The organism is Streptomyces sp. NPDC048353, assembly GCF_055587165.1.
Window position 1 is genome coordinate 54506 of sequence record NZ_JBVJGU010000009.1, and the last position, 54791, is coordinate 109296.

General features: G+C 71.7%; 50 protein-coding genes and 3 pseudogenes (1 of these 53 cut by a window edge). 18 read left to right on the top strand and 35 right to left on the bottom strand.

All coding sequences use genetic code 11. The annotated features are described in order from the left end of the window. On the top strand, positions 1–447 hold the end of the coding sequence (locus ACZ6RC_RS28085; protein ID WP_469588283.1) for a right-handed parallel beta-helix repeat-containing protein. It extends 618 nt beyond the left edge of the window; the window shows 447 of its 1065 coding nt (coding positions 619–1065); its start codon lies off the left edge, out of view; the stop codon is at positions 445–447. 48 nt (positions 448–495) lie between these two features. Next, complete coding sequence (locus tag ACZ6RC_RS28090) at positions 496–1524, top strand: methyltransferase (RefSeq protein WP_469588286.1); 1029 nt, start codon at positions 496–498, stop codon at positions 1522–1524. 134 nt (positions 1525–1658) lie between these two features. On the opposite strand, the gene ACZ6RC_RS28095 is transcribed toward ACZ6RC_RS28090, so the two are convergent. The 7 genes from ACZ6RC_RS28095 to ACZ6RC_RS28125 form a co-directional block, all read right to left on the bottom strand. After that, the gene (locus tag ACZ6RC_RS28095; RefSeq protein ID WP_469588289.1) at positions 1659–1991 is read right to left on the bottom strand and encodes a TcmI family type II polyketide cyclase; all 333 of its coding nucleotides are present in this window, start codon (positions 1989–1991) and stop codon (positions 1659–1661) included. 36 nt (positions 1992–2027) lie between these two features. After that, entirely contained in the window at positions 2028–2507 is a 480-nt protein-coding gene (locus ACZ6RC_RS28100) for an SRPBCC family protein (RefSeq protein WP_391146625.1), read from the bottom strand. Positions 2508–2509: 2 nt separating this feature from the next. Then, entirely contained in the window at positions 2510–2770 is a 261-nt protein-coding gene (locus ACZ6RC_RS28105) for an acyl carrier protein (RefSeq protein ID WP_391146627.1), read from the bottom strand. Positions 2771–2795: 25 nt separating this feature from the next. Beyond that, positions 2796–4049, bottom strand: a complete 1254-nt coding sequence (locus tag ACZ6RC_RS28110; protein ID WP_391146629.1) for a beta-ketoacyl synthase N-terminal-like domain-containing protein — start codon at positions 4047–4049, stop codon at positions 2796–2798. Further along, positions 4046–5314, bottom strand: a complete 1269-nt coding sequence (locus ACZ6RC_RS28115) for a beta-ketoacyl-[acyl-carrier-protein] synthase family protein (protein WP_469588297.1) — start codon at positions 5312–5314, stop codon at positions 4046–4048. The genes ACZ6RC_RS28110 and ACZ6RC_RS28115 overlap by 4 nt, the downstream gene beginning before the upstream one ends. Further along, positions 5311–5793 (bottom strand): cupin domain-containing protein, encoded by a 483-nt coding sequence (locus tag ACZ6RC_RS28120; RefSeq protein ID WP_391146635.1) that lies wholly within the window; start codon positions 5791–5793, stop codon positions 5311–5313. The genes ACZ6RC_RS28115 and ACZ6RC_RS28120 overlap by 4 nt, the downstream gene beginning before the upstream one ends. 62 nt (positions 5794–5855) lie before the next feature. Then, positions 5856–7022: a SchA/CurD-like domain-containing protein gene (locus tag ACZ6RC_RS28125; RefSeq protein WP_469588299.1), complete on the bottom strand. Its 1167-nt coding sequence runs from the start codon at positions 7020–7022 to the stop codon at positions 5856–5858. Positions 7023–7273: 251 nt separating this feature from the next. On the opposite strand from ACZ6RC_RS28125, the gene ACZ6RC_RS28130 reads away from it, so the two are divergent. Both ACZ6RC_RS28130 and ACZ6RC_RS28135 read left to right on the top strand, forming a co-directional pair. After that, on the top strand, positions 7274–8965 hold the full coding sequence (locus ACZ6RC_RS28130; protein WP_469588302.1) for an FAD-dependent oxidoreductase: 1692 nt from the start codon (positions 7274–7276) through the stop codon (positions 8963–8965). 801 nt (positions 8966–9766) lie between these two features. Further along, on the top strand, positions 9767–10000 hold the full coding sequence (locus ACZ6RC_RS28135) for a hypothetical protein (protein ID WP_469588305.1): 234 nt from the start codon (positions 9767–9769) through the stop codon (positions 9998–10000). Here the strand turns inward: ACZ6RC_RS28135 and ACZ6RC_RS28140 are convergent. The 6 genes and pseudogenes from ACZ6RC_RS28140 to ACZ6RC_RS28165 form a co-directional block, all read right to left on the bottom strand. After that, positions 9976–10831: pseudogene (locus ACZ6RC_RS28140) on the bottom strand (IS110 family transposase). The gene ACZ6RC_RS28135 and the pseudogene ACZ6RC_RS28140 overlap by 25 nt on opposite strands. Before the next feature lie 424 nt (positions 10832–11255). Then, on the bottom strand, positions 11256–11834 hold the full coding sequence (locus ACZ6RC_RS28145) for a hypothetical protein (protein WP_469588307.1): 579 nt from the start codon (positions 11832–11834) through the stop codon (positions 11256–11258). A gap of 530 nt (positions 11835–12364) precedes the next feature. Beyond that, a complete protein-coding gene (locus ACZ6RC_RS28150; RefSeq protein ID WP_469588852.1) occupies positions 12365–13351 on the bottom strand; it encodes a MinD/ParA family ATP-binding protein in 987 nt (328 codons plus the stop codon). A 1563-nt stretch (positions 13352–14914) separates the two neighbouring features. Beyond that, positions 14915–15256 (bottom strand): annotated as a pseudogene (locus tag ACZ6RC_RS28155) (DUF3662 domain-containing protein); the annotation flags it as partial. Positions 15257–15490: 234 nt separating this feature from the next. Beyond that, the gene (locus tag ACZ6RC_RS28160; protein WP_469588310.1) at positions 15491–17038 is read right to left on the bottom strand and encodes an SNIPE associated domain-containing protein; all 1548 of its coding nucleotides are present in this window, start codon (positions 17036–17038) and stop codon (positions 15491–15493) included. Positions 17039–17355: 317 nt separating this feature from the next. Continuing rightward, positions 17356–18237, bottom strand: coding sequence for an AraC family transcriptional regulator (locus ACZ6RC_RS28165; RefSeq protein WP_469588313.1), 882 nt, complete (start codon positions 18235–18237; stop codon positions 17356–17358). A gap of 257 nt (positions 18238–18494) precedes the next feature. On the opposite strand from ACZ6RC_RS28165, the gene ACZ6RC_RS28170 reads away from it, so the two are divergent. Together ACZ6RC_RS28170 and ACZ6RC_RS28175 are read left to right on the top strand one after the other, a co-directional pair. Further along, positions 18495–19610: a serine hydrolase domain-containing protein gene (locus ACZ6RC_RS28170; RefSeq protein ID WP_469588855.1), complete on the top strand. Its 1116-nt coding sequence runs from the start codon at positions 18495–18497 to the stop codon at positions 19608–19610. A gap of 288 nt (positions 19611–19898) precedes the next feature. After that, positions 19899–20315 carry a CBS domain-containing protein gene (locus ACZ6RC_RS28175; RefSeq protein WP_469588316.1) on the top strand — a complete coding sequence of 139 codons (417 nt, stop codon included), beginning with the start codon at positions 19899–19901 and terminating at the stop codon, positions 20313–20315. Positions 20316–20514: 199 nt separating this feature from the next. On the opposite strand, the gene ACZ6RC_RS28180 is transcribed toward ACZ6RC_RS28175, so the two are convergent. The 3 genes from ACZ6RC_RS28180 to ACZ6RC_RS28190 form a co-directional block, all read right to left on the bottom strand. Beyond that, a complete protein-coding gene (locus tag ACZ6RC_RS28180) occupies positions 20515–21330 on the bottom strand; it encodes a DUF6042 family protein (RefSeq protein ID WP_469588319.1) in 816 nt (271 codons plus the stop codon). 258 nt (positions 21331–21588) lie between these two features. Further along, positions 21589–22371, bottom strand: coding sequence for a fibronectin type III domain-containing protein (locus tag ACZ6RC_RS28185; RefSeq protein ID WP_469588322.1), 783 nt, complete (start codon positions 22369–22371; stop codon positions 21589–21591). Between the two features lie 486 nt (positions 22372–22857). Continuing rightward, the gene (locus tag ACZ6RC_RS28190; protein ID WP_391136051.1) at positions 22858–23241 is read right to left on the bottom strand and encodes a thiol-disulfide oxidoreductase DCC family protein; all 384 of its coding nucleotides are present in this window, start codon (positions 23239–23241) and stop codon (positions 22858–22860) included. 255 nt (positions 23242–23496) lie between these two features. Here ACZ6RC_RS28190 and ACZ6RC_RS28195 point away from each other — a divergent pair, with 255 nt between their 5' ends. After that, positions 23497–24405: a hypothetical protein gene (locus ACZ6RC_RS28195; protein ID WP_469588326.1), complete on the top strand. Its 909-nt coding sequence runs from the start codon at positions 23497–23499 to the stop codon at positions 24403–24405. 281 nt (positions 24406–24686) lie between these two features. Here ACZ6RC_RS28195 and ACZ6RC_RS28200 read toward each other — a convergent pair whose 3' ends face one another. Together ACZ6RC_RS28200 and ACZ6RC_RS28205 are read right to left on the bottom strand one after the other, a co-directional pair. Then, positions 24687–24929 (bottom strand): DUF5133 domain-containing protein, encoded by a 243-nt coding sequence (locus ACZ6RC_RS28200; RefSeq protein WP_453619014.1) that lies wholly within the window; start codon positions 24927–24929, stop codon positions 24687–24689. A 138-nt stretch (positions 24930–25067) separates the two neighbouring features. After that, complete coding sequence (locus tag ACZ6RC_RS28205; RefSeq protein WP_469588331.1) at positions 25068–25469, bottom strand: STAS domain-containing protein; 402 nt, start codon at positions 25467–25469, stop codon at positions 25068–25070. 105 nt (positions 25470–25574) lie between these two features. Here ACZ6RC_RS28205 and ACZ6RC_RS28210 point away from each other — a divergent pair, with 105 nt between their 5' ends. Beyond that, positions 25575–25937: a helix-turn-helix transcriptional regulator gene (locus tag ACZ6RC_RS28210; RefSeq protein WP_453619016.1), complete on the top strand. Its 363-nt coding sequence runs from the start codon at positions 25575–25577 to the stop codon at positions 25935–25937. Between the two features lie 110 nt (positions 25938–26047). Here ACZ6RC_RS28210 and ACZ6RC_RS28215 read toward each other — a convergent pair whose 3' ends face one another. Next, positions 26048–26542: a hypothetical protein gene (locus ACZ6RC_RS28215; RefSeq protein ID WP_469588334.1), complete on the bottom strand. Its 495-nt coding sequence runs from the start codon at positions 26540–26542 to the stop codon at positions 26048–26050. Positions 26543–26882: 340 nt separating this feature from the next. On the opposite strand from ACZ6RC_RS28215, the gene ACZ6RC_RS28220 reads away from it, so the two are divergent. Continuing rightward, complete coding sequence (locus ACZ6RC_RS28220) at positions 26883–28088, top strand: serine hydrolase domain-containing protein (RefSeq protein WP_469588337.1); 1206 nt, start codon at positions 26883–26885, stop codon at positions 28086–28088. A gap of 84 nt (positions 28089–28172) precedes the next feature. On the opposite strand, the gene ACZ6RC_RS28225 is transcribed toward ACZ6RC_RS28220, so the two are convergent. The 6 genes from ACZ6RC_RS28225 to ACZ6RC_RS28250 form a co-directional block, all read right to left on the bottom strand. Next, the gene (locus tag ACZ6RC_RS28225; RefSeq protein WP_469588340.1) at positions 28173–28481 is read right to left on the bottom strand and encodes a hypothetical protein; all 309 of its coding nucleotides are present in this window, start codon (positions 28479–28481) and stop codon (positions 28173–28175) included. A 172-nt stretch (positions 28482–28653) separates the two neighbouring features. Then, positions 28654–28956 carry a hypothetical protein gene (locus ACZ6RC_RS28230; RefSeq protein WP_391136076.1) on the bottom strand — a complete coding sequence of 101 codons (303 nt, stop codon included), beginning with the start codon at positions 28954–28956 and terminating at the stop codon, positions 28654–28656. 63 nt (positions 28957–29019) lie between these two features. Then, entirely contained in the window at positions 29020–29442 is a 423-nt protein-coding gene (locus ACZ6RC_RS28235) for a hypothetical protein (protein WP_469588344.1), read from the bottom strand. A gap of 112 nt (positions 29443–29554) precedes the next feature. Continuing rightward, positions 29555–30112 carry a GtrA domain-containing protein gene (locus ACZ6RC_RS28240; protein ID WP_469588347.1) on the bottom strand — a complete coding sequence of 186 codons (558 nt, stop codon included), beginning with the start codon at positions 30110–30112 and terminating at the stop codon, positions 29555–29557. 368 nt (positions 30113–30480) lie between these two features. Further along, a complete protein-coding gene (locus ACZ6RC_RS28245; RefSeq protein ID WP_453619028.1) occupies positions 30481–30960 on the bottom strand; it encodes a carboxymuconolactone decarboxylase family protein in 480 nt (159 codons plus the stop codon). 293 nt (positions 30961–31253) lie between these two features. Continuing rightward, positions 31254–31700: a hypothetical protein gene (locus tag ACZ6RC_RS28250; RefSeq protein WP_469588351.1), complete on the bottom strand. Its 447-nt coding sequence runs from the start codon at positions 31698–31700 to the stop codon at positions 31254–31256. Between the two features lie 533 nt (positions 31701–32233). On the opposite strand from ACZ6RC_RS28250, the gene ACZ6RC_RS28255 reads away from it, so the two are divergent. Continuing rightward, a complete protein-coding gene (locus tag ACZ6RC_RS28255) occupies positions 32234–33274 on the top strand; it encodes a vWA domain-containing protein (RefSeq protein ID WP_469588353.1) in 1041 nt (346 codons plus the stop codon). Between the two features lie 298 nt (positions 33275–33572). Here ACZ6RC_RS28255 and ACZ6RC_RS28260 read toward each other — a convergent pair whose 3' ends face one another. Further along, positions 33573–33911, bottom strand: coding sequence for a hypothetical protein (locus tag ACZ6RC_RS28260; RefSeq protein WP_469588356.1), 339 nt, complete (start codon positions 33909–33911; stop codon positions 33573–33575). Positions 33912–34156: 245 nt separating this feature from the next. Here ACZ6RC_RS28260 and ACZ6RC_RS28265 point away from each other — a divergent pair, with 245 nt between their 5' ends. Then, on the top strand, positions 34157–34495 hold the full coding sequence (locus ACZ6RC_RS28265) for a thioredoxin family protein (RefSeq protein WP_469588359.1): 339 nt from the start codon (positions 34157–34159) through the stop codon (positions 34493–34495). 163 nt (positions 34496–34658) lie between these two features. Here ACZ6RC_RS28265 and ACZ6RC_RS28270 read toward each other — a convergent pair whose 3' ends face one another. Beyond that, positions 34659–35681 (bottom strand): GDP-mannose 4,6-dehydratase, encoded by a 1023-nt coding sequence (locus ACZ6RC_RS28270; protein WP_469588362.1) that lies wholly within the window; start codon positions 35679–35681, stop codon positions 34659–34661. Next, positions 35678–36793, bottom strand: a complete 1116-nt coding sequence (locus ACZ6RC_RS28275; protein WP_469588365.1) for a UDP-N-acetylglucosamine--N-acetylmuramyl-(pentapeptide) pyrophosphoryl-undecaprenol N-acetylglucosamine transferase — start codon at positions 36791–36793, stop codon at positions 35678–35680. Before ACZ6RC_RS28275 ends, ACZ6RC_RS28270 begins: the two co-directional genes overlap by 4 nt. Positions 36794–36942: 149 nt before the next feature. Here ACZ6RC_RS28275 and ACZ6RC_RS28280 point away from each other — a divergent pair, with 149 nt between their 5' ends. Then, positions 36943–37626, top strand: a complete 684-nt coding sequence (locus tag ACZ6RC_RS28280) for a response regulator transcription factor (RefSeq protein ID WP_391138471.1) — start codon at positions 36943–36945, stop codon at positions 37624–37626. Positions 37627–37820: 194 nt separating this feature from the next. Next, a complete protein-coding gene (locus tag ACZ6RC_RS28285) occupies positions 37821–39149 on the top strand; it encodes a sensor histidine kinase (RefSeq protein WP_469588859.1) in 1329 nt (442 codons plus the stop codon). A 99-nt stretch (positions 39150–39248) separates the two neighbouring features. On the opposite strand, the gene ACZ6RC_RS28290 is transcribed toward ACZ6RC_RS28285, so the two are convergent. Continuing rightward, positions 39249–41468 (bottom strand): MMPL family transporter, encoded by a 2220-nt coding sequence (locus ACZ6RC_RS28290; protein ID WP_469588368.1) that lies wholly within the window; start codon positions 41466–41468, stop codon positions 39249–39251. 279 nt (positions 41469–41747) lie between these two features. Here ACZ6RC_RS28290 and ACZ6RC_RS28295 point away from each other — a divergent pair, with 279 nt between their 5' ends. Further along, a complete protein-coding gene (locus ACZ6RC_RS28295) occupies positions 41748–42950 on the top strand; it encodes a sensor histidine kinase (protein ID WP_469588370.1) in 1203 nt (400 codons plus the stop codon). After that, positions 42947–43630, top strand: a complete 684-nt coding sequence (locus tag ACZ6RC_RS28300) for a response regulator (protein WP_469588374.1) — start codon at positions 42947–42949, stop codon at positions 43628–43630. Before ACZ6RC_RS28295 ends, ACZ6RC_RS28300 begins: the two co-directional genes overlap by 4 nt. A gap of 124 nt (positions 43631–43754) precedes the next feature. Here ACZ6RC_RS28300 and ACZ6RC_RS28305 read toward each other — a convergent pair whose 3' ends face one another. Then, on the bottom strand, positions 43755–44327 hold the full coding sequence (locus ACZ6RC_RS28305; protein ID WP_469588376.1) for a DUF4240 domain-containing protein: 573 nt from the start codon (positions 44325–44327) through the stop codon (positions 43755–43757). Positions 44328–44509: 182 nt separating this feature from the next. Next, positions 44510–45058 carry a hypothetical protein gene (locus ACZ6RC_RS28310; RefSeq protein ID WP_469588379.1) on the bottom strand — a complete coding sequence of 183 codons (549 nt, stop codon included), beginning with the start codon at positions 45056–45058 and terminating at the stop codon, positions 44510–44512. Between the two features lie 230 nt (positions 45059–45288). Here ACZ6RC_RS28310 and ACZ6RC_RS28315 point away from each other — a divergent pair, with 230 nt between their 5' ends. Continuing rightward, complete coding sequence (locus ACZ6RC_RS28315; protein WP_469588384.1) at positions 45289–46089, top strand: class I SAM-dependent methyltransferase; 801 nt, start codon at positions 45289–45291, stop codon at positions 46087–46089. Between the two features lie 198 nt (positions 46090–46287). Further along, the gene (locus ACZ6RC_RS28320; protein ID WP_391136121.1) at positions 46288–46725 is read left to right on the top strand and encodes a VOC family protein; all 438 of its coding nucleotides are present in this window, start codon (positions 46288–46290) and stop codon (positions 46723–46725) included. Between the two features lie 78 nt (positions 46726–46803). Here the strand turns inward: ACZ6RC_RS28320 and ACZ6RC_RS28325 are convergent, their stop codons facing one another. Both ACZ6RC_RS28325 and ACZ6RC_RS28330 read right to left on the bottom strand, forming a co-directional pair. Then, entirely contained in the window at positions 46804–47787 is a 984-nt protein-coding gene (locus ACZ6RC_RS28325) for a BtrH N-terminal domain-containing protein (protein ID WP_469588387.1), read from the bottom strand. Between the two features lie 118 nt (positions 47788–47905). Beyond that, positions 47906–49415: pseudogene (locus tag ACZ6RC_RS28330) on the bottom strand (DUF4246 domain-containing protein). A gap of 225 nt (positions 49416–49640) precedes the next feature. Here ACZ6RC_RS28330 and ACZ6RC_RS28335 point away from each other — a divergent pair. Beyond that, positions 49641–49871 (top strand): hypothetical protein, encoded by a 231-nt coding sequence (locus ACZ6RC_RS28335; protein ID WP_469588390.1) that lies wholly within the window; start codon positions 49641–49643, stop codon positions 49869–49871. A 258-nt stretch (positions 49872–50129) separates the two neighbouring features. Here ACZ6RC_RS28335 and ACZ6RC_RS28340 read toward each other — a convergent pair whose 3' ends face one another. Both ACZ6RC_RS28340 and ACZ6RC_RS28345 read right to left on the bottom strand, forming a co-directional pair. Beyond that, on the bottom strand, positions 50130–52706 hold the full coding sequence (locus tag ACZ6RC_RS28340; RefSeq protein WP_469588393.1) for an FG-GAP-like repeat-containing protein: 2577 nt from the start codon (positions 52704–52706) through the stop codon (positions 50130–50132). A gap of 426 nt (positions 52707–53132) precedes the next feature. Then, positions 53133–54410: a PP2C family protein-serine/threonine phosphatase gene (locus ACZ6RC_RS28345; protein ID WP_469588862.1), complete on the bottom strand. Its 1278-nt coding sequence runs from the start codon at positions 54408–54410 to the stop codon at positions 53133–53135. Positions 54411–54791 lie beyond the last annotated feature (381 nt).

Genomic DNA, 54791 nt, shown 5'->3' on the forward strand with positions numbered 1-54791 from the left:
GGCATCACGGTGCGGCGCCTGAGGCACCTGAGCGTCGACCGTAACGAGGCGACCGGGAACTGCGCGGGGGTGTTCGTCGTCGGTGACGAGGTCCTTCCGCGGGCCGGGGAGATGAGCGTGAGCCGCAACCACATCCGGGCCAACAACAAGCACTGCCCGGCCACCCCCCGGCTGTCGTTCCTGCAGGGTTCGGGCATCGTCCTGACCGGCGCGGAGAAGACGCAGGTGACACGGAACAGGATCGTGGACAACGTCGGTACCTCGCCGATGTCGGGCGGGATCGTGCTGTACAAGAGCTTCGTCGGGGCTCTCAACGAGCACAACGAGATCCGCGACAACGTCGTGCTGCGCAACGGCACGGCCGATCTGGCCAACCGTGACACCGGGAAGGGCAACACCTTCGGCGGCAACAGGTGCGCGGTCTCGGAGCCTGCCGGCATGTGCTGACCCTCCCCGGCCACCCTCCTCGGCACGACAGCAAAGGCTAGGCAACGGATGACGACTGTTGATCCCTCTCCCCCGCCGCCCATGCGGCTGAGGGAGCTCGTTTTCGGGGCGGCGTGCGCTGCCGCGGTCCGTGCGGCCGCCCGCCTGGGTGTGGCGGACGCCCTGACGCAGACGCCGATGGCCGTGGAGGATCTGGCCGCGGCGCTCAAGACCCAGCCGCAGACGCTGCGCAGGCTGCTGCGGGCCCTGGCCTGCCAGGGGGTGTTCACCGAGCTGGCCGACGGCACCTTCGCGCACACGGAGATGTCCCGGCTGCTGCGGGAGGACGATCCGCACAGTCTGCGGTACATCGCGCTGTGGTGCACCGAGCCGTGGACGTGGGACGTGTGGCCGAAGCTGGACGAGGCGGTGCGCTCGGGCCGCAGCGTGTTCGAGGAGGTGTACGGCAAGGAGTTCTTCACCCATCTCCACCAGGACACTCCCGAGTCGGCGCACGTGTTCAACCGGGCGATGACGACCTCGAGCAGGCAGTCCGCGCAGGACGTCGCCGCCCTGCTGGACCTGGAGGGGGTGTCGTCGGTCGCGGACATCGGGGGCGGGCAGGGGCACGTTCTGGCGAGTCTGCTGGAGAAGCATCCCTCGGTGCGCGGGACGCTGCTGGATCTGCCGATGGTGGTGGAGAACGCCGATCCGCGGCTGCGGGAGGGCGGGGCGCTGGCCGGCCGGGTGCGGATCGAGCCCGGGGACTGCCGGCAGGGCATCGAGGTCCAGGCCGATGTGTACATCCTGAAGAACATCCTGGAGTGGGACGACGACAGCACCCGCCGGGCGCTGGCCAACGTCCGCAAGGCGGCCCGGCCCGGTGCGCGGGTCGTGGTCATCGAGAACCTCGTCGACGACACCGCCTCGATGGCGTTCACCACCGCGATGGACCTGCTGCTGCTGCTCAATGTCGGGGGTGCGAAGCACACCCGCAGCAGTATGTGCGAGCGGCTGGGCGAGGCGGGGCTCGTGGTCGGGCAGATCCGGCCGGTGAACGCCTACCTCCACGCCTTCGAGTGCACCGCGCCCGGCTGATCACGCGCGGCCGGGCACACGAAAAAAGAGGGACACCGGGCGGCACAACCTGTGAGGCCGCCGTCTCCGCGTCGGTGCGGAGGCGGCGGCCTCACGAGTTGTGCCGGGGGCTCCCCGCCGGCGAAGGGGGCCGGTCAGGGGCGCAGGTCGCGCTCCCAGCGGTAGAAGCAGTGCGCCATGGCGTCCTTGGGGCTGCGCCAGGTCTGCGGGTCGTAGGCGCTGACGTAGGCCGACAGCTGCTCGCTGGTGCTGCGGAACTCGGGGTGCCCGGTCAGCTTCGCGATGGCGGGGGCCGGGTCTTTCTCCGCTTCGATGAGGTGCAGGTACACGTCGCCGAACTGGAAGAGGCTGCGCCGGGAGACCCCGACCAGATGCGGGAGTTCGCCGCGGTCGGAGGCGGCGAACACGTCGGCGATCGCCGGTGCCGAGCCCGGGGCCATGCGGGCGACGATCAGAGCGTGGTGCATCGGTTTCCTTTCTGCGGTGTGCTGCGTGCCTGCGGCTCAGCCGGGCATGACCGGTGCGTGCGGGCGCTGGCGGGCGGCCTGTTCGATACGGTCGCGGATGAGGGCCATCTGGGTGGCGGAGTTGCGGTTGATGCGCTCGGTCATGCCGGCGTCGTCGACGGGCGCGTCGGGCTTCATGGCGAAGTCCTGGATCCAGCGCATCCGGATGCCCGCGGGCTGTTCGGCGTACTCCCAGCGGATGTTCATGTGGTCGAAGGGCCCGGTCTCGACGCGGTGGGCGCGCACGGTGCGGGTGGCGCGGTCCACGGTGCGCTGTGACACCCAGCTCCACACCTTCCCCGACTCGTCGGGGTGCATGGTCAGGCGGAACGTCGTGGTGTCGCCCTCGCGGGCCAGGACGTCGACGGAGGCGTACTCGGTGAACAGCCGGGGCCAGTTGTCGATGTCGTTGGTCATGTCCCATACGAGGTCGAGGGGGGCGTCGATGGTGATGCTGTTGTCGGTGTGGCCGGGCATGGTCAGACTCCGGTCTTCAGGGTGCTGTTGACGAGGGTGAGGAAGTCGGCCGGCGTCTTGCTGCGCTCGGCGTCGGGCGGCAGCGCCACGCCGTGGCGGTTCTCCAGCTCGCCGACGATGCCCAGCAGGCCCAGCGAGTCGACGCCCAGGGTGCTGAAGGGGGTGTCGGGGGTGTTCTGCAGCACGCTCGGGTCGACGGTGACGCCGGCCGACTGCTTCATCAGCGTGGCCAGTTCGCCGAAGGTGAGTTCGGTGATGCTCATGGTGTGCTCCTTTGCGTCCGGTTTTTCAGCGGGCGGGTTCGTCCGCGCGGCGTACCACCAGCGCCGCGTTGGATCCCATGAGTCCTCTGCTGAGGACCAGGGCGGTGCGCAGCTCGGCGGGCCGGGCGCGGGTGGTGACGAGGTCGAGGTCGTGGCAGATGTCGAAGACGTTGGGGGTGGGGGGGATCAGGCCGTGTTCCATGGCCAGGACGGCTGCCGCGGTGTCCAGGACGGGCGCGCCGCAGTAGGCGCGGCCGGTGCCGGTCTTGGGGGCGGTGACGGGGACGCGGGCGGCGTGGGGGCCCAGGGCGTCGGCCAGGGCCAGGGCTTCGGCGCGGTCGGCGGCCGGGACGCCCAGGGCGTCGGCGAAGACGACGTCGATCTCGTGCGGGTGGCAGTCCGCTTCCTGCAGGGCTGCGGTGATGGCCCGGGCGAGGCCTTCGCGGGATTCTTCCCAGCGGGAGGCGCCGGTGAAGGTGGCGGCGTGTCCGGCCAGGACGGCGCGGATGTCCGCTCCGCGTTCCAGGGCGCCTTGTTCGTCCTCGACGACGAACATCGCTCCGCCTTCGGCGGGTACGAAGCCGCAGGCGGCGGTGGTGAAGGGCCGGTAGGCGCAGTCGGGGTCCTCGGCGGTGCTCAGTTCGCGGTAGCCGAGCTGGCAGACCATGGAGTAGGGGGCGAGGGGGGCTTCGGCCGCTCCGACGACGACGGCGGCGGCGCCGGTGGTGCGCCGTACGGTGCGGGCGGCGTGGGCCAGGGCGTCCAGGCCGCCGGCTTCGTCGCTGGCGACGACTCCGCAGGGTCCTTTGAAGCCGCCGCGGATGGAGATCTGGCCGGTGCTGGCGGCGTAGAACCAGGCGATGGACTGGTAGGGGCCGACGTAGGTGGATCCCTGGCCCCACAGTTTCTGCAGTTCTCGCTGGCCGAATTCGCCGCCTCCTGAGCCGGCGGCGGTGACGACGCCGATGGAGAAGGGGTCGTGGGGGTCGGTGGTGTTCAGGCCGGCGTCGTCCAGGGCGAGGGAGGCGGCGGCCATGGCGTAGTGGCTGAACCGGTCGGTCTGGACGAGGAAGCGTTCTTCGATGAGGTCGGCGGCGTCGAAGCCGCGGACCTCGCCGGCGACCTTCAGGGGCAGGTGCGCGCATCCCTCGCGGGTGATCCGGTCCAGGACGGTGAGGCCTTCGCGGATCGACTTCCAGTACGCGTCGGTGCGTAGTCCGTTGGGGGCGATGACGCCGATTCCGGTGACGGCCGCCCGCCGTGGGCGTTTCGTACTCATCGTGTCGTGCCTCCCGGTCGGGTCAGGAGCACCGCGGACTGGAAGCCGCCGAAGCCGCTGCCGACGGAGAGCACGTTGTTCAGCTTCCGTGGGCGGGCGGTGCGCGGGACGTAGTCCAGGTCGCACTCGGGGTCGGGGGTCTCGTAGTTCGCGGTGGGGGGGACCACCTGGTGGCGCAGGGCGAGGACGCAGGCGGCGACCTCGATGGCGCCGATCGCGCCGAGGGAGTGGCCCACCATGGATTTGATGGAGCTCATGGGGGTGCGGTAGGCGTGGGCGCCGAGGGATTTTTTGACGGCGGCTGTCTCGTGCCGGTCGTTTTGGCGGGTGCCCGAGCCGTGCGCGTTGACGTAGTCGATGGCGGTGGCGTCGAGCCTGGCCTGGGTGAGGGTGTCGTCGATGGCGCGGGCCATCTCCAGGCCTTCGCCGGTCAGGCCGGTCATGTGGTAGGCGTTGCCGTAGGTGGCGTAGCCGCCGATCTCGCAGTACACGTGGGCGCCGCGGGCGCGGGCGTGGTGGTATTCCTCCAGGACCAGGACGGCGGCGCCTTCGCCCATGACGAAGCCGTTGCGGTTGTCGTCGAAGGGCCGGGAGGCGTGGGCGGGGTCGTCGTTGTCGGGGGAGGTCGCTTTGATGGCGTCGAAGCAGGCCATGGTGATCGGCGATATGGGCGAGTCCGACGCGCCGGCTATGCAGATGTCCGCCCGGCCGTCCTGGATGGTGTGGAAGGCGTAGCCGACGGCGTCGAGTCCGGAGGTGCAGCCGGTGGAGACGGTCTGGACGGGGCCGCGGGCGTGGAAGCGTTCGGCGACGAGTGAGGCGAGGGTGCTGGGTGAGAACGCGCGGTGCAGGTGCGGCCGGGCCGCGTGGTGGTCGACGTCCCAGCGCCGGCCGGTGTCGCTGACCAGGACGTAGTCGTGTTCCAGGCGGGTGGTGCCGCCGACGGCGGTGCCCATGGAGACGGCCGTGCGCCAGGGGTTTGAAGCTTCGGGGTCCCATCCGCTGTCGTGTACGGCTTCGGCGGCGGCGACCGCGGCGAACTGGATGTACCGGTCGCTGTGGGCGATCAGGTCCGCGTCGAGTCCGTGGGCGGTGGGGTCGAAGTCGCATTCGGCGGCGATGCGCGAGCGCAGGCCGGCCGGGTCGAACAGGGTGATCCCGCGGGTCGCGGTGCGCCCGGCGGACAGCAGGTCCCAAAACGCGCGGGTTCCGCTGCCGCCGGGGGCGATGACACCTATGCCGGTGACCGCCACACGCCGGGTCACTCGACGGCCCCGCTTGTCTCGGGGGCCCGGCCGGTGTCGTGGACGGACAGGTGCGGGCCGGTGGCGGCGAGCCCGGGGGCGCGGCCGGTGTCGTCGGCGGCTTCGGTGTCGACGTGGCCGAGTTCGGGGCGGGGGGCGAGCGGGCCGAGGTGGAAGACCATGCGGGCTTCGGTGGAGCCGGTGTTGCGGAAGCGGTGGCGCATGTCGATGGGGATCAGCAGGCCCTGGTCGGGGCGCAGGGTGTGGCTCTCGCCGTCCAGGTCCACTTCCAGCTCGCCGGCGACGACGTAGACGAACTCCTCGGAGTAGGGGTGGTAGTGCTCTGCGATGCGCTCGCCGGGCTGGACGATGGCCAGGCCCATGAAGCCGCTGGTGGAGCCGACCGTGGCCGGCGTGAGCATGGCTCGCAGGTCACCTCCGCGCCTGTGGTTGGGCTGGGTGTCGGTCAGGCTCACGATGCGGGGCCGCTGCTTGAGCATGGTGGTTCCTCCGGGGGTGGGGCGTGGCGGGCCGGGGCGGCGCGGGGGCCTTGACGGGTCGGTCAGGGGGCCGCGGTGCGGTCGGTGACGGGCTGCATCTCGGCGTGCGACAGGAGCCGGTTGAGGGTGCGTTCGTCCGTAAGGGAGCCCTCGGCGCCGATCGCGGGGCCGTCCAGCAGGCTTTGAAGGCGGTCATCGGCCACCGGGCCGCCCGGGGCGGTGGGGGTGAGGCCGAGGGAGGCCACAGGGTCGAGGTCGAGGTCGCCGGTGATGTCGATGAGGCGGACCACGATGTCGTCGCGCTGGAAGACGGTGCTGCTGTGGACCGGGTGGTCGGGGGCGGCCGCGGCGCGTTGGTCCTGCTCGGCCAGGAGCCGGGCGAGTTCCAGTCCGCGGCCCGGCCGGGCCGGGTAGTACAGGGCGTGGCGGCGCAGCTTGTCGGGCGCCGGCCGGCTGGAGACGACGTGGTGGACGGCCGGGAGCGCGGCGCGGGTGAAGAACAGGCGGGCCGATTCGGGGTCGCTCAGGTCCCGGTCCTGCTCGAGGTAGGGGTTGATGGCTTCCTCGACCGCGCGTACCTCGGGCTGGCGGGCGACGTGACGCAGGGCGGTCAGCAGGTCGCCTTCGACCTCGACGGCCCGCACGACACGGTTGCCGTGCATGAACAGCGAGGTGCGGCGCAGGCGGGTGGTCTCGTCCACGCGGGCCTGGGGCGACTGGTAGGCGGACAGGAGCTCGGCGACCTTCGATTCGCTGCCCGGTTTGACGGTGAAGGTCAGGGCGTGGCGGACCACTCCCTCGCCGACGCGGGGGGCGAGGTGCCCGGCGGCGGGCGCCACACCGGCGTCATGGGCGTCGGGCGCGGCGGGTGCGGCGGGTGCGGTCCCGGACGGGCCGGTTTCGCGCAGGATGCTGTAGCGCATCGAGCGGGTGTCGCGCACGCAGCTGTGCATGGGTTTGACGGTTTCGACGTGTTCTTCGCTGTTGACCCAGGCGAGGAACGGCGGGGCGCTTTCCCATTCGCTGGTGATGAGCCACTGCGAGGGGTTCTCGATGGACTGGCACAGCTGGTCGCTGACGTGGCCGGGGACGGAGGCGACCTGTCTGCGCATGATGTCGTAGGCCTGAAGGAACTGTTCCTGGGCTCCCTCGTACAGGTCGAGCAGCAGGATCACCCGCAGTCGCGAGCCGTCGAATGCCGACTGTGATACGCGCCCCGCAGGAGTCATCGGGCGCACCTCGTCTCTTCGTCAAAGGGGGGGGATGGCGGAAACGGCGGAACACGGCGGCCGCGGGCGAGAGCGCACCGGGGCGCCGTGTGCCGATCGTTGAGCGGGGCGGGGGGCTTCGCCAGCCTGGTGAGGCGGACGAGTGAACTGCGCGGCAACCGGGTGTCCGGGGTACGGGAGCGGGGACGGGGGCGGGCAGGCATGGGCTTGCCATCCCCGATCGCGCGTCGCTGCTGAGCTGGAGGCAGGCAATGAACCGATGTGAACCGACGGCCGGCGAGATCGGGCACCGCACTCCGGTGTTGATCGTCGGCGGCTCTCTGGTGGGCTTGTCGGCCTCGCTGTTCCTGGGGCGTCTGGGGGTGGCGCACACGCTGGTCGAGCGTCATGCCGGGACCTCGATCCATCCGCGCGGGCGCGGTAACAACGTGCGCACGATGGAGCTGTTCCGCGGGGCGGGGGCGGGAGAGCGGATCCGTCAGGCGGCCTCGGTGCTGTCGGGCAACAACGGGATCCTGCAGGTGCCGAGCCTGGCCGGCGGCCGCGATGAGGGCGAGTGGCTGTTCAGGGAGATCGACCCCGGCGGGGGGCTGGCGCGTTTCAGCCCCGCCCAGTGGTGTCTGTGCAGCCAGAACAATCTGGAGCCGGTGCTGCGCCACAGTGCGCTCGAGCTGGGCGGGGATCTGCGGTTCGCCACGGAGCTGATGTCCTTCGAACAGGACTCCGAGGGGGTGACCGCACAGGTCAAGAGCCGTGAGAGCGGTGAGCATCTGACGATCCGCGCGGACTATCTGGTGGCCGCGGACGGGCCGCGCAGCCCCGTCCGCGAGCGTCTGGGCATCGCGCAGAGCGGCCCGGGCGACCTGTTTCACAACGTGAGCATCACCTTCGTCTCACGTTCCCTGGCCGACGTCGTCGGTGACCGGCGTTTCATCGTGTGCTACCTGACCGACCCGCAGGCCGACGGGGCGCTGCTGCCGGTCGACAACACCGAACGCTGGGTGTTCCACGCGCCGTGGCACCCCGAGCGCGGCGAGACGCTGGAGGAGTTCACCGACGAGCGGTGCGTGGCACATATCCGGCGGGCGGTGGGCGTGGCCGACCTCGATGTGGAGATCACCGGCAAAGCACCGTGGCATGCCGCCCAGCGGGTCGCCGAACAGTACGCGCAGGGGCGGGTGTTCCTGGTGGGGGACGCGGCCCACGAGATGCCGCCGACCGGCGCGTTCGGGTCCAACACCGGCATCCAGGATGCCCACAACCTCGCCTGGAAACTGGCCGCGGTCCTGCAGGGCTGGGCCGCGCCCGCACTGCTGGCGTCCTACGGCACCGAACGGCGGCCGGTCGCCGAGGCGACGAGCAACCGCGCCTCGGCACGCTCGGCCGAGCACAGCCACCCCGGCTACGCCCCGGGCGTGGAGGCGGGCGGCCCTCCGGGACGCAAGGGCGGGATCCTCAACGTGGTCCTGGGCTACCGCTACCCCCACGGCGCGGTCCTGGGCGCCGACCCCGAACAGCCCGTCGTGCCCGACAGGCTGCACCTGACAGGCGAGCCCGGAACGCGGGCGCCTCACCTGTGGCTGCAGCGCGGCACCGAACGCCTCTCCACCCTGGACCTGTACGAACGGACGCTGGTGCTGCTGTGCGGGGCCGGCGACCCGGGCGGATGGCACACGGCGGCCGCGAACGTCGCCGAAGACCTGGCGGTGCCGCTGGCCGCCTACCGCATCGGCACCAGCAACGACGGTGGCGGTGGCGGTGAGGAGGGGGCCGACCTGGCGCCGTCGGACGGGCAGGACTGGGCCCAGGCCCACGGCGTCACCGAAAGCGGAGCCATCCTGGTACGCCCCGACGGGTTCGTCGCCTGGCGCTGTCCGCAGGCAGCCGAGGACCCCGGGGCGCAGCTGCGGGCCGCGGTGGGAGAAATTTTGGGACGGGAGTAACCGAAGGGCGGGAGCTCCCGGAGGGAGCGGGGGCCGGGCGGGAGCGGGGCCCGGAGGGAGCGGGGCCCGGGCGGGAGCGGGGCCCGGAGGGAGCGGGGCCCGGGCGGGAGCGGGGCCGTGGCCGCCGGAAGGGAGCGGCCGTCAGGCAGGAGCAGCCGTCGGACGGACGTAGCCGTCGGACGGGAGTGGTCCCCCGGGCAGGAGCGATCCCGGGTGGGAACGGGCCCCACAGGGCAGTTGCCGCCGGGCGGGAACGGCCCCGGACGGGAGCAGCCGTCGACGGCAGCGGCCCCCGGACGGAAGTGGCAGAGACCGCATATGAGGGCACGTTGCTAGGTGCCCGGTTGCTTGGTGCCCGGTTGCTCGGCGCTTGGTGCCTGTTGCTTGGATTGATGCCCCCTGCTTGGTGCTCGTTGCTTATCGCCTCGTCCTCAGCGCGCTCACAGCGCCGCAGGACCGGCGGCGCGGGACGAGGCGGCGGGGGCTGGGATGGCAAGGGCGGGGGCTGGGATGGCAAGGGCGGGGCGGCGAGCCGTCAGGTCCGGTACCCCTTGCTCGCGTACAGGGGCAGGGGGGCTGGGGGACGTGTGCGGGCCGTCAGCCCCGGGGATGCGCCGGCCTGTTGCGCACACGGTCGTAGCGGGGCTGCGGCGGATGCAGGTGCCGTTCGCGTCCGCCGCAGGTCCGGCCCCCGGGCTCCGGCGCACGCGGGAGGGCCAGGGGGTGTCCCTCTGCGTTGGGCCAAGGTCCAAGGCCAGTAGGTTCGTGCGGTCAAGGACGGGCTGAGCCATAGGGGTGTGCATGAGTGATAGCCAGGTCACGATCAAGCTCACGAGTGACGAGGCACTGGTGCTGTCGCACTGGCTGGAGAAGCTCCAGATGACCGACCTCAGCCGAGTTGTTGACGATCCGGCGGTCTGGGCACCGATTCATCGAATCGCAGGAACGCTCGACGAGACGGTTCCTGCACTGTTCGCGCCTGACTATGACCAGCGGCTGGAGGCCGCTCGTCAGCGGCTTCGGCCGGAGGGCTGACCGGGCGCTCTGGACTCCTCACCTGGCCGCAGCCGGTCGGGGTTCGTACAAGGTTCCGTCGCGGAACATGCGAAGAGGACATCGGCCCGGCGGGGCGAGGCAGAGCAGAGCCTGGGTGTGATGCTTGCCCTGGGCGATTTTCTAGCCGTAGTAAGCCCGGGATGCCGGGTCGCCCAGGGCTGCGAACGCGGAGAGGAAGAAGGCCAGCTTGAGCTGCTTGTTTCCCCGCCTGGAGGTTGTTCGCCGCGGATCGAAGACCCTGAACTGCGGGTCGCGGGGGCGAGTCCTGCGTAGGCGGCGAGGTGCCCGGGTCAGGACAGCCGGATGCTGCAACCGCGGCCCCAGCACGCGCTCCAGGACCGGGGGATCTGGGTGAGCAAGCCGTGCAGCCTGCTGGCGACCGTTGCCTCGCCGGCCGGGTCGTCGTCGAAGCGACGATCATCTCCAGCTCGGCGCTCGTCTCGTCCTCGCCGTCGACCGCCCGCAGCGTGTGCGGCATCGCGCGGGCAGCGTCCGCGATGATGAACGCGTCCTTCGCGTCGGTCTTTGCCTCGCCAGGTAGAGGTCGGCGATCCGCCGCATCGTCAGGCCGGGCAGGTAGGCGACCGGGCAGCCCATGTCTCTTGCGACCGCCAGCGGTGGGGCGCCGGTCGAGGCCGGCTGGTCGACCACGACCAGTACCGTTCCGTGCTCGGCCTGGAGCTTGGGTTCGGTGTTGGTCAGGCGCTTGTCGAAGGCTTTCTTCCCGGCCGGGGTGACGGCGGCGGCGGGGTGTTCTCCCTTGCCGACGTCCAGGCCGAGGGAGACGTCGATGGTGCTGGTGTCGATCACGTGCAGGCCCCTCGATCACGCTTTCGTCCGGCCTTGCCTCGGCACCGAGCTGCCACATGAACGTTACGGAGAGCTTTTCCGGCCCTGGGTGAGACCGGTGCCCGAGCCCCTCATCAGCGTGCCGTCGATGCCTCCGGCCCCGGTGACAGACACCCCCCGGGATCATCAACCGCGACAAGCGGGGAAGTCATGCCGGACCCGAAGGCCGGAGGCCCCATTGCGGAGCCACGAAGAAGGTGACGGGGGGCCGGCCGGGCCCGCCGCCCTTGCGGGTGCGCATCCGGCTCACGGCGCCGGCGCGGGGGCGCGGTTTTCGTCTGCCCGGACACACACCGGGCGAGCCCGGGCGGCGCCGCCGGAGCGGCAACGACGGCAGAGGGACGCGGTGTTACGGGGGGGCGGCGCGCGGCGGCGGGCCGGTGGATCATGTGCCGAGGCGCAGGCCGGAGACGGCGGAGTCGAAGACGGGCCGGTAGCGGCTCCCCTGCTCGTCCGGTGCGCTGAGGTAGACGACGTACTGTGTGCCGTCGGCGTCCGCAAACGCCACCACCGCGGCCCGGAACTTCCTCGCCTTGTCCTGGAAGGTGAACTCCCCAGCCGCCGGGTTCTGCGCGCACTGTCGTGGCCGCCATCCTGACGGGCGTTCGTAGCCCGGGTTGGCGCGGCGGGTCTGCGCCTCCTCGGTCATCTGCCAGTGCCGCAGGACATCGGAGCCCGCGAACCCTGCGCCGTTGAACCGCAGTCCCTCGAGTCCGGAGGGGTCGACGTAGACGACTTCGCCGCCGTCCAGTTCCTTGCGTGTCCCGCCGTCGGGAACCGGCAGCCGCAGGCCGCTGCTCTGGTGCTCCAGGCGGTAGCCGGCCGGCAGCGGGGACGGCGAAGGCGCGGAGATACTCGGGCCGGGCCGGCGGGGACTCGCGCCGGCGGTGAAGGCAGCCGGCCATCCCAGCGCGGCGCCTGCCGCGTAGGCGGCGACCAGGTTCCGCGGCCCCGCATCCACCAAGGGCACAAGCCCTGGCCACGGCCTGACGGAATGCCAGACGCGGCGCAGCCGCCGCGCCACGCCGGGTGTCCCCACGGCCGGGAGCGGCGGATCGGAACCGGCTGTGGCCCGGTCAAGGGCCCGCGCGCTGCGGACCCTTGACCGGGCCGGACGACGGGCCCCGGGGCGGCCGGCCAGGCCCGCCGGAGAACAACCAAGGCACAGCGGGCGGGCCGTCGCCGGCAGGGCCTTGCGCACACGGCTCCGGCGGGCCGGCTCACGGGAAAAACGAGTGCCCGCCCCCGTTCTCGTCGAAAGGGGGCGGGCAGCCGCCCGCCCCCACCGCAACGCCGGGGGGCTGGCGATCGCTGCCGGCCCCCTACTTTTTGCCGCACACCGGCCTCGGCCTGGGCCTGGGGAAGTGTCCCTGCGGCAGCGGGCGCCCGGCAGCACGCGAGAACAGCACACACGACCCGCGGAGCCCCCGGGCGGGGGCCCGGGGGCTCCGCGGGCCCCCGGGCGGGACGCCCCGGCCCTATCCGGCGGCCGGGTCAGCCCCGCAGCGGGGCTGCGAACATACTGGCCGCGTTGTAGCCGGAGTGCGGATAGGCGGCGCCCCAGCTCACCGCCTCGGGCTGCGTCCGGGGAAAGTCCGCGGCCACCAGCGTCGCCAGATCGAAGTACGCCCGGCGGGTCCTGGGCTTCATCTGCTCCAGATCGACTTCCGAACCCGTGGCCAGGTGCTCGTCGAACGGAATCATCACCACACCCCGGCAGCGGGCACGGAAATGGTCCACGACGTCGTTCACCCGCACCATCTTGCTCTTCTGACGGGCCTCGGAGATCACCGTGATACTCCGCTGCACCAGATCGTCGTAGTGATGCGCACTCAGCCAGTCCAACGTGGTACTGGCACTCGTCGCACCGTCCACACTCGGCGTGGCGACCACGATCAGCTGATCCGCGAAATCCAGGATCCCCCGCATCGCACTGTGCAGCAGACCCGTCCCCGAGTCGGTCAGCACGATCGGATAGTGCTGCCCCAGACAGCCGACCACCTGACGGTAGTCCTCATCGTTGAACGCCGTGGACAGCGCGGGATCCGCCTCGTTCGCCAGAATCTCCAGACCGCTGGGAGACTGCGAGGTGAACCGCCGCACCGCCATGTAGTTGTCGATGTTCGGAAGCTCCGCCACCAGATCACGGATCGTCGCGCTCGTCTCACAGCGCACCCGCCGACTGAGCGTCCCCGCATCCGGATTGGCATCGATCGCCACCACCCGGTCCTGGCGCTCCGTGGCCAACGTCGCACCCAGAGCCGTCGTCGTGGTCGTCTTGCCCACACCCCCCTTCAGACTGATCACAGCGATCTTGTGGCACTGCATGACCGGCGTCCGCAGGATCGCCAGCTTCTGCTCACGCTCCCGCTCCGCGTTCCTGCCACCGATACGCAGCCGGCTCAGCCCACGCCGCTCCCCCGGCCGGCCCCGCAGCAAACGGTCCGAAGACAGCTCCAGCGCCGCACTACGCCCCAGCACACCCCCACGGCCACCCCGCTCCCCACCCGGCCACCCCGCCCCGGCAGGAACCGGCCCACCGAAACGCTGCCCCATCCCGACCTGCCCGAAGGGATAACCCCCACCGCCGAAGGACACCGGCCCCCGCTCCCCACCCGGACCGTACATACCACCCTGCCCACCACGCGCCTCCGCGCGCAGCCCCGCCTGCGGCTCCCCCCGCAACACCACCTCACCACGCTCCTCATCCCCCACCACCCCCTGCACAGACTCCGCAGCAGCACCACCCGAAGCCGGCGTCACCAGCCCCGCCCCCTCCACACCCTCCCGATCGGACACACAACCATCCACACGACCACCCCGGTCATCCCGGCCATCCCGGTCATCAGACACGATCAACCCTTTCGCAGAAGCAACGGACCTCACACACACCCCAGACACCACACCCACACCAGCAGCGGTCACCGCACCAGCACGCGACACCACAACTGCACGCGACACCGCACCCTCGCGGGACACCACACCAGAACGGGACACCGCACCCGAGCGGGACACCACAGAGGCAGGGGCTACCGCACCAGGGCCGGTCTCCGAAGGAGCACCAGACACCGCACCAGAACGGGTCACCACACCGGCAGGGGATTCCGCACCTGCGGGCGGCGTGCCGGATATCAGACCGGCAGCAGAGCGGCGAGCCTCCACCGCAGAGGCAGGGGCCACCGCACCAGAGCGGGACACCACAGAAGCGGGAGTTGCCGCAGAAGCGCCGGTGTGCACATCAGCACGGGACACCGCACCCGAGCGGGTTACCGCACCGGCAGGGACTACCGCACCAGGGCCGGTCTCCGAAGGAGCACGAGTTGCCGCAGGAGCACGGGACGCCACACCGAAGCGGGTTACCGCACCGGCAGGGGTTCCCGCACCGGCGGGCGGTGTGCCGGGTACCGGGCCGGCCACCAGACGGCGGCCCTCCTCCCCAGCGTGCGGTGTGACCGGGGCCTGGCGGCGGGGCAGGGCCTGCTCACGACGCAGACCACCAGGCGGCACCGTCGTAAACACCGGCCCCACCGCCACCCCACTCCTGGAAGACTCCCCCGCACCCGCCACCAGCCGCGACACCCCCTCCCCTGCAGGGCGGACAGCACCACCCCCGCCCCGCCCCACCACCACACCGCCGCTGGTGTGGCTTGCGCCCTGCCCCAACGCCACACCGCCGCCGCTGCTGGTGTGGCTTGTGCCCGGCCCCAACGCCAGGCGCGCACCCGAACCGGCAGGCAACGCACGCGCCACCCGGCCCGTCCGGGACACAACCCCGCCACCCCTGCCGTCCCACACCCCCTCCCCCCACCCCGACGGGGCGAAAGACCCCGCAGGAACAGCCCGCACCAGCGACCCGTCCGCAGCAAACGCCAGACCAAACGATATGAACTGCTCCACCGTCAGGACCTGCTTATCCCCCCGCCACCCCCACCCCCCCGCCGCCCCCGCATACCCGGCCGTCGCATACCCGGCGCGGTAACCCGCACCGGCCTGCAACACACCCTGCACCTCCGGCGGAACCTCCAACCGGCTCCGCACCCGAAACTGCCCCGCCCGCAACCCCTCACTACGCTGCAACTGCACCTTCAACGGACCCACAAACGAATACCGCTGCTCCTCCGCATAATCACGCAACCTGCCCACCAGCTCCTGGCCCAACATCACCAGACACGCACTCTGCAACTCGTGATCACCCGGAGACAACTCCACCACAAACCCATTCGGCACAATCGTGCAGTCCCGATCCCAGATCCGCGCGTTCACATCACACTCACGCCGCAACGCCCCGATAAACTCCATAGGCTGCACCGCCGACTTGAACACCCGCGCAAACGTCCCGTTCACCACAGCCTCGAAACGCCGCTCGATCCTGCCCAGCGTCCCCATCACAGCCTCCGGGCTACCCAGCCACCCAACACGGGCAGAACAACACAACACCGATAGTAGCAATATAGCCACAATCCGTGATTACCCATGGCGTGTCGCCCCAATTCACCACAACAGCCCCCCCACCACAGAGGCACGACAGGGCGGCAGGGCGGCAACAAGACCCAGGCCCGCGGACCTCAACCCGAAAACCTCAAAATTCACCCGCGCGGCAGAACAGAACGCCAGCGTGCGTCAGCCCGTCCTGCTCGCGCGCCACTCGAGCGCTTGCGGGGTCTCGCTGAACTCCACCAGGTGTTCTCCCGCGAAGCGCTCCAGCGCGGTGCGCACTTCTGCCGGGGTGACGTAGAAGAATTCTTTCCTGCTGTTGACGCGGTTGACGCGCCGGTCGGCGAATTCTTGGTGGAGTCGGGTTTCCAGGCCGACGGCGTCCTTGCTGAAGAGCAGGGCGTGGACGTCGAAGCGAAAGGGGACCGCGGCGCCGCTGAGTTCGTAGACGCGGTCGAGGGGTTCGAGGCGTCTTGTCATGCCGATCTTGACGATGCTGTCTCCGAAGGCGCCGATGTTGGAGACGACGTAGACGTAGCCGGTGCGGACGTTCGCCGCCCGTGCGTCGACGTCCTGGAGAGTCTGCTGAATCTCGGCGAGCTTGGCCTCCATGTCGCGCACCGCCTCGTCATTACCCTGCGCGCGCAGGCGTTCGAGGGCGGCCTCGTAATGGTTGAGTTCCTTGTGCAGCTTCTCTCGTGCGCGGTCGAGTTCGCGCTGGGCGGCTGCCTCCTCGCGTTCGCGGGCTCTCGCCTCGCGCTGGGCTTCCTTCTCCTCTTCCTTCTTGTGCAGGAAGTCCGCTGTCAGCTGGAGTTCACGGACGCGGGCATCGTGATAGGCGTCGGAGATGCGGATGTGCATGGTGGCGCCGAGTCTGGCGATGGTCTCCCGGCTCTTGTAAAGGCGGTCGACCAGCGAAGTCAGGCGGTGGGGACGCATGGCGCGTACGGCGTAGTCGGCCTCCGCGTTGTAGGCGCGGAGCATCAGCTTCGAGAAGTCGCGGATCATCTTCCGGCCCTCGCGCGCGGAGCCGTTGACTGTCCAGTCCGTGGCCGCGAGGACCGCCTGATCATTGCGGGCAAGGTCTTTGATCTCGGCCTTCAGCGAGTCCAGGCGGCTGCGGTACGCGATCGCGTCGTGAAGCTGATGACGGTAGGCGTAGATTCCGGCCTCTTGCAGCAGGACGGTCTCGTCGGTGGTGACGATCCGCGCGCGCAGCTCGGTCAGGCGGGTCTCGGCCTGGTAGATCTCGCCTCGGTGCCGCTCTGCTTCGGCGCGGGCCTTCTCAGCGTCTTTGGCGGACTGCTTGACATCGCTCTTGATGTCCTTGACGACCTGGCGGGCCTCCTCGACGATCGCTTCGGCCTGTGCCCGCCCCTGCGCCAACAGCTCGGCCGCTTCCTGGCGTGTGCGTTCCACCAGCCCGGCGACCTGGGCGGCGTCCGCGCCGTGGGCCTGTGCGATCCACGCCCTCAGATCTGCGAGCTCGCTTGTCTCATCGCGTCGCCGGCGGCCGAACCAGCCCCGCTTTCGGCCGGCGGGAGTCTCCGGCTGAGGCACGTACTGATGGGGTACGGTCCCGGTCACCGAAGCGGCGTCGGGAGACTCGGCCAGCCACATCTGCCAACCCGGTGGGGGCGGCGGCCATGCGGGGTCGGGCTGCCAGCCGACCGGGGGCACCCAGTCCTGAGGCAACGGCCAGTTCGGTGGCGGGTTGAACCGGTAGCCGCTCACACTCACTCGTACACTCCCCCACTCCCCACCCCATACAGCCTGGTGGCACACCCTCAGGACCTCTCGCGATCATGCCCCGCAGGCTGCCGGGAGCACGGCCGATCACGAACATCGGCGCAAAAGGCACCTTGGCCGGTGCCCCCTACCCCCTTCAGTACGCGCCGGGTCGCCGGCCTGAGAGCTCGGGGAACGACTCGCGCTGGTGGACGGGCCAGGTGCGGAGGGTGGGGGCACGGAACGGGAGTCTTCCGGCGAGGCGGACGCGGACGTGGCCGGTCTCGCCGGCGGCGAGGAGGGGGGCCTTTCGGTACCCGTGGTCACGTTCCCGTGCTCCCGGTGGTCCGCTCGACCGGGATCCACAGCTGGGAGTCGGTGGCGGCGCCGAGCTCCACCGGGTGCGTCCGCAGCAGTTCAGGGCCCGGTCGGCTCGCGTACGGGTTCGAGGGGAACCACTGGGTGAACACGTCCCGCCACAGTGCCTGGAGTGCGCTCGGGTAAGGCCCGTGGTTGTCGAAGACCGCCCACGTCCCGGCCGGCACGTCAAGGGCGTCGAGCTCCTCAGCGACCGTTTCGTGGCCGGTTGCCGCGCCGATCCAGTAGTCCACCTCGGCGCCCTCCTCCCGGCTGTCGGTGAGGTACACCGCCGCCGACAGGATCCCCTCCGGCTCCCGGTCGGCGAACCCCTTCATCCGTGTGACGGACAGTTCGTCCAGGCCTTCCAGGTGTGCCGCGGCGGCGGCGTTCACGCCCTCGTGCACGAGCGGGACGCGGGCCTTCCTGCCGACGATGCGGAACGGCTCCTTCTCCACGATCCGGTACCGCATGGTCGTGCTGCCTTCGACGACGACGCGGAAGGACATGCGCGGCTGCGCCGTGAGCACCGCACCCGTGCGCCGGGCCTCGCCCGGTCCGATGCCGTGCACCGAACGGAACGCCCGGGCGAACGCCTCGCCCGAGCCGTAGCCGTACCGGACCGCGATGTCGAGCAGCGTCGGCTGCCCGGCCAGCACCTCGGCGCCGGCGAGCGTCATCCGCCGGCGCCGCACGTAGACGGGCAGCGGCATCCCGGCGAGAGCGGAGAACAGCCGCCGGAAGTGGTACTCCGACACCGCGGCGATCCGGGCCACCTCGGCCATGTCGATCTCCTGGTCGAGGGATGCCTCAAGATGGTCCAGCGCCTGATTCAGCCGCTCCAGCACGCGTGTCAGCCTTCCTTCCGATCTCTCCCCCGCAGGAATGCCCAGCCTTTCAAGCGGACGCGGCGGCGGCGCCCGAGCTCAGGCCGTGTCGTGTGCCGCGTACGGCCCGCAGACCGCTTGCACGGCGGAGAGAGCTTGCCTCGCCCTACGGACCATGCCTCGTCTCGTCGCGGCCCGCCCGACATAACCGGGCGGGAATTGTCGGGCGGGAGGCCCGGCGTCGCGCCAGGCTCGTGACCATGACCGATATCAAGGGAATGACCGATATCAAGGGAGTGTGCGAGCCCCGATTCGCCGCGGTTCGTGAGGCGCTCGCGGCCTCGCTCGCGAAGGACGATGTCGGCGCCTCGGTCGCCGTCCATCTCGGCGGCGAGCCGGTGGTCGACATCTGGGGCGGCTACGCCGACGCGGACCGTTCCGTCCCCTGGGAGCGCGACACCCTCGCCGCTGTGAACTCGACGACCAAGAACATGACAGCCCTGTGCGCGCTGATCCTGGCCGACCGGGGCCGACTCGACCTATCCGCGCCCATCGCCGACTACTGGCCCGAGTTCGCGGCGGCGGGCAAGGAGCACGTACGGGTCCGGCACGCGCTGTCGCACACCGCGGGACTACCTGACCTGGCTGGTCTGACGGCGGTCGAGGAGCTCTACGACTGGCAGGGCGTGACAGCGGCGCTGGCCGCCCAAGCTCCCGAATGGGAACCGGGAACGGCCGCCGGCTATCACGCGCTCACCTTCGGGTTCCTCGTCGGCGAGGTCGTCCGCCGCGTCACGGGCCGCAGCCTCGGCGCGTTCTTCGCCGAGGAGGTCGCCGGGCCGCTGGGGGCGGACTTCCACATCGGGCTCCCGGCCCAGCACGACCGCCGCGTGGCACCGCTCATCCCGCCGCCGTCCCTGACCGACGAGTACGCCTCCAGCGCACCTGCCGGGCCGGACGGCGCACGCCGGGAGTACACCGGAGCCGCGGTCCGGGTCGGGGACGTCAACTCCGTGGCCTGGCGCCGTGCGCAGCTCCCCGCGGTGAACGGATTCGGCAACGCTCGGTCCGTCGCCCTGGTCCAGTCGGTGCTGGCGAACCATGGCTCGGCCGGCGGGGTGCGACTGCTGTCCCCGCAGGGCTGCGAGCCCGCCTGGCGGGAGGTCTTCCGTGGTGAGGACCGCGTCCTGCGGACACCGATGTCCTGGACCATGGGCTTCGGCAAGTTCGGCAACACCTTCGGCTGGGGAGGGTGGGGCGGTTCGCTGGTGGCGAGCGACCCCGACGCGCGCATGACCGTGGCGTACGTCATGAACCGGATGGTGGACCGAGACCGACGGGAGGACAACCGCGGCATGGAGATCGTCATGGCCGCCTACAGCGGACTGCGGTGACGGCCCGCCGCGGGCGGGCGGCTGATCCCCTGTCGTGACCTGCCGACGGCGTCCTCTCCACCCGCGGCCTCCCAGTACCCCAGGACCGGCTCGGTCCGATCCGACACGGCGCGCTCTCGCGGGGCGGTCCGACGCCGTCCCCCACGGGCCGCCGACCGTGGACGGGACTGACCGGACGGAAACACGTCTTGACCCGTTATAGGGAGGATTGCGAGGGAAAGCGTGTTGCGTCAGTGTCCAGGACAGGACCGATGCTCCGTCCTGGCATCCCGGATCGAGAGGTGGACCATGACGACGGCGCGACAGATCATGACCGAGGGAGCCGAATGCATCGGCGCCGAGGAGTCGGTGCTGGAAGCGGCGAAGAAGATGACACGGCTGGGCGTCGGGGCGCTGCCCATCTGCGGTACGGACAACAAGCTCAAGGGCATGCTCACCGACCGGGACATCGTGGTGAAGGTGCTCGGCGAAGGCAAGGACCCGGCGGCGTGCAAGGCCGGGGAGTTGGCGCAGGGGGAGGCCGTGACCATCGGCGCGGACGACGACGCCGCGGAGATCCTGCGCACCATGACCGAGCACAAGGTCCGGCGGCTGCCGGTCATCGACGGGCACGACCTCGTCGGCATGGTCGCTCAGGCCGACGTGGCACGGGCCCTGCCGGACCCGAAGGTCGGCGACCTGCTCCAGGCCCTCTCCACGGACTGAGGCGCCCTGTCTCACCTCGCTCGGGATCGCGCGGTCGCGCCCCGCGGTCCGGAGCGAGCCTTCGTACGGACGACAGGGCGGACCGCTCGGGCGAGGCCGAGAGGCTGCTGCTGCGCGCACCCGGGAGACGGCTCGGGCAGGAACGGAGCGCCTGTCTCCCGTTTCGTGGTGGAGGAGATGCCGCACGCGCCCCGCCCGGTCATGCGTCGTCGCCGGTCCTGACGTACACCTGGAGCCGGGTCTCGTCGACGCGATCCCAGTCCACGGCCAAGCGGAAGCGCTGATGTGTCTCCAGCCGTTCGGGATCGGCCTGCCCCTGCCCGCGCCACACTCGAGCGTCACCGGAGTTCACGAGCTCGGCGACGGCGAGGCGGACGTCGTCGGCCCGTTGGCCGGTGGCGACGGCCAGGCGGTCGAGGGAGGTGAAGATCTCCTCCGGTGCGCCCAGGTCGTCGGTCAGATGTCCGATCAGCGCGCTGATGTACGGGCCGGTGTGCTCCGCGCAGTGGAGCGAATCGAGCCGTTGGGTGAGGTCGGCGTTCAGGGGCAACAGGTCGCCGGGGCGCGGCAGCGTGGCGGGCATGGACCATCGGGTGCCGGCCGCCGTCTGCTCCTGGTATGCCAGACCCCAGGTCAGGTAGAGCTCGGACAGGTCCCGCACAGTCGTCGGCACCGGAAGACCCGCGGACGTGAGCACGGCACGTAACTCGCTCCAGCGCTTGGCCTCGGATGCCTGGCGTCCCTCCGGCTCTTCCTCGGGATCCTCCTCCGAGTCGGGCCAGAAGAAGGTGAGCGCACTGTCGAGGTCGCCGCCGAGCATGTTCCAGTCACCGTCGAAGAGCTCTTCCAGGAGGTCGTCCAGGGAGCCGGTGAAGCCGGGCTGGCTCGCGGTGGCGATCAGCATCGCCAACGGGAAGCTCTGGCACGGCAGGACGTGTTGCCAGCCCGCAGTCCACCAGTCGTTGTGCACCGCCAGGTCCCGGCGCGGCCCGGGCACGAGTGGATCGTCAGTCATCCGCAGCTCTTCCTCGAAGGACGGTCAAACTCCGATCAGCTTACGCATTGTTGCGCATGAGATACGGAGCGTTCGCAAGGATGGCCGGCCCAGGGTGGGTGAGGCGCGCCCGGCATCCGCAGCGTGCCGGCGTCCGCGCCTCCCGGCGTTCCGCTTCCCGCCACCGCTCCCTCGACGACGAAGGCGCCTCCCTGGCTGGGAGGCGCCCTCTGGGGTCATCCGGTCAGGCGGTCGGCAGGTCAACTATCCGGCTGACCCTCAGACGCATTCCTGCGTGGGGCTCACGGGCGTCCAGTCCGACGGGCCGTGCCTGTTCACCGCCCGGACCTGGTAGCACTGCCGCTCCGCCGGCTGGCCGGTGAACGTGACCGATGTGGTGTTCGGGCCCACGCTCAAACTGGTGTTGAGGGTGCTGTTGCGGATCTGGAAGTGCGTTTCGTCGGTCACCACGTCCTCCCAGTCCACCCGTACCCGGGAAGGATCCGCGGGGTTGGGCCTACTGGCGACCACGCCCGAGACCGCGGCGGGGCGCCCTGCTCCCATACCCGAACCTGTCGCGTGCCTCAGGTTGAAGGTCACCGAAGCTCTGTCGGGGGAGAGCGCTTCACTGTTACGGGCGGACAGTTGCGCGCCCGTCAGGGTTCCGCCCGGGCGCATGCCCTGCTGGATGCCCTCGGATTGGCCGTCGAGGTCGTTGGTGAGGCAGCTCGATCCTTCGAACAGCCGCAAGGTGGGCGATTCGACGACCATCTCGTCGTTTCTGAGTTGGAGGTGGACGCTCAGTTCGCCCCTGGTCTGGTTGGCCACGCAGTGCGAAGTGGTCAGCGTGGTCGTCGGGTTGTCGTGGGTGAGGCGGACCTGCCTCCTGAAAGTGAAGGCCTGGGTCGTGTCGTCGTCGAAGACGCCACCCGCGTTCGTCACCGTCATCGTTCCGGTCAGGGAGATGGTGTGTGTGGTGGCCGCGGAGGCGGGCGGGGCCAGCCATACACACAGCAGGGGAATCGGCAGAGCCGCAGCGGCGGCGGCGCGTCGCAGCCTCATCGCAACACCTCGCGATCGATGGAGCGGGCAGTCGGAGTTCCACGGGGACGGGGAATCGGTTGCCGGGATGAAGGCTTTCTCCTCCCGCTCTGGGCGGAGAAGCGCACCAGAAGGGTGGCCGTACCTCTGTGGCGCCGGACTCGGCCACGGTGCTCCCCTCCAGCATGCAGAGGTCACCTCGCCCCCGCACCCGCAGATCGGTCGCGGCGAGCGGGCATGGGCGCGAGAGGGCCGGGCTGGGCCGATCCGGCCCGGGCTCTGCCCCGTGAAGCGGCGGCCCGGCACAGGCCTTGCGGGTCCGGGCCGCCGTGCCCCGGCAGAGCCCCTGCCGCAGCGGTGACCTCCGGTCAGACCCAGGCAGGCGGTCGAGGCGGTTCGGCTCGCCCGGCGGGCCAGGCGGGGCGGGGCGGGCCGGACCGGTTTAGTCCGGTCCCGAGCGTGGAATGACCGCGCCTGGCCGGGAGGATCCAGAACGGCCGAAAGGATTCACAACGGCCGCGAGGATGGGGCGGCGCAGGCCCGCTTCCCGCCCGGCAGCCGTCCTCGGTTGTCGGCGATGACCCGGTAGACGACATGGGCGATCCAGCGCACCGGCGCCAGCGAGAGAACCGCTCCCAGGACCGCCCATCCCCCTCCGGCACGCAGCAGGAGTTTCGCCACGGCCTGGGCCCCGCCGTAGACGGCACCGACGGGGGTCACCCACAGCGCCTCGTACTCGGCTCGTTCCTGCGGAACGCCGAGAAGGGCCAGGTCGGCCGACTGCCATGCGGTGAACTCACAGGACGGGTGGAGCAGTCGCCGTGCGGCCGCGGCCGATGCCGTGCAGAAGCCGCAGTCACCGTCGTAGACGAGTACCGGCCGAGTTCTCATGACCCCATAGTGCCCCGTCACGGACCAGCCCCCCGTAACGCACGGCGTCTGCGGACGCGCGACATCGGCCCGGTGGTTCCGTACGCCGAGGCTCTGGACTCCGGCGCCTCCTCGCCGGCGTGGAGCGCGGACGGGCATACGTGGGGGCCCTGCCGGACCGGTGGCACCCGCCTGGTCGGCGTCCGCGCCGGACCCGCCTTCCTGGGACCCCACGCCGCGCGCTGGTCGGCTCAAGCCTCCTGACACGATGGGGCCATGATCATCGGCATGCCCCCTTCCCGCCCCAGCCCTCCGAGCGCTGCCACCCTCGCACGCGCCCTGTACGACCGCCCCGAGGCACATGCGGACGCGCCCGCCGTGCTCGTCGCGCCCTACCCGCCCGGGGCCGGGCGTGCGGCCCGGCGGGAGGCCCTGCGGCCGGTGTACGAAGCGGTGGCGGCGGAGCTCGGGCCGCCCACTCTGTACGGCGGTTCGGCCGCCGGCCCCAGCGTGCGCTGGCACACCGGGCCGCATGTGGTGCTGCTGGCGGGCGGCCCGGAGGGCGTCTCGCTGTCGGCGCACACGGTGTCGGACCTATACGGGCGCGAGTACACCGCCGTGGAGTCGGGCTCGGTCGGCTGGCGGCCGGAAGACCCGCACGGCTTCGACAGGCTTCCTTACCTGTGGCTGTTGCACCGGGGGCCGGAGCGCGACTGGCCGGCCTTCCGCTGGGACGGCCATCACACGGCAGCGTCCTGGCAGCACCTGGAGTCCTCACTCGAGCTGCTCCTGGACTCGTGGATGGAGCAGCTTCCGGTGCAGGTGGCGGGCGACTGGGCGTCGTTCGTCGTGGGGTGCTCGCGGGACTGGCCGCGGCATCTGCGGGTGGGCTACAGCCAGGACCGCGGGCAGTTGTCGCTGATGGTGGACCACCGGACGACGGCCGGGGAGCGGGGCTGGGAGGAGGCCATGCGGATGCGGGGCTGGCAGGTGCGCGACGGCGGCTGGTGGCGGGCGGTGTTCTCGGACGAGGACCCCACGGCGGCGCGGTCGGCGGCCCGGCTGCTGGTCGCCGACGTCCGCGGCCGCGGTTCGGTCTGCCCGGACGAGCTGGTGGCCTGGGAGCTGACGGTCAATGACCACGGCCGGTTGTGGCTGCCGGGCCTCGGCATGCCGGTGAACTGAGTCCGGCCCGGTTCCGGGTGAGCGTCGCCGCACCGGGGAGGCGTCGGCGGTTCTCGCCTCTGACGAGGCGGGCGGCCGGTCCGCTGCCCCGGATCGGGGGGCGGCCGGACCTCATTCCGCCCCTCCCCGGGTGCGCCGGCCGCCCGGCCCGGGCCGTCACGGTCGCAGTCGCAGTCGCTCGGAACGCCGTCGCTCGGAACGCCGTCGGCCTACGGCGGCTCTGGGTACGACAGCCTCCGTCGGGACCGTGTCCGTCGACGCGCGGTCTTCCGCGACCCGCTTCAGGCGGCCAGTGTCGCGTCTCCCTGCGAGACGCGCCGGGTAGCCGTGTAGCGGTCGAGCAGGGCGTCGGCCGCGAGCAGGGCCTCCTTGACGGTGCGCGCTCCGGTCATCACACACAGGGTGTATGTGGCGTCTTCGAGAGCCCTGCTGGTGAAGCCGGTGGGCCGCACGTCGTGTTCGATGCGGGCCTGAGCGAACCGGGCCAACACCGCGCGCAGGTCCTTCTCCGCCGGAAGGATCATGGTGATACCTCTCCCCTCACAACCCTCCCGCGGTGCGGCCGGCCGCACCGCGGGTGGTGACTGTCTCCATCGCGTCCTCGGTCAGGGTCCACACCCGGACACGGTCGGCAGAACGTCGAATGCCCCGCTTGGAGCGCTTCACTCCCCCGGGCTTCCGCAGAGGGCGGCGGCCTCCTCCACCGTCGCCCGCACCTGCAGCACCGTGTCGACTCCGGTGAGCTCGAGAAGGCGTCGCAGCTGCTGCGGCGGGGCGGCCACGCGGAAGTCGGCCGTCTGGTGGGTGAGGATCAGCAGATTCAACAGCGTCGAGTCCGCGAAGGTGATGCCGGAGGCGTCCAGCACGACCTTCCGGTGCTCCCCCGTCGCGGTGCGCAGCGCGTCCTTCAGGGGCGTGATCGAGTCCATGTCGTACGGGCCGCACGCGCGGACGACCCAGGCCCCCAGGTGCTCGTATTGCCCCACCGTGGTCTCGTCCAGTGCCCCGAGCCGGCTCTCGCCGGCATCAGCCGGGCGCCTCGCGACCGCCTCATCCGAAGACATCTCGGGCCCCTCCTTCGGCTCCCCCGGCCTTATCCTGTCATCCATTGCGCGAAAAGTATGTCACGTATCCGTTGTCCGGCAAAGAGAGTCCTTAGAATGCCGTTCATGGTTGAAGTGCCTGGATCTCACAGCGGATGGACGTTCGTCACCAACCACGCGCGCGTACTGGCGGCCATCGCCGACAACCCGAACGTCCGAATCCGCGACATAGCCGCCCACTGTCGGCTCACCGAGCGTGCCGTCCAACGGATCATTTCCGATCTCGAGCAGGACGGGTACCTCTCCCACACCCGCGACGGTCGTACCAACACCTACCGCATCGAGCCGGAGAAGGTCCTGCGCCACCCGGCGGAGGCCGGTCTGACCGTCGCCGCCCTGCTCTCCCTGCTCGTACAGGACGAGACCGACCGCATCGGGAGCCCGGGCAACCGGACCACTCGGCCGGGCGATGCCGGCCGTGCGCGGTAGGAGCGGACGAGGCACCGGTCACGGCGCCGCCCGGGATGCGGGACGAAGGCGCTGCCACGTCGGTGAGAGAGAAGCGCTCGGGCACGGCGCGGCCTCTTCCCGGCTGAGGGTCAGCGGCGGTACTCGTAGCGCAGGAGGCGGGAGCGGGCCTCCTGCTCGGTGGTGCCCAGGGCATCGGCGATCCGCTGCCAGGACATCCCGTCCGCGCGGACCGCGAGGTACGCCGCCGGAGGCCCGATCGCGGCGGCGATGGTCTCCAGCTCGCCCGCCGCCTTGACCGCGACGAGCGGTGCGTCGTCGACCAGCTGCTCGAGCCGCTGCCGCAGCCGGTGAAGCAGGTCGCTCACCTCCGTCGGCAACGGCACGGTCCGTGCCTCGACGTCGTCGAGATGGGCCTCCCAGTCCCGCTCGGCGTCCGTCGTGTCGTAGGCGTAGGGAACGCCTCGCTCGACCTCATCCCACCGGATCCGGTACGCCGTCCCTCCGCGCCAGCCGCATGCACAGGTCGCCCGGATCCGCTGCGCACGGGGCGCGCCGAGGATGCCGTCGTAGACCCACCAGTCGCGGGATTCACGGACGGGGTTCCCGCCTCCTACGCCGTACACCGGCCCTGGCTCACTCCCGTCCGGCAGGAGCACGCCCACGGCCCCCTCGTGTGCCGGAAACCCGTCCTTCTTCCACCCCACGGCCCCTCCCACATGTCAGCCGCCTCCACGATGCGCCACGAACGTACCCATCCGCCGCGGATCCGACGGGACGCGTCCCGACCGTGACCGTACGTCCAAGGTGACGGAGGCGAGGGGCGAGGGCCGGGATCGGGCGGGCCGGGGAGCGGGGGGCCGGATGGAGCAGCCGACGGGCGGGCCGGGCCGGTGGGTTCGATGCTGGGGCCGACTCGTCGGCCGGCGGCCTGTCCGTCCGGCCTAGCCTTGAGGAGGAGAACCGGTGTCGGCATGCTCTGGAGTCCGTTTCCGTTCGCGGCGTGCACGTCTGCGGGCGTCCGCCGCCGCCGTGGCCGCGTCCGTGGCGCTCGCGGTCCTCATCCAACCGGTGGAGGCGGCCGGCACGGTGTCGCCCAGCCCCTCGCCCTCGGACCGGGCGTTGCAGGAGCGGCTGGAGAAGCTGGTCCGCACGCCTGGAGGACCGCCCGGCGTGATCGCGCTGCTGCGGGACGGAGACCGGACGGCGGTCTACCGGGCGGGGGTCGCCGACACGGCGACCGGCCGCCCTCCCCGCACGGGCGACCACATGCGCATCGCGAGCGTGTCGAAGGCGTTCAGCGGGGCGGTCGCGCTGCGTCTGGTCGACCGGCGCAAGCTGGGCCTCGACGACACGATCGGTGAGCGTCTGCCCTCGCTGCCGGCCGCCTGGCACCGGGTGACGCTGCGCCAACTGCTGCAGCACACCAGTGGGCTGCCCGACTTCTCGACGGCGCCGGCGTTCATCGAGATCCTGCAGGCGGATCCCCGGCACCACTTCGACTCGCGGCGACTGCTCGACTTCGTGGCGGACGAGGGGCTCCGCTTTCCCCCGGGGTCCCGGTACGCGTACTCCAACTCCGACAACATCGCCGTCGCGCTGATGGCCGAGGCGGCCGCCGGGCAGCGGTACGAGCGCCTACTGGAGCGACTCGTGTACGCCCCCCTGGGTCTGCGGGAGACCAGTCTCCCCCAGGGCTACCGCATGCCGCGGCCCTACATCCACGGGTACGACGTCACGCCGCCCGCTCCGCCAGAGGACATCAGCGAAGCTCTCAGCGCCTCGGGCGTCTGGGCCTCCGGCGGGATCGTCTCGACGCCGAAGGACCTCAACGCCTTCATCCGCGCGTGGGCCGGCGGGCACGACTTCCTGTCGCCCGCCACGCGCCGCCAGCAGCGAACCTTCCTCCCCGGCGCCGCCTCCGAACCCGCGGGACCGGGTACCAACGCCGGCGGGCTGGCGATCTTCCGGTACACGACACGCTGCGGAGCGGTCTACGGCCACACCGGGAACTTCCCCGGCTACACCCAGCTCGCCGCCGCCACAGCGGACGGCAAGAGGTCCCTGACCTTCTCGATCAACACGCAGACCAGCAAGAGCGTCAAGCCCGAGCTCCTCGCCCAAGTCCGCGCGGTGCAGGAGGACTTCGTCTGCGCCTTGCTCCGACGCTGACCCGTCCACGGCATCCGGCCCTCGGGCAGCCGAGAGGCGGCCCGGGGCGCGGGGCCACCTGGAAGGCGGGGCGGAGGCGAGGGGTCAGAGGTCGCTGTCGATGCCGGTGACGGCCGGCGGGCCGAGCGGGACGTCGGCGGGCGGGATTCCGGCGTCCTGCAGCGCGGCCACGACGAGTCGGGTGGCGTCCAGTTCGGCTTCGTAGCGGTCGGGCGCGTCGACCTCGAGACGGACGGAGAAGGTGCCGTCCTCGTTCAAAGTGAGCAGGTCCAGGCCCTCGTTCTCACTGACGTCGGTGTGCTGGGAGGCCAGCTCCCGTTCGAGAGCCGAGCACGCCGAGTCGGTGATGCCGGAGAGGAACGTGCCGGGGACGGTGATGACGAAGGTGGTCATGGCGACTCCTCGCGTGGGAGGGAGCTTGAGTGACGTCCTGCTTCCCTGATTCTCCGTACTGAACCCGCCCCCGGCTTTCGTTCCGCCCGGCCGGGACCTTCGTCGTACACGGAAGGCAGAGGGCCGGCCGGCGCACAGCACGGCGCGGGGCAGGCGGGGACGGGCGTGGGGGTCATGCGCTCGCGTGACGGGGAGCGGCTGCCCGACGTGATCCGGCGTGGTGCGCGGGCCTGCGGGGCGCATCGGTGTGCAGGCGCCGGAGCCAGAGGGAGGCGGTGCCCAGCAGCCCGGCGAAGACGGCCAGGAGGAGTACGGAGACCCACATCTGCCGGCTCCCGGGATGCGTCCATCCCGTCCAGGCCGCCGCTGCCGCCCACAGCAGCGCGCCGGCGGTGTAGAAGGTACGGATCCGGCGCAGTTGCCGCGCGGCCCGCAAGGACATGAGGTGCTCGCTCGTGGTGCTCTTGGGTGCCATGCGGGGCCGTGTACCCCGGATCACGGCGATCCATCGGGAGACACGGCCGGGTATCCGGTTTTCTCACGGGTGCCGCGGCGGCGCCCATGGCTCGTCGGGGAGCTGCGGGCCTTCCAGGGCGCCTCGGAACCTGTCCTTCAGCGTGGGGGGTGGTGCCAGCACTTCCTCGCGGGTGTGCATGAGCCGGGCCGTGGTCACACGGATGTGGCACGTGCGGTGACGCTGCTTGAGGAGGACCACCCACGCCCCGTCCGGGGCGAGGAAGGCATGCCGGGCCGGTTGGTCCCCCGGGCGGGCATGCCGGGCGAGGAGTCGCGGCACATAGCGCAGGGCCGCGTCCTCGGCTGCCGCGGCGGCCTGGGCCTGTGGACCGGTGATGGGGTGCGTGGCGACCAGCTCCCATCGGTGCAGTTTCAGGTCGACGCCATCGGCACGCTGGGTCAACCGAGTGTCCTCTTCGATGAGGACGTACCACTGGTCGGTCATGGCCGGAGCCTATGCGCATGCCGGCGTGGGTAGTTGACGCTTCCCGCGGTCAAGCCGGTCGCCCGGACAGGAGGTCCCCAGGGGTGCCGGGTGAGTGTCGGTGGGAGCGGGGTCAGGCCGCTCGGCAGAGGGCCGCGGGGCCGGACGGGGCAGGGGTACGGGCGACGGTGGGGTGCAGGGGGCGGGCTGCGGAGGCGGTAGAGGTGGTGGTGGGTGTAGCGGGCCGGGGACGGTGGTGGGCGAAGACGACGAGGCGCAGGACGACGAACCGTGCGGCGCCGGCGAGTGCGGAGGCGGTGAGGTAGACGGTCTGCTCCAGCGTCGCGCCGGGCGCCGCCACCAGGTGCTGCAGCAGGAACATCGCCGTGCAGGTCACCACATAGGCGGCCGCCGCGGACCCGGCCGACTGCACGTGCTGGCGTCCTGTGGCCCATAGGCCCGTGCCGAAGGTGAAACGGGCGCCGAAGGTGAAGCGGGCATGGAGTTCGGTGGCCAGGAGCGTGGAGGCCACCGTGATCAGGGCGTTGGCCAGAATGAAGGGGATGAAGCCGGCGAGGGCTGTCACGGCGAAGCTGGAGCCGATCCCCACTCCCCCGCCGCAGAGCACGAAACGGGCGAAGGCGGTACGGGCGCCGGGGACTGCCTGGTGTCTGCTCTGTGCCGCTTCCATGATCGTTCCCCCGTCGTGTGATGACCCGCTGCGTGAACACGCGCGCCCCGTTCCGGCGTGCGGGACGGGGGATCCCCGGCCGTGGCTCCATCATGACGCATTTATGGCGCCATTGCGAGCTCTTTATGGCGCCATTGACGCGTGGGGTCATTTCTGCGCAGGTCAGAGGCCTCTTGCCATGGCGCCAGGACGGCCGGGATGAAGGCATGGGGCGGCCGTAGGGACTCCCCGGGCGGGGAGGAGAGGTGCGCGACCGGCGGGCCGGTCCACGAGCCCCTGGGCCGCGCTGTCCGCCCCTATGGGCGGGCGCGGCCCCCGCGGCCGGCCCGTTCCGAGCCGCCCGCGGGGGTGGGGCCCCGCCGGGCCGGTCAGCCCGCCAAGCGGGCGAACATGCCCGGCTCGTAGGAGCCTCCCTGGTTGTGCACGATCACGTTCATCCGGGTGGCCGCGTTGATCAAGGAGACGACGCAGACCAGCGTGCCCACCTGATCGTCGTCGTAGTGCTTGCGCACCTCCGCCCACGTCTCGTCGGACACGCCGCGATCGCCGAGCAGAGTGCCTTCCTCCGCCAGGGCCAGCGCGGCTCGCTCGGCGTCGGTGAACACCGTGGTGTGCCGCCAGGCGGCGACCAGGTGCAGCCGGAGCGCGCTCTCGCCGGCCGCCGCGGCCTCCTTGGTGTGCATGTCGAGGCAGAAGCCGCAGTTGTTGATCTGGCTGACTCGCAGCTCCACCAGCTCCCGCACCGCCTTGGGCAGCGTCGACCCTTCCAGGGCCGACGCGACGTTGAAGAACCGCTTGGCGACCTTCGCGGCGGTCGGGCTGTCGAACAGGTTGAAACGGGGTTCCATGACGTCGTCCTCACTCGTGGTGGCGCGTGCTGCTGCCGCACCGGACGACCACAAGACGCCGGCGGCCGCGCGCTTGTGACAGGGACGCGAGGTGGCCTATGTCACCGGCCCGAGGTGTCACAGAACGGAGGCCGCACGCCTCCGGCGCCGCAGCGCATCCGCAATCGCCGCCTGGTCCTGCCGCGCATGCGACAGCCCCGCCTCGCGTGGGCCGAGGGCGGGGCTGGGGTGCGGGATCCCCTCAGGACGGGTTCCGGTGCGCGGTGCGGGACGGGGCGTGGGACGGGGGCGGGTCAGCCCGCGGTCAGTGCCCCGCTCAGGGCCCGGGCGAACTCCGCAGGGGCGCCGTGCTGCCCGTACTCGCCCCCGAGGAAGCCTCCGTGAGGGCTCCGGAAGACCACCAGGTCGGTGCCCAGCTTCCGGGCGATCTCGGCCGCCGCCCGGGCCGGGAACTCCCCCACCGACTCCTCTCCCGCCGCCATGACCACCCGGGTCGCGGCGGATCGCAGCGCGGCGAAGTCGGGCCGGAAGCCGGTGCAGCCGAGCATGTTCTGCCCGAGCAGTGGATCGTCTCGCGCGCCGTCGTCCTCGGTGGGTAGACCGAAGGCCGCCGGATCCGGTGCCGGCTCCTCGCGCCAACCGTGGGGGAACGGCCCCTTGCGTCCGGCCGCGACGAAGAACTTGGCCATCGCGGGCCCCATCCCCTGGCGCAGGTAGGTGGCGTGGATGTCCTCGCACACCCGAGGACGGCCTCCCGGTCGGGCAGCACCCACGCCACCGGAGGCTCGTGCGCCACCAGCGTCCCCACCAGCTCGCCGTGCCCGGCCACCAGAGCCGGCGCGTTCACCGCTCCCCCCGCTGCTCGCGAACAGGTCCACGGGGCCGGCCCCCACCGCCTCGATCACCCGCCGCACATCATCGGCATGCTCCGGCGGAGTCGTCCGCGCGGCACCATCGGTACGCGGGCTGCGGCCCGTGCCACGCGGGTCGTAGGTCACGACCGTACGGTCGGCGAAGTACGTGGCGAGCGTGCCGAACCCCGCCGCGTCCATCGGCGAACCGACCAGCATCAGCGGACGACTCCCCACGCGCGTCGCATCGGTGCCGCCGAAGCCTGCGCCCATCGCCTCCCCGGGAGGCCGCTCCCGGCAGCCGCGGAGTACGTAACTCCTGTTGGGAGCCCGACCGGTGGGGCCGGCGGCCGCCCTCGATTGTCAGTGCCGGGTGAGACGGTAGAACCATCACGTCGGCAGGAAAACGAGGGGGAGCCGTCATGTCCGAAGGCCAGAACTTCATCAACCACGTCGCGCTGGTGCTGGACGCCAGTTCGTCCATGTCCCACCTGAGCCGCAAGGTCGTCGAAGTCGCCGACCAGCAGATCGAGTACCTCGCCCGCAGGTCCAGGGAGCTGGACCAGGAAACCCGTGTCACGGTGTACGTCTTCGCCGACACCGTGGAATGCGTCATCTACGACAAGGACGTGCTGCGGATGCCGTCCCTGAAGCAGCTGTACCGGGTCGGCGGCATGACGGCCCTGCTGGCGGCCGCACTGAAGTCCCAGCGCGAACTCGCACAGACCGCACAGCTCTACGGCGACCACAGCTTCCTCACCTTCATCCTCACCGACGGCCAGGAGAACGCCAGCCACCGCTGCCCCGACGCCCCCGCCACGGACCCGCGCGCCCTCGTCGCGGCCGTGGCCGAGATGGCCGAGACGCAGGAGCAGAACTGGACACTGGCCGTCCTCGTGCCGGACCAGATGGGCAAGCGCGAGGCGATGCAGTGCGGGTTCCCGAAGGACAACATCGCCATCTGGGACGCCACGAGCACACAGGGCCTCGAAGAGGCCGGACAGGTCATCCGGGAGGCCACCGAGAAGTTCATGGTGGGTCGCACCAAGGGCATCCGCGGATCAAGGGCGGTGTTCACCACCGGCGCGGAGACGGTCAACCAGGACACCATCAAGGCCGCCGGGCTCACGCCCGTGGACCCCTCGGCCTACCAGCTGATCCCCGTCACCCGTGACACGGCGATCCGGGACTGGGTCGTCGAATCCGGGCACACCTACCGCTCCGGCAGCGCCTTCTACCAGCTCAACAAGTCGGAGAAGGTCCAGGCACGCAAGCAGATAGCGGTCCTGGAGAAGAAGACCGACCAGGTGTACACCGGACCGGAGGCCCGGACCCTCCTCGGTCTGCCCGACGCGGAGGTACGCCTCAAGCCCGACCACAACGACGACTTCACCATCTTCGTCCAGAGCACCAGCGTCAACCGCAAGCTCACCCCCCACACCCGACTGCTCTACATCCTCTGACACCCGCCCCGATCCATCGCGCTCGCGGAACGCGCGAGGGCACCGGAAGGCCGGAAGCCGGTCCTGCGGGGCTCCCCCGCAGGACCGGCGACCGATGCGGTCGGCGTCAGCAGGCGGAGACCACAGGTGCGACCCGGAGCGTACGGCCGGAGCGCCGCTGGAGATCGCGCAGCGCCCTGCCCAGTGCCCGGGCCGGTTCCACGTCGTCAGGCCGGTCCGCAGGCATGGTGGCGTCCCTTCTCTTCGGATCCACTCCTCCCGGAGGAATGCGGTCGCTGCGGTTGACCGCACGGTCGGGTCAGCAGGTGACGACCTTGCCGTACGAACCGCGGCCCCAGTTCCATTCCCAGGACTCCCGCGGCTGGTAGGTCAGGCAGCGGGAGTCGGGGCCCCAGTCGATGACGACCTTCAGGTGCATCGCCTCGTCGCAGCCATTGGTGACCTTCACGTACTTCTCGTGCTTGACGACGTCTCGCTTGACGCAGGCCGGCGCGGTCCCCCTGGCCTGGGCTTGGGACGCGTGGGCGCCGGTGGGGGCGGCGAGGAGTGAAGCGAGGGCGGCGACCGCGATGAACGTGGCCGTGCGTCGCCGGGCCGGGGCGGCGGGGTGTGCGGCGTCGATGTGGGTGTGGATCATGAGGCCACCCTCACAGAGACCGCCGAGCGTTCGGCCGGCCTCGCCGGGCGAACCCCCCGAACGAGGTACGCGCGGCAGCGGCTCGGTCAACGCCGTACCCGACGAGGCCCCTGGCCCTCCGCGACGTCCCGCCCCGGGGTCAAGGGGTTGCGGCGCAGGTGGAGGGCCTGGGGTGCGGGCCGGGCCGCTGCACCGCGCGGGGGATGATGGAGGTGGCAGGACGGAACACGAGGTCAGGAGTGTGCATGGCGAAGCGGGTGCACCAGCCCCGCGAGGACGCGGAGTTCGATTTCATCCTCAGGATGAGCGACGTCCCGGTCCTCGCGTATTTCACCGGGACGTGGCCCAAGGCCATCGAGCCCTGCCGGGCGATGGACCTCGTCGTGGGTGCCCTCGCCGACGAGTGCACGGGCCGCCTGACAGCCGTCAGGACCGACATGACGCGCTGCCCGGCGGCGACGGAGCGGTACGGGGTCACGGGAGCGGCGTCCTTCGTCCTGCTGAAGGAGGGGGAAGCGGTCGCGCACGGCGCGGGGCCCATGACCACCGCCGAGTTCAAGGGTCTCCTGGACGGGCATCTCTGAGGCGTACCGCGGCGGTCGGCAGGCGGCACGGGTGGGAGCGGGGGGGGGGGGGGGGGGGGGGGGGCGGGGGGGGGGGGCGGCCCCCGGGGGGGGGGGGGGGGGGGCCCCGGGCCGCGGGCGCGGCCCGCGCCCCCCCCCCCCCCCCCCCCCCCCCCGCTCTCCGTCACACCTGGTAGCGGTCCGGCGCGTACAGGTGCAGGTGCTCCTTCACCCACTCCGACGTCCGGCGCAGCCCGTCCGCCAGGGAGACCTCCGGCTCCCACCCGGCCCACTCGCGGGCCCGCGTGTTGTCGGAGAGCAGCCGCTCCACCTCGCTGGCCGAGGGGCGCAGGCGGCGCGGGTCGACGACGATCTCCGCGTCGCTGTGGGCGGCGACGGTCAGCGCCTGGGCGAGGTCGCCTATGGAGATCTCCTGGCCGGAGCCGAGGTTGACGACGTGGCCGAGGGCGCGGTCGCAGTCGGCCAGGGCCAGGAAGCCGCGAGCGGTGTCGGTGACGTAGGTGAAGTCCCGGGTCGGGGTCAGCGAGCCCAGCTTGATGCGGCGGGCTCCCGCGTGCAGTTGGGCCAGGATCGCCGGGATCACGGCGCGGGCCGACTGCCGCGGGCCGTAGGTGTTGAACGGCCGGACCACCGTCACCGGCAGGTCGAAGGCGTGCCGGTGGGACAGCGCCATCATGTCCGCGCCGATCTTGGAAGCCGAGTACGGGGACTGCGGCTGGAGCGGGTGATCCTCGGAGATCGGCGCGGTGCGGGCCGTGCCGTACACCTCGCTGGTGGAGGTGTGCAGCAGGCGGCGGACCCGGTGCCGGCGGCAGGCCTCGGCGATGTTCTCGGTGCCGACGACGTTGGTCTGCACGTAGGCGCCGGGCGAGTCGTAGCTGTAGGGGATGCCGATGAGCGCGGCGAGGTGGAAGACGGTGTCGCAGCCCTCGACGGCGTCCATGACCCGCCCGGCGTCGCGGACGTCGCCGGTGAACGTCTCGACCAGCGGATGCGTCAGGAGGTGGGCGAGGTTGCCCTTTTCGGCGTACGGCTTGTAGTGCGTGAACGCCCGGACCCGGGCGCCCTTCGCCACCAGCAGGTCGACCAGGGTGGAGCCGATGAAGCCTTCGGCTCCGGTGACGAGGACCTGGCGGTCGGTCCAGTCCGGGGAGACGGTGCGTGCGGGGCGGTCGGTGGTGGTCATCGTACGTACTCCAGGGTGGGTCGGCCGGCGAGGCGCATGACCTCGGCGGCGAGCAGGTCGGCGGCGTGGGCGTGCGGGCCGGGGTCGGCGGCCGACTCCATGGCGGCGAGGCGCGCCGGGTCGGCGAGCAGCGGTTCGATGAGGGCGGCCAGGCGGTCCGCGGTCGTCTCGGCGTCCGGCACCAGCAGGCCGGCGCCGACGTCGGTCAGGACGCGGGCGTTGTGGGTCTGGTGGTCGCCGGGGGCGTGCGGATACGGCACGAGGACGGCGGGGACGCCGGTGCTGGCCAGCTCGGCGACGGTCGCCGACCCGGCCCGGCAGATCACCAGGTCGGCGGCGGCGTACACCTGGTCCATCCGGTCCAGGTAGGGCACCGCGCGGGCCATCGGGCTGCCCGCCAGCCGGCGGCGGGTCTCCTCCAGCGCGTCCGGCCCGGTCTTGATCAGCAGATGGACGTCGGACCGCCCCTGCCAGCGCCGGGCGAGGCCCGTCGCGGCCTCGGTGAGGCGGGCGGCGCCCAGGCTGCCGCCGTTGACAACGACGAGCCGGGCATCGTCCGGGACGCCGAGCGCCCGCCTGGCCGGGGCCCGCTGGTCCGTGCGGTCCAGGCCGGCCAGGGACGCGGCGATCGGCATGCCGACCGTCAGGGCCTCGTCGCCGCCGGCCAGACCGGCGCGGCAGTTGTCGAAGGCGACCGTGACGTTCCGGGTGAGCCGGGCCGCGAACCGGTTGGCGCGGCCGGGCACGGCGTTGGACTCGTGGATCAGGCTCGGCAGCCCGGACCAGCGGGCCCCGAGGATGACGGGCGCGCTGGGGTAGCCGCCCATGCCGACCGCCACCTGCGCCCGCTGGTCGCGCAGTACCGTTCTGACCTGGTTGGCGGAGCGCACCAGGGCCGTGGGCAGCAGATAGCGCCGGGCGCCGAGCGCCGGGTCGAACGGGATCATGTCGACGGTGTGCAGCCGGTACCCGGCCTGCGGGATCAGCCGTGTCTCCAGCCCGCGTTCCGTGCCGACGAAGGAGATCTCCGCCGCGGGGACCAGTCGCCGCAGGGCGTCCGCGAGAGCGAGCCCGGGGTAGATGTGGCCACCGGTGCCCCCGGCACCGATCACGACGGAGAGCCCGGGCCCGCGAGAGCCCACAGCAGGCGGCGCGGGGCCGAACGACGCGGCGTCCGATGAGGATGAGGTGTGCATGGCCTCACGCTCACAGAGCGCCCTAAGAAGGTTTTAAGACGTCCTTTTGGCAGGCTGGGGGCGTGATGAGACGAATCCTGGTGGTCGATGACGAACCCGAGGTACGGGCCGCGGTGGAGGACGGCCTGACCGTCGAGGGGTACGCCGTGCGCGGCGCCGCCGACGGTCTCGCCGCCCTGTCCGTCATGGCTGCCTGGCAGCCGGACGCCGTGGTGGCGGACGTCATGATGCCGGTGCTGGACGGTCTGGCGCTGTGCCGCAGGCTGCGCGCCATGGGCGACCGCACCCCGGTCCTCGTGCTCACCGCGCTGGATTCGGTGAGCGATCGGGTCGACGGGCTGGACGCCGGCGCGGACGACTACTTGGTCAAGCCGTTCGCGCTGGACGAGCTGACCGCCCGGGTGCGGGCGCTGCTGCGCCGTGCCGATCCCGGCCCGCAGGAGTCGGCCGGTCTGCTGTCGTACGGCGACCTGGTGGTCGACGCGGCCACCCGGACGGGGCGCCGGGGCGGGCGGCCCATCGAGTTCAGCCGGACCGAGTTCGCGCTGCTGGAGCAGCTGCTGCTGCACCCGGGCCAGGTCCTCACCCGGCAGGTCCTCTTCGAACGGGTCTGGGGCCGGGACTTCGGCCCCGACTCCAACTCGCTCGCCGTCTACGTCGGTTACCTGCGCCGCAAGCTGGAAGCGGACGGCGAGGCGCGTCTGGTGCACACCGTGCACGGCGTCGGCTACCGCCTGGAGGCGGCATGAACGCGCCGGACGCCGGCGGGGCGGGCGGCGGCGGCCGAAGGAGGCAGGTGCCCGCGGGGCGCGGGGAACGGGAGTCCGAGGGGCGCGGTCGGCGGGATCGCCCGGACCGAGCGGGAGTCCGAGGGGATCGCGCGGAGGAGGGCCGGTCCGGTGGTGCCGGTCGGCCCCGGCACCGTCGGGCCGGCCCGCGCCCGCTGCGCACCCGCCTCGCGCTGGCCGCCTCGGCGGCGGCGGCGCTGGTCGCGGTCGGTGTGTGCGTGGCGGCTTTCCTGGTCCTGCGGCACAAGCTGTACCAGCAGGTCGACCAGAACCTCGCCCAGTCCGCGACGCTCGTCGCCCAGCAGAGCCGGGAGGACGGACCAGCCGTGCTGAGGGGCGAATGCCGATTCCTCGGCGCGCCCGCCTGTGCCCAGGTCGTGCCGGTGCGCCCCGCCGACGACCCGGGCGAGCCGTACGTCCTGCCGGTGTCGGCGGCGGTGCGCGAGGTGGCGGCCGGTGACCGGGCCCCGTACTACCGGAACATCGGCGTGGAGGGGCACCCGGCCCGGATGTTCGTCACCACCTACGACCGGGGCGCCGCGATCCAGGTCGCCCTGCGCTCCGATGTCGCCGAGCGTGGGGTGCGCCAGGCCGCCTGGCTGCTCGGCGGCCTGGGCGCGGCCGGCGTCCTCGTCGCCGGGGGCCTGGGCTATGCCGTCGCCCGCACCGGCCTCGCCCCCGTCACCCGGCTGACGGCCACGGCGGAGCGGGTGGCGGCCACCCGCGACCCCCGGTACCGCATCGAGCTGCCGCCGGGCAGCCGGCACCGCGAGGACGAGATCACCCGGCTCGCGACGACGTTCAACACCATGCTGGACGAACTGGAGCGGTCGGTGACCGCTCAGCGCCGGCTCATCGCCGACGCCTCGCACGAGCTGCGGACCCCGCTGACCGCGCTGCGCACCAACGCCGAGCTGCTCCGTCACGCCGACCGCCTCCCCGCCGATCGCCGGGAGCGCGTGTCCGGGGCGCTCGTCAGGCAGCTGACGGACGTCACCGGGCTCGTGAACGATCTGATCGAACTCGCTCGCGACGAGGAGCCGCAACCCCTGCTGGAGCAGACCGACTTCGCCGCGCTCACCCGGCACGCGGTCGACACCGCCCGGGAGCGCTGGCCGCAGGTCGGCTTCGACCTGTACGTCGCCGGCGACGCCGAGGGGGTGCTGCGCCCCGGTATCCCCGCGCGTCTCAGCCGGCTGCTGACCAACCTGCTGGACAACGCGGCGAAGTTCAGTCCGCCCGACGCCACCGTCGAGGTCGGCCTCACCGCGCGCGAGCTGACCGTACGCGACCATGGGCCGGGCGTCGCCGCCGAGGACCTGCCCCACATCTTCGACCGCTTCTACCGCGCTCCCTCGGCCCGGTCCCTGCCCGGCTCCGGTCTCGGCCTGGCCATGGCCCGGCAGATCGCCCGTACCCACCATGCCGAACTGACCGTCCACCAGGCCCCGGGCGGCGGGGCACTGTTCCGACTCACCCTCTGAGACTCGGAGCTGCGCCCCACCACCCGCCCGTTCGCAGGCCGTCACGCGTGCCGGGGACGCTGCCCGTCCGGGGAGGAGGCGGGCCTGACCTCGGGATTCCTAGCCGACGGGGACGTGGTCCTCGTGCGGGTGGGGAAGCGGCGGTTCGGCCGGGTGGTGGCGCCGGGGGCCGCCGGGGCGGACCGGCCACCAGGTGCTCCGGCCGAGCAGCGCGGCCAGCGCGGGCACCAGCACGATGGACAGGACGAACGCGGAGAGCGTGATGCCGAGCGCCGTCGCGAAACCGATCTGCTGGGTGGAGGGGTTCGTGTTGACGGCGAGGCTGCCGAAGGAGGCGGCCAGCACGACGCCCGCCGTGGCGATCGCGGGCGCGGTGTGCCGTACGGCCCGGGCCACGGCCGCGCGGGCCGGTCCGGGGCGTCCCATCTCCTCGCGTATGCGGTCGCTGATCAGGATGTTGTAGTCGGTGCCGAGAGCGACGACGAAGAGGAAGAGCACCAGCGGGAGCGTGAAGTCGACGCCCGGCTCGTCGAGCAGGTGCTGGAAGAACAGGGTGGAGGCGCCGAGGGTGGCGGCGAAGCCGAGGCCGACGGCGACCATGAGGATCGCGGGGGCGAGCAGGCTGCGCAGCAGGACGAACAGGATGAGGGCGATCAGTACCGCGGCGACCGGGAAGACGATCCGCAGGTCGTGGTCGACGGCGGTGGAGATGTCGGCGAAGATCGCGGCCGTGCCGCCGACATGGGCCTCGGTTCCCTCGGGGGCGGTGGCGGAGACCGTGTCGCGGAGGGGTCCCGAGACGAGGTCGCGGGCCTGTTGGGTCTGGGAGCCGGGGGTGAGGTACAGGTCGAAGCGCGCGGCCGTGCGGTCCTCGTTGAGTGTGGTCGCGCCGACCCTGCCGACGCCGTCGACCTTGCCCAGTGCCCGCGGGAGGGCCTCGATCCCCTGGGCCGTCAGGGTGCGGCCGTCCTTCGCGATGACGTAGACCGTGGCCGGGTCGGACACTCCGGCGGGCAGGGCGCGGGAGATCTCGACCGCGGTGGCGGCGGCCGGGGTCTCGAGGTTTCCGCCGCTCTGGCCGAAGTCCATCCGGATGCCGACGAGTCCGGCCGTGAGGGCGCCCAGCAGGGCGAGGGAGGCGAGGACGAGGCTCGTCGGGCGGCGGGCGACCAGGGCGCCGAGGCGGGCGGCCGCTCCTTCGGCGGGTTGCCGCTTCAGTGCGCGGGAGGGCCAGAACATCCGGCGTCCGCAGACCGCGAGCAGCGCGGGCATCAGGGTGAGGCTGGCCAGCAGCATGACCAGGACCGACACCGCAATGGCCGGCCCGAGGACGCGGAACTGTCCGAACGTGGCGATGGTGAGGGTGGCGAAGGCGGCCACGATGGTCAGGGCGGCCGATGTGATGGCCGTGCCGACCCGGGCGCTGACCTCGGCCGCCGCCTCGCGGGCGGGCTGTTCCGGTCGGGTGCGCAGCTGTTCGCGGTAGCGGAAGAGGAGGAAGAGGAAGTAGTCGACGCCGATGCCGACCAGCACGACGCTGATCAAGCTGGGGGTGGACGGGTCCAGCTTGATGCCGGTGAGCGCGGCGCCGCCGACGACCGTGCCCGCCGCGGCGCCGCCGACGATGACGACCGCCAGCAGCGGCACGAAGGCGGCCAGGAGGCTGCGGAACACCAGGATGTTGATGAGCACGATGAGGCCGGTCATGGCGATGCCGACGACGGTCTGGGTGGTCTTCTCGGCGTCGGCGGTGTCCGTGAGGTCGGCGAGGCCGCCGGTGAAGCCGGTGCGCATCCCGGATTCCTCGAACGCCGCCTCGGCCCGGTCGTGGAAGGAGCGGTAGACACTCTGGAGGCCGGGGTCGAGGGCGTTGCCGGTCAGCCGGACCGAGAGCAGTCCGAAGGACCGGTCCGGCGCGGTCATCGCGTAGCGGACGGTGGGGGTCTGCGCGTAATCCTCGGCCAGGAGGGCGGGCGGGTCCTCCTTCTTCGGCGCGGGCATCTCGATGCGCCGGCTGCCCAGCCGGTCGGCGACGGTGCCGACGCGCCGCTCATCGGCCTCGGTGAGGGGCTCGCCGTCGGTACGGGCGACGAGCATGGTCACCGTGTTGCCGTCGGGTTTCACCCCGAACTTCTCCTCGGCGACCGTCAGCGCGGCGGCCGAGTCGTACTGGGCGGGCAGGAAAGCGCCGCTCTGGGGCTCGGTGACACGGTGGACGAGGGCCTGGCCGAGCACGGTCAGGAGCATGCCGAGCGCCGCCCAGGCGGCGATCACCTTCCATGGGTTGCGGGTGGAGAACCCGGTCAGGGCGCGGATCACGTGTCGTCCTCCGGAGGTGGGTGGTTCGCCGAGGTGTCCCGGCTGATGTCCAGCTCATCAGCGGGACGTGGGCGAATCGTCCGAGCGCAGGAGGAGACGGCGCCCAGGAGCGGGGGCGGGGCGGGAGCGCCGACCAGGACCCTGGTCCCGGGTCGCCCTCCGTCCCGGGTCCCAGGGAAAGGGGCGGGGGCCGGTGTCAGAATGGCTCCCGGAACGACAGCGGGTCGTGGGCACCGGCAGCCGTCGGCGGTCCGCCCGCCGAGGGGGAGAAACCACAGCATGCCGAAGACGAGAACCGCACGGGGGCGCTCCGTCGGCCGGCGGAGGGGGCGGGACGGCGACGCCCCGTCCTGGTCGGCCGGGGACGCCCTGCCCTGGACCCGTAACGACGGGCTGGTCACGGTCGGCGCGGCCGCCGTGGACCTGCTGAGCTTCTCCCTTGGCAGCCAGATCGACCACGGGTACGTCCCGCCGGCGGGCTGCGTGCTGTTGTTGGTGGCCGCGCTGCCGTTGCTGGCCCGCCGCCGCGCCCCGCTGACGACGCTCGCGGCCGTCCTGCTGTTCGATCTGATCCTGAATCTGAGCGTGCCGGTGGGGCAGCACTTCACGGCGACGGCCGTGGTCGCGCTGTACACGGTCGCACGGTCCCGGGGCGCGGCCGTGGTGGCAGGGGCGGCGCTCGTCTCGGCGGTGATGCCGCTGGTCGGGCAGTCGCCGTGGCCGGTGACCGTGAACGTGGTCGGCAGCGTGGTCAATGTGGTCTTCGTGCTCGTCATCGCGGCTGCCATGAACCGCTGGGACCGCGAGAACGAGACCAACCGCCGGCTGCTCGCCGACCGGGCGGTGGCCGACGAACGGCGCCGTATCGCGCGGGAACTGCACGACATCGTCGCCCACCACATCACCACCATGCAGCTGATGGCCGGAGGGGCCCGGGCCAACCTGGCGAGCGACCCCGAGGTGGCCCGGGAGGCTCTGGTCACCCTGGAGGGGTCCGGGCGGATGGCGTTGCGGGAGATGCGCCAGCTCCTGGACGTGCTGCGGGCGGGCGACGAGGCGGAGGAGCCGCCCATCGCCCCGCAGCCGGGGATCGGGGACCTGGCGCGCATGGTCGGCGAAACGTCCCGGGCCGGGCTCCCGGTCGAGCTGGAGGTGCGGGGCGAGGAGCGCCCGCTGCCGCCGAGTGTCGGCCTGACCGTGTTCCGGATCGTGCAGGAGGCGCTGACGAACGCGCGCAAGTACGCCGGGCAGGCGCGTGCCCGCGTACGGCTGACGTACGGCACGGACGGGCTGGCCGTGGAGGTGTCGGACGACGGGGGCGGAGCGGCGGACGCGAACTCCGGTTCCGGTTACGGCCTGCTGGGGATGCGGGAACGGGTCGCCCTGCACGGCGGCACGCTGGAGGCCGGCCCCCTGGAGGGGGGCGGGTTCCGGGTGGCGGCCCGGCTGCCGCTGACGGCCGGGGCGGGGGCGCCGCGATGAGCGGACGAACGGCTGAGGCGATCAGAGTGCTGATCGTGGACGACCAGCCGCTGGTGCGGCGCGGGCTGGCCCTGATCCTCGCCCCGGACCCGGCCTTCGAGGTGGTGGGCGAGGCCGGCGACGGCGAGGAGGCGGTGACCCTCGCGCACCGGCTGCGCCCCGACGTCGTCGTCATGGACATCCGGATGCCGGTGCTGGACGGGGTCGGCGCCACGGAACAGCTCGCGCGGACGGTGCCCGAGTGCCGTGTACTGGCGCTGAGCACCTTCGACATGGACGAGTACGTCGTGGCGGCGCTGCGCGCAGGCGCCTGCGGATTCCTCCCGAAGGACGTCTCCCCGGAGGAACTCGTCACCGCGGTGCGGGTGGTGCACACCGGGGAGGCCGCGGTCGCGCCCCGGCTGCTGACGCGGCTGATCTCCGCCTATGTCGTGCCCCCCAGCCGTCCGCAGCCGCCCGCCTCGGCGCCGGTCGATCTCACGCCGCGCGAAGAGGAGGTGTGGCGTCTGATGGCCACGGGGCTCGACAACACGGAGATCGCCCAGTCCCTGGACCTCAGCGTGTCCACGGTGAAGAACCACATCACCGGCCTCTTCGGCAAACTCGCGGTCCGCGACCGCGCCCAGGCGGTGATCGCCGCGTACGAGACGGGGCTGGTCGAAGCGCGCGGCCGGAGCTGACCGGCTCGTCCGCGGGCGCGGCGCGGGCGGCGTCGTGTTTCGGCGGCTCGTGGGGGCCCTGGAGCAGCGGCCCTTGGGTGTCGACGGACCCGGTGCCGATGTGGGCCGTTGCTGCGGGGGGTGTCTAGCGAGTGGTGTCGCGCAGGTAGAGGGCGGCGAGCCGGGGGAGACGGCGCCGCATCTCGACGTGATCGTCGAAGTCGAAGTCTTCACCCATGCCGTCGCTGTCTGGGTCAGGCTCCTCACCCGGGGTGTCGCGTGCGTCCCAGGCTTCGTAGAAAGCGTGGGCGTCGCCGGTCAGGCGCTCGAACGCATCATTGGCCGCGTAGTTGGCGGCTTCGTCGAAGACCGCCTCACAGTCGTGCGCACGGGCCCCGTCGATCACTATGGGATGCTCGGCCAAGCTGTCCGGGCATGTTGCTGCCCTCTCGTACCATTCACGGCCCAGGGCGATCAGGCCGGCCCTGAAGTCCATGAAGCTGTCGTCCGAGCATCCGCCGCCGATGAGGTACGCAGCGGCCCACACGTCCCATCGGTACACGGCCCCATGTGCCTCGTCGAAGCGTTCTTGGTAGCCGAGGATGTCGTCCTTGGTGCGAGTGGCCAGCTCATCCACCAGGGTTTCGGCGAAAGCCTTCTCCACGCCGGCGGTCGAACGTGCGGTGTCGATGACGTCCCAGAACTCGTGCATGTCCATGGCGGGGACTCTGCCACCTGCGTACGACATTTGTGGGTCGAGCTAGGCCCGCTTTCCCATTGCGGGGCGGGACCGGGAAATGCCGCCGTTTCACTGGCGACACACGCGATCGCCGACCTCACCCCTGATACCTGCACGGTACTCTCGGCCGTCCCGTCCCGTCGCCGGGTGCCGAGGCGCGTTCAGGGGGTCGGGCGGGTGGTGCCGGGCAGGCATCTGACCGTCGGGTTGTACGTGGCGAACTCCCCCTGCGGGTTCTTCTTCCACAGCCACAGGTGCAGGACGTAGTGGACGGGCTGGCCGGGGAAGTTGCCGCGGTTCGGGCCCTTGAAGGGGACCCCGAACATGCTCGGACGGTCGTCGTCCGTTGCCGGGTTCTGGTCGCGGTCGTGCACCGTCCACTGGACCCCGACGAGACGCTTGCCGCCCCTCCGGTCGTCCTCGTAGTAGAGGGCGGTGGGCTTCGCCGGGTCCGTGGAACCGGTGAGGGCGTGGTTGAAGTGGGGGTAGCCGAGCGCGCCAGTGCCTCCCGCGCGGTCGAAGACGCAGTACTGGTCGGGCTTGTAGCCGGCCCGCACGCCGTTGGCGTGCAGCTGGAAGGGGGCGGTCGCCCGGTAGACGGCGGCCTTGTCGGCCGCCGCGCCGCCGGGGTGCGGACCCGCGAAGGCGGCGGCGGGGGCGAGGGCGAGTGCGGCGGCGGTGGTCAGGGCCAGGGCGGACGCGCGGGTCATACGCGGACTCCTCGGGAGATGGGCTCCGGTGCGCAGTAGCCATTCCCCGCCGGGCTCACCCGTCACGCGGTCGGACCCGAATGACCGCCAGTCGAGCGACACCGCCCAGCCCGCGGGGCCCGCCCGCGACGCGGCCGCGAAAACTCCCCGCGCCAGGGGCACGCGGGCGCCTAAGGATCGGTGACCCGAATCGGCGGAACGTGTGCGGTGCGGCAATTAGGCTTCGGCGTATGAGCCAGACTCCTGTCGACCCCGTCGCGCACAACCGCCTCGCCTGGGACCGCGAGGTGGAGCAGGGCAACGAGTGGTCACGCCCGGTCGGCCCCGAAGTGATCGCGAAGGCGCGGGCCGGCCAGTGGTCCATCGTCCTGATCGGGTACGAGCCGGTGGACCCGACCTGGTTCCCGCCGGAGATCGCCGGTCGTGACGTGCTCTGCCTCGCCTCCGGCGGCGGGCAGCAGGGTCCCGTGCTGGCCGCGGCGGGCGCACGGGTGACCGTCTTCGACAACTCGCCCCGCCAGCTGGCGCAGGACGAGATGGTCGCGGCGCGGGAGGGGCTCGACCTACGCACCGTGCTCGGCGACGCGCGCGACCTGAGCCCCTTCCCGGACGCCTCGTTCGACCTGGTCGTCCACCCGGTCTCCAACCTGTTCATCCCGGACCCGGCGCCGGTCTGGCGCGAGTGCCACCGCGTGCTGCGCCTCGGCGGGACGCTCCTGTCCGGCTTCCTCAACCCGGACGTCTACCTCTTCGACGCCGAGTCCTTGGAGGCGCGCGGCGAGCTGGTAGTGCGCCACCGCCTGCCCTACAGCGACCTCACCCACCTGGAGCCCGCCGAGCGGGAACGGCTGTGGGGCCTCGACGCGCCGGTGGAGTACAGCCACACGCTCACCGATCAGCTCGGCGGGCAGATCGCGGCGGGGTTCGCCATCACCGGCTTCGCCGAGGCGCCGCACCACTCGGAGGCCACCGCCGGCTGGCTCCCCGGCTACTTCGCCACGAAGGCCGTCAAGGCCGGCGCCGGTCACTGACCCTCCACCGGCCGGGCCAGGTCACCAGTGAGACCGGCGGGCGGCCAGGGCTTTCGTTCGGATCACCCCGGCCTCGGCAACCCCGCGTCGCTCCTCGTGCCGGCCACCGTAGGGCACCCGCACCCCGCATCACCGCCTCGACATCGGCGCCGTCCACAAACAACGGAACGGGCGCGGTGCGGCACTAGCATGCGACGCATGGCCATCAGACTTGAGAACGTCGGCATCGCCGTGCGCGACCTCGAAGCAACGATCTCCTTCTTCACCGACCTCGGCCTCACGGTCGTCGGCCGTGACACGGTCAGTGGCGAGTGGACGGACACCGCCGTCGGCCTGGATGGCAATCACGCCAACATCGCGATGCTCCGGACGCCGGACGGTCACGGCCGCCTGGAGCTCTTCGAGTACATCCATCCGGAAGCGATCGAGTCGGCGCCCACTCTTCCCAACGAGATCGGCATGCACCGCGTCGCCTTCTCCGTCGACGACATCGACAAGGCCCTGGAGACGGCCGCCAAGCACGGCTGCCATCCGCTGCGCGGAGTGGCGACCTACGAGGACGTCTACAAGCTCACCTACCTCCGCGGCCCCAGCGGCATCCTCGTCATGCTCGCCGAGGAGCTGAAGAAGGACTGACGGCTGATCGGTCGGCGGCGAGAGCGCGGATGCCGCGACGCTGTCCGGCCGTCCCTCGCCGCGCGAGGCCCTCGGGGGTCAGAGTGCGCCGAGGGCCTGCATCGCCTCCCGTTCGATGCGTGCGAGTTCGTGGAGGAGGGAGCTGGCCTGGACGAGGTGGGCCGCCTCGCCGGACTCGCCTGCCGTCCCGATGAGTGCGGCCACCCGCGTCCAGAGGACGGCGGCCTCGGTGTACAGGCGGTGCCCGGTGCGCAGGTGGCCGCTGTCGTTCCACTGGACGCACTCGGCGAGGAAGTCCCGGTAGAGGTTGCGGAACAGGGCGCCGCCGGTGCCGGCCCGCTCCATGAGGAGGGCGGCCCGTGGCAGGCCCTCCCGCGGATCGGCGCTGCGGTGCAGCCACTTCGGCACCTGGCCGGCAGCCTTTTCGATGCCGCGGTAGCCGAGGTTGGCGATGGGCGGGTTCAGGAAGGCGTGGGCGCAGGTCCTGATCGCGGGGATGATCCGGTCCTGCGGTGACGTCAGGTCGCCGGGTGCCGTGAGGGTGAAGGAGCGGTGCCTGGCGGTCATCGGGCCGCGCTCGGCCCTCGCTCTGGCCAGGCCGGCGAGGCTGGTCACGACAGCGCCGCCCTGCGGGGCCGTGTCCACCAGATGGGCGTCCTGCTCGTCGTAGCCGTACATGGCGACGACGTGCCCTCCGAAGTGCACCTTGGTGCTGAAGTAGTCCAGGTGGTAGCTGTCGAGTTGCAGGCCGACGGGCCGACCGGCGTCGATGGGTGCCGCCACGTTCTGCCATGCCTTGCGCGGGGAGGTGGTCTCCTCGACCAGCAGGCGAAGCCCGAGGGCGGCGGCGACGTTCCGGGTGAGCTCGAACGGCTTGACCCGGCCGCCCAGGAAGGGAAAGCCCATGCGCTTGCTGTCCCAGTAGACGAAGGACAGCCCGGAGCCGAGTCCGAACAGCATGGGCTCGGACAGGTCGAGGCCTTCATGGCGCAGCAGTACGCCCAGCGCCGTCGTCTCGCAGTGCTGCGTTCCGCGGACGTCGATGTCCTTCACCGTGGGCATGCCGCTGATCTGTCCCTTCGTCAGTCTTCATCGGGGGGGGAGGCGTCATCCGGGTCGGGCCGGGTCGGCCGCCGGAGCTTGGCCGACGCGCGACGCGACGCCGGGAGGTGGTTCCGGCTCAGTGCTCGCAGAGGGAGAATTCCCGTTCGTAGAGCTGCTCGTTGTGCTCGTCGACGAAGAACTTGCGCTCGTGCATGAGCTGTTCGCGGTAGGTCTTGGCCTGGTCGAGCGTCATGGTCGACGTGTCGGACCAGGGTTGCTGCGGGGGTACGTCGGAGGTCGAGACGATCCTTTCCGACGGGTCGACCAAGAAGAACGCGAGGATCTTGCGGTGTCCCGGGCGGGTGGGATCCGCGAGGCGGAACGAGCCCACACGGTGCTGCAGGATGTTCGGGAACGCCAGGCAGCGGCCCGCCGGAGTCGACGCGGATCCCAGCTGCTGGTTCAGGGCGTCCTCGTCCTCGAGGCCGTAGACCTCGCGCAGACCGTTGTCGTCGTTCTGTTCGTAGCGCGGGTCGTCCAGCGCCGCCCGGAACCCGAGCCGGCTCTCGGTGATGTTCTCGCTGTCCCAGTAGTACATGCCGGTCGAGACGATCCGCTCGTTCATCATCCCCTCGACGTGCCAGGAGCCGCCCGCGTACTCGGGCTTCTCCGGGGTGAGATGGATCGTGGCGAGCTTCACGATGACCTGGAGTCGGCGGCCGCGCAGATCGACCCGGGCGGATGCGTCGGGCACCACGGGCGGAGTGAAGGCCGGGGCGTCCGGGATGACCGGGCGGGCGGTTCTCCCACCAGTCGTCCTGGGCCGCTTCCCATGCGCGGAGGGCTTCGGTGAAGGCCGCGGCGTCGTCGTAGGCGGCCTTGCTCGGATACTCCGGTTCCGAGTCGTACCACCCGTAGGGGTCGGCCTCGATCCGCGGGGGACGCGGATGGCGCAGATCGGTGAGCACGTTCTCCAGCAGCGGGCGCATGCACGCGAACACGTCCGGCAGGACGGAGGCCAGTGCGTGATGGGTCTCGGGGTGGACGTTGTTGACGTATGAGCGGAAGACGACCTCGCCGTCCTCGTCGATGTCGACGTCCGTGGGCAGCCACTGGAACTTCTCCGAGAACTCGTACCGCGAAGAGCGGTCCGTCGGGTTCTGCCAAGCCCGCTCGGGCGCGCCGCTCACCTCGCGCACCAGGCAGAAGAGTGAGGGGTGGACCAGGTCCAGCACCTGGCCGTCCGATCCGGGATGCCAGTCCTTGTCCGCTTCGGGGACCTCTTCCAGCACCCGGACCGCCTCGCGCAACCGGGACGCGAGCTTGTCGTCGACCAGGCCGTCCGACTGCCACACCCCGTCGACGGCGGACACCTCGACACCGGTCCGTCCGTCCCGCAGCGCGGCGTAGTGCGCGAGCTCGGCCAGCACGTAGCGGACCTGCGCCTCGGTGAGGTCCTGGGCGACGGCTTCCCGCGTCCACCTGGCGACGATGTCGGGATCGTTCCTCTTGTCGAACCACCCCGGCTTCGCCCGGATGTGCGCGCTGCACTGCATCATCTGCAGTTCTCGCAGCGTCCGGGGCGTCGCGAACGCCAGGGAACGGGAGGCGTGAAAAGGCAGCGGGAAAGCGGCCAGGCCAGTCAACTCTTCTGATCCTTCCGGTCTGTGTGCGGTGGCGGGAACGATACGTGAGCGGACTGACAACGCGGCCGGGGGCCGTAGGCCCGCGGCGTGCGTCCGATGATCCGGCAAGAGCCCGGCCGTACGGCTGAATGCGCGGCGCGGGGGCGCCCCATCACCACCGACGCGCTCCTGCGCACCGCCCCCCGGACTTCCCCTCGCCCGCGGCCGGGTCCTGGTCGCGGTGACGTGGCGCCGCTCCTCGACCACTGGTCACGCGAGGGCATCTCCTACCTGCGGTCCGGCAGGCTCGCGGGAGATGCCGCGGCCGGTGTCGTCTCCGCCTCCGATACGGCGGAGGCCGAGGCGGCCGTCGGGCGGTACGGGCGGCAGGTCGACGCCGCCCTCGGTGCCGAGATGCGCGCCGGCCGCACCCTGGCCTCTTCACCCTCAACCCCAGCCTGGTCCACACCGGGCTGACCCGCGTGCCGCCGGCGTGGCGCAGCCTGGACCAGTGCATCGCCGGCCGCACCAGCGTCGCCGGCATCATGACCATGCCCCTGGCGCGCGCGGCCGCCGCCGTGGGCACCTGGATGTCACCCGTGCCCGTACCCGCGCCGGCGCCGGCGACCGCGTAGGCGTGGGAACGCCGACGGCCCGCCCCTTCCGCTGCCGGAGGGGGACCGGCCGTCGGTGTGCCGTCCGCCGCCGGGGCGTCCGGCACCCGCTCTCGGTGTGTTACCAGCCCCGCGTCACGTCACGGGCGGCGCCGAAGGTGCCGTCGCCCCGTCCCGACCAGGCCTTGAGCGTGCCGGTGGAGTCGTCCCTGGCGAGGATGTCCGCCTTGCCGTCGCCGTCGATGTCCTGGGCTGCGGTGGTCTGGGAGAAGGCCCATCCCCAGGTGACGTGGACGGGCTCGTCGAAGTAGCCGGCCGCGTTGTGGATCCACATCTTCAGGCTGTTCGTGGCGGGGTCGCGGGCGAGGATGTCCGCTTCGCCGTCGCCGTCGAAGTCCGCGGTGCTGGTCTGCGTGAACGTCCATCCTGCGGTGAACGGGACGGAGGCCCGGAAGGTGCCGTCGCCCCGGCCCGCCCAGATCCTCAGATCGCCGTCCGGGTCGCGGGCGATGAGGTCGGCCGCGCCGTTGCCGTCGAAGTCGGCGGTCGCCGTCTGGGTGAAGTTCCACCCGCCGGTCACGTTGTGCGGGGTGTGGAAGGTGCCGTCGCCCCGGTTGAGCCACATGCGGAGCGTGTTCCGGGGAACGTCCGCGGTGGCGGGCCCCTCGTAGCGGGCCAGGATGTCGGCCTTGCCGTCGCCGTTGAAGTCGGCCGCGGTGGTCTGGGAGTAGTTCTGCCAGCCGAGGGTGAGGTCCTTCGCCTTGTCGAAGGTGCCGTCGCCTCGGCCGAACCACACCTTCAGGGTGCCCGTGGGGTCGTGGCGGGCCATCAGGTCGGTGATCGAGTCGCCGTCGAAGTCGGCCGCGGTGGTCTCCCCCATCGGCAGCGCCGCCCGGGGCGCTCGCTCGGCCAGGGTGCGGCCGAGGAGTTCCGTACCGGCGTCGTCGAAGTGCAGCTTGTCCGCGCTCGCCACCGCGGGCCGGAGGGCGTAGGGGTCGTCGAGGTCCTTGGTGGCCACGTCGAAGTCGATGTACGCGTCGATGTCGCCGGTGGAGCGGATGTACGCGTTCACCTGCTGCCGCACGGCCTCGTGGAGCCGGAAGGGTCCGTTGCCCCCGGTGTACCCGGAGAAACCGGGGATGGTGGCGACGGTGACGCGGATGCCACGGGCGCGGGCCTGGGCGGCGATCGTCCGGATGGCGTTCGTGACGGTGGCGGCCGAGGCGTTGTCCTGGACGATGTCGTTGACGCCTTCGTAGAGGACGACTTCACGGACGTTGGGCTGGGCGAAGACGTCACGGTCCAGGCGGGTGACGGCGCTCGGTCCCTCACCGGTGGCGTAGTCCGTGGCTATCCGGTTGGAGCTGATGCCGGCGTTGAGGACGCCGGGGGACGAGGCTCCGTCGCCGAGGAAGGAGGCGTAGTGGTCGGGGTAGCGCTTGTTGGCGTTCGCGGTGCTGTGACCACCGTCGGTCTGTGAGTCGCCGATGGTCACGACGGTTCCGGCGGTGCCGTCCCTCGCGACGTCGACACCGCTGACGAGCCCCCAGAAGGAGACCGGTTGGGTGTAGGCGTCCTTCCGCACGTCGGCGGTCCGGTCACCGGCGAGTCGGGCGGTGGTATAGGAGGTGGTCAGGGCGTACCCGTGGTGCGGAGCCACCTTCACGGTGCCGGGCAGGTGGTAGCTGACCAGTAGGTTCCGTCCCGCGGTGACGGGGAAGTCGATCGGGTCGCTGACCACTTCGCCGCCCGCCGGCAGAGTGGTCTGCCGGCTCTGGTCGAAGGTCACGGTGGCGGGCGTCCCGGTGGCGGTGGCCTGGTCGGCCTGGGTGGCGAGGGTGACGTGGCCGAGCTTCACGGGGTGCGGGGAGAAGGTGTTGGCGAAGCGGAGGCGGACCGTGGAGCCGCTGGAGTGCGGGTTGACGACCATGCGGAAGGTCTGGTTCGTCCAGTCCGGGTACCCGGTTCCCATGGAGGTGGACCGCCCGTAGCCGAAGGCGGTGGCCCAGCTTCCCGTCCAGGAGGCGCCGCCGGGCGCGGCCGGGGTGGCGCGCACGGCGGCGGAGAAGACGTGCAGTCGGGGGCCGCCCGCGGGCAGGGTGGGCAGCGTGACGGAGGAGACCGTCTTGCCGGGGGTGAGGGGGACGGTGAGCGCGAACAGCTTCACCGGCGCCGTGCCCCGTGCGGAGCGGCCGAGGACGACGGCCGCGGCGACGGTGTTGCCGCCTTCCCAGTCGCCCACGTTCTCGAGGGTGTACGCGCTGGTGGTGCCGTCGCCGTAGTGCACGGTGCCGGAGCCGCTCGCCGGACCGCCGGTGGCGGTCAGCAGAAAGCCGAGGGCGTTGCCGGACCCGGAGACGGCCACGCGCTGCCCGTCGGCGACGATGTTGTCCTTCTGGCCGGGGGCCACGTCGGGCAGGGTGTAGGTCGTGCCGCTGACGGTGACGCGCGCTCCGCGGGTCCAGCCCGCGGCGTCGAGCGCTTCGGCGGACAGGCTGTCGCCCGTCCCGTCGAGGTTCGCGAGGCCTGGCGACGCCTGAGGGGCGATGCCGGCGTTGTCGAAGGCCTCGGCGAACGGGGCCGGGACGACCTCGTCGGCCGTCGCCCGCGTCGCCGAGAGCCCGGCGGTGACGAGCCCCAGGACGAGCGCCGCGGCTGCGGCTCTGGTCCGGGCGGATCTGGAGGTGGTACGGAGCATGGGCTGTCTTTCCGGTCGGATCGGGGACGGTCGCGGGGCCCGCCACCGCCGGAGGGTGACGCGGGGCCCCGAGGCGCTGGTGTCTTGCGGGATCCAGCTCCACGGCCGTCGTTGGGCGTTCGCCGTCGCGTCGGCGCCACCGCTCCGCACTCGGTCGCGCTCCGGCGTGTCGCGGGTGCGGTCGTGACAGGCATCGCCGGCGACACGGGAACGATCAGCATAATCGAGGAAATGCCTTGCCTTCGGGGAGTTTTGGCGACGGGGCTCGAACTCCCGGGCCGGCCCGTTCGTCAGTGGCGCCCGCGCACCTCACGTGCCCGCCCCGGACTGCGCCCGGTCACCGTTCCGGGGGGCGCCGGGCGGCTTCGGCGGCCTGGAGGCTGAGGCGCTCGGGGGCGGTACGCGTGGCGAGGGCCAGGTGCGTGGTCACCGTTGGTCGTCGCCGGTGGGCCGGGGCACGTGGATGGCCAGGACGGCCGTGTCGTCGTCCACGCCGGTACCGAAGGTGTCGAGCAGCTCACGGACCGCGTCGATGGTGGCGGAGGCGGTGGTGGGAGCGAGTGCGCGGCCGAAGTCGAGGAGGGCGTCGTCCCCGTAGCGTTCGGCACCGCCCGCTGTGGCGTTGGTATGCGCCTCGGTGAGGCCGTCGGTGTGCAGGAGGAGGCTGTCGCCGGGGGCGAGGTGGACGGTGGTGGTGGCGATGTGCGCGTCGAGCAGGACGCCGATGAGCTGGCCTCCGGGGGTGGGCAGGAAGTCGGCGGTGCCGTCGGCCCGCATGAGCAGGGCCGGAGGATGGCCGCCACTGGCCAGGGTGACGCGGAAACCGCCCCGCTCGGTGTCGGGGGTGAGCAGGCCGAAGACGACCGTGCAGAACCGGGGGTCGGTGCCGTTGTACTCGTGGTTCAGGACCGTGTTGAGGTTGTCCAGGACGGCCACCGGGTCGGGATCGTAGACGGCGGCGGCGCGCAGGGTGTAGCGGGCGAGGGAGGTGACCGCCGCCGCTGCGGCGCCCTTGCCGCACACGTCGCCGAGGAAGAGGCCCCAGGTGCCGGAGGCCAGGGGGAACAGGTCGTAGAAGTCGCCGCCGACCTCGTCGACGGAGGCCACGTGGTAGTACGCGGAGACGTCCAGACCGGGGACGTTCACCAGCGTCGGTGGGAGCAGGGACTTCTGCAGGGTGGTGGCCAGGACGCGGAGGCGGTCGCGTTCCCGGTCGGCTTCCTTGCGGGCGCGCAGCAGCTCGATTTCGTAGGCGCGGCGGTCGCGGGCGTCGAAGACGGTGGTGCGGATCAGCAGGGGCTGCCCGTCCGCATCGGCTTTCAGCGTCGAGGTGACCATCACCGGCAGGCGGGAGCCGTCCGCGGCCAGCAGTTCCAGGGCGATGCCGCTGATCTCGCCCTGCATGCGCAGCAGCGGGGCGAAGTGGGTCTCGTAGTAGAGGCGGCCGCCGACGGTGAGGAGGTCGGAGAGGTGCTTGCGGCCCACCACCTCACCGCGCTCGTATCCGAGCCAGTCCAGCAGGGTTGTGTTGATCTTCGCGATCCGGCCGTCCAGCAGGGTGGTCAGGTAGCCGCAGGGCGCATGTTCGTAGAGGTCCTCGGCGCTGTCCTCCAGCAGAGCGGAGAACCGCGCCTGCTCGTCGTCCGGCGCCGGTCCCCCGCCACCCGGGCCCGGGTGTCCGTGGTCGTCGCCGGTCGCGCACATCATGCGGGGGTCTCCCGGTACGCGGCGACGGCCGCGGCGGTCTCCTCGTGGGCGGTGACGCGCCCCGGCGCGGGCGATCGCCCCAGGGCGTGCGCCGAGCGTCCCGTCCGGCCCGGAATGCCCGGCACAGGCCCTAGGGCGTGCTTCGAAAGTAGCGTCGTCCGCCCGCAGGGCGGGGCCGGGGGCGTCTGGTGCGTGCGATCGCAAGGCGGAGGGAGGAGAGCGCAGCGGGCTGCGCCGACGACCGACAACGCAGCGAGCGTGCGTGCCAGGCGTTCCTGGCCAGACGGGACTTTCGAAACACGCCCTAGGCCGTGTCCGGAAAGTCCCGCCTGGCCCGCGGGCGTCCCCGCCGGCCGGTCGGCCCGGCCGGTCACCGTC

Excerpts from the sequence above, each read along its gene's own strand:
- ACZ6RC_RS28110 (WP_391146629.1), bottom strand. The coding sequence starts at position 4,049 with ATGAGTACGAAACGCCCACGGCGGGCGGCCGTCACCGGAATCGGCGTC.
- ACZ6RC_RS28095 (WP_469588289.1), bottom strand. The coding sequence starts at position 1,991 with ATGCACCACGCTCTGATCGTCGCCCGCATGGCCCCGGGCTCGGCACCG.
- ACZ6RC_RS28315 (WP_469588384.1), top strand. The coding sequence starts at position 45,289 with ATGAGCCAGACTCCTGTCGACCCCGTCGCGCACAACCGCCTCGCCTGG.
- ACZ6RC_RS28090 (WP_469588286.1), top strand. The coding sequence starts at position 496 with ATGACGACTGTTGATCCCTCTCCCCCGCCGCCCATGCGGCTGAGGGAG.
- ACZ6RC_RS28170 (WP_469588855.1), top strand. The coding sequence starts at position 18,495 with ATGACCGATATCAAGGGAGTGTGCGAGCCCCGATTCGCCGCGGTTCGT.
- ACZ6RC_RS28320 (WP_391136121.1), top strand. The coding sequence starts at position 46,288 with ATGGCCATCAGACTTGAGAACGTCGGCATCGCCGTGCGCGACCTCGAA.
- ACZ6RC_RS28185 (WP_469588322.1), bottom strand. The coding sequence starts at position 22,371 with ATGAGGCTGCGACGCGCCGCCGCCGCTGCGGCTCTGCCGATTCCCCTG.
- ACZ6RC_RS28245 (WP_453619028.1), bottom strand. The coding sequence starts at position 30,960 with ATGGAACCCCGTTTCAACCTGTTCGACAGCCCGACCGCCGCGAAGGTC.
- ACZ6RC_RS28260 (WP_469588356.1), bottom strand. The coding sequence starts at position 33,911 with ATGATCCACACCCACATCGACGCCGCACACCCCGCCGCCCCGGCCCGG.
- ACZ6RC_RS28340 (WP_469588393.1), bottom strand. The coding sequence starts at position 52,706 with ATGCTCCGTACCACCTCCAGATCCGCCCGGACCAGAGCCGCAGCCGCG.
- ACZ6RC_RS28195 (WP_469588326.1), top strand. The coding sequence starts at position 23,497 with ATGATCATCGGCATGCCCCCTTCCCGCCCCAGCCCTCCGAGCGCTGCC.
- ACZ6RC_RS28310 (WP_469588379.1), bottom strand. The coding sequence starts at position 45,058 with ATGACCCGCGCGTCCGCCCTGGCCCTGACCACCGCCGCCGCACTCGCC.
- ACZ6RC_RS28265 (WP_469588359.1), top strand. The coding sequence starts at position 34,157 with ATGGCGAAGCGGGTGCACCAGCCCCGCGAGGACGCGGAGTTCGATTTC.
- ACZ6RC_RS28345 (WP_469588862.1), bottom strand. The coding sequence starts at position 54,410 with ATGTGCGCGACCGGCGACGACCACGGACACCCGGGCCCGGGTGGCGGG.
- ACZ6RC_RS28210 (WP_453619016.1), top strand. The coding sequence starts at position 25,575 with ATGGTTGAAGTGCCTGGATCTCACAGCGGATGGACGTTCGTCACCAAC.
- ACZ6RC_RS28225 (WP_469588340.1), bottom strand. The coding sequence starts at position 28,481 with ATGACCACCTTCGTCATCACCGTCCCCGGCACGTTCCTCTCCGGCATC.
- ACZ6RC_RS28130 (WP_469588302.1), top strand. The coding sequence starts at position 7,274 with ATGAACCGATGTGAACCGACGGCCGGCGAGATCGGGCACCGCACTCCG.
- ACZ6RC_RS28280 (WP_391138471.1), top strand. The coding sequence starts at position 36,943 with ATGAGACGAATCCTGGTGGTCGATGACGAACCCGAGGTACGGGCCGCG.
- ACZ6RC_RS28120 (WP_391146635.1), bottom strand. The coding sequence starts at position 5,793 with ATGCTCAAGCAGCGGCCCCGCATCGTGAGCCTGACCGACACCCAGCCC.
- ACZ6RC_RS28255 (WP_469588353.1), top strand. The coding sequence starts at position 32,234 with ATGTCCGAAGGCCAGAACTTCATCAACCACGTCGCGCTGGTGCTGGAC.
- ACZ6RC_RS28205 (WP_469588331.1), bottom strand. The coding sequence starts at position 25,469 with ATGTCTTCGGATGAGGCGGTCGCGAGGCGCCCGGCTGATGCCGGCGAG.
- ACZ6RC_RS28300 (WP_469588374.1), top strand. The coding sequence starts at position 42,947 with ATGAGCGGACGAACGGCTGAGGCGATCAGAGTGCTGATCGTGGACGAC.
- ACZ6RC_RS28135 (WP_469588305.1), top strand. The coding sequence starts at position 9,767 with ATGAGTGATAGCCAGGTCACGATCAAGCTCACGAGTGACGAGGCACTG.
- ACZ6RC_RS28235 (WP_469588344.1), bottom strand. The coding sequence starts at position 29,442 with ATGACCGACCAGTGGTACGTCCTCATCGAAGAGGACACTCGGTTGACC.
- ACZ6RC_RS28105 (WP_391146627.1), bottom strand. The coding sequence starts at position 2,770 with ATGAGCATCACCGAACTCACCTTCGGCGAACTGGCCACGCTGATGAAG.
- ACZ6RC_RS28270 (WP_469588362.1), bottom strand. The coding sequence starts at position 35,681 with ATGACCACCACCGACCGCCCCGCACGCACCGTCTCCCCGGACTGGACC.
- ACZ6RC_RS28200 (WP_453619014.1), bottom strand. The coding sequence starts at position 24,929 with ATGATCCTTCCGGCGGAGAAGGACCTGCGCGCGGTGTTGGCCCGGTTC.
- ACZ6RC_RS28175 (WP_469588316.1), top strand. The coding sequence starts at position 19,899 with ATGACGACGGCGCGACAGATCATGACCGAGGGAGCCGAATGCATCGGC.
- ACZ6RC_RS28325 (WP_469588387.1), bottom strand. The coding sequence starts at position 47,787 with ATGCCCACGGTGAAGGACATCGACGTCCGCGGAACGCAGCACTGCGAG.
- ACZ6RC_RS28240 (WP_469588347.1), bottom strand. The coding sequence starts at position 30,112 with ATGGAAGCGGCACAGAGCAGACACCAGGCAGTCCCCGGCGCCCGTACC.
- ACZ6RC_RS28190 (WP_391136051.1), bottom strand. The coding sequence starts at position 23,241 with ATGAGAACTCGGCCGGTACTCGTCTACGACGGTGACTGCGGCTTCTGC.
- ACZ6RC_RS28125 (WP_469588299.1), bottom strand. The coding sequence starts at position 7,022 with ATGACTCCTGCGGGGCGCGTATCACAGTCGGCATTCGACGGCTCGCGA.
- ACZ6RC_RS28305 (WP_469588376.1), bottom strand. The coding sequence starts at position 44,327 with ATGGACATGCACGAGTTCTGGGACGTCATCGACACCGCACGTTCGACC.
- ACZ6RC_RS28180 (WP_469588319.1), bottom strand. The coding sequence starts at position 21,330 with ATGACTGACGATCCACTCGTGCCCGGGCCGCGCCGGGACCTGGCGGTG.
- ACZ6RC_RS28230 (WP_391136076.1), bottom strand. The coding sequence starts at position 28,956 with ATGGCACCCAAGAGCACCACGAGCGAGCACCTCATGTCCTTGCGGGCC.
- ACZ6RC_RS28100 (WP_391146625.1), bottom strand. The coding sequence starts at position 2,507 with ATGCCCGGCCACACCGACAACAGCATCACCATCGACGCCCCCCTCGAC.
- ACZ6RC_RS28295 (WP_469588370.1), top strand. The coding sequence starts at position 41,748 with ATGCCGAAGACGAGAACCGCACGGGGGCGCTCCGTCGGCCGGCGGAGG.